The following is a 57,671-nucleotide window of genomic DNA, read 5'->3' on the forward strand; positions in this document are numbered from 1 at the left end:
GTCGCATTTGATGAACAAGGTCAACGATTAGGTATGGGGGGTGGTTTTTACGATAGAACACTAGAAAACTGGCAACAAAAATCATTTTATCCAATGGGATTAGCGCATACTTGCCAACAAGTTGCTCACCTTCCTAGTGAGAATTGGGATGTACCATTACCTGAAATTATTACACCAGAAAAGATCTGGCATTTTTAGTTTTTTATTAGTGCTAGATTAAAATTAATGATTATCATCTGTGTTTTTTTATATTTTTGATAAAAAAAATAATATTAAATACCTTTTTATATTTTCAGCTATACAAAAGGTATTTTATTGTCATGGATAATAAAACAAAAAGTCACATAATAAAAAGTATTAGTATTATTATCAATCTAACTAAAAAGAGAAAAATAGAAATAAAAAAAGATTCTACTATAAACTCATTAGAAACTGAATATCAATTTAAACTAAAAAAAACAAAAAAATCATTTATTTTAAAAAAAATAGAACATCACATTATTTTTTTAGATAATAAAAACAATACATTTATATTATTAAAAAAAAATAAAAATACATATCTTATTTATAATATACAAACAGATAAAACAGAAAACCTAAGTCAAAGCCAATTCAATTCATTAAACATCTCACAATGCTATTATCTCTGTTTTAAAGAAAATCCATTTTTTAGTCTCTCATGGTTTTTTACAGTAATAAAGAAATACAAACTTATCTTTATAAACATTTTATTTTACTCACTCATTCTCCAATTATTAATGCTCACATCACCTTTTATAATACAAATTATTATGGATAAAGTGATTATCCATCAGGCTCTATCAACACTAGATGTTTTAATTATTGGATTGATTTTTATTGCTATTCTAGAAGGAACACTAAAAGGAATTCGAGAATATATTTATCAGCATACAGCAAATAAAATTGATATAACGTTAAGTCTAAAACTCGCCCAACATTTATTTAGACTTCCTATCGGCTATTTTAAATCACGTCAAACAGGTGCCATTGTGGCTCGAATAAAAGAATTAGATATTATTCGAGAATTTATAACAAAAACGCTGTTACTGTTATTTGTTGATTCTTCTTTTATTTTCTTATTTATATTTGCAATGGCAATATTATCGCTAAAGCTAACATTAATATTTATTTCGACAATTCCTCTTTATCTTATTTTAGCTAAATTACTTGCCCCAAAAATAGAATTTGCAGTTCAGCATCTTTATCAAAAAGTTGCAGTCAATACTGCCTTTCTTACTGAAAGCTTAGGTGGTATTGAGACAATTAAAAGCCTTTCTCTTGAACCAAGGTTTACACAACAATGGTATACACAAATTCATAAACTAACAGGTGAAAACGAAAAACTTCAAAATATTGATAATTTATCTCGCTTTATTGTGTCATTCATAAATAAAACAACAGTTGCACTACTCTTATGGGTAGGGGCTTGTGAAGTTATTTCGCTCTCAATGACAATAGGTCAGCTTATTGCTTTTACGATGCTACTTGGCTATTGCTTACAACCTTTAGCGATAGCTATTGATGTTTGGGGAAAATATATCAAAACAAAAACAGCAATCTACAACTTACAAGATATACTTAACCTTCCTAAAGAACAAAATAGTTCAATATTAGAAACAAATATTAAGGGGGAAATTACCTTTGATAATGTCAGTTTTCATTATCAAAATCATACGCCTGCTATTTTAAATAATATTTCATTACATATAAAAAGACATGAAATTATTGGTGTTGTTGGAACATCAGGATCAGGGAAAAGTACTTTAGCACGCATGATCTCAGGTCTTTATATTCCACAATCAGGTCATGTCGCACTTGATAATATTCCTCTTTCACAACTTAATTTAAATAGAGTACGCCAGCAAATAGGTATTATTCTACAACAAAATTTTTTATTTAATCTCAGTGTGTTTGATAATATCCGACTCACTCGACAAAATGCCTCTTTAGAAGACGTTATTTACGTAGCAAAACTAACGGGCGCTCATGAATTTATTTTAAAACTACCATTAGGTTATGACACTATTATTGCAGAGGGAGGACAATCCTTATCAGGAGGACAACGCCAACGTATTGCGATTGCAAGAGCCTTATTATCTTCGCCTAAAATTTTAATCTTTGATGAAGCCACCAGCGCATTAGATGATGAATCTCAGGCTATTATCCAAGAGCACCTTCCTCTTATTGCAAAAGAGAGAACCGTTATCATTATTGCTCATCGACTTTCAACGGTGAGAACTTGCCATCGTATTATTGTGTTGGAAAAAGGCAACCTTATTGAAGAAGGAACACATAAGGAATTAATTGCAAAAAATAGCCACTACAAAAAACTTTGGCAACGTCAACAAGGATGTTGAGTATGAACCTAAATATAAAATCTGCACTTTCTAAAGTATTTCAGCGTAAGAAAAAGAATATTAATTATGATTTCTACCCTAATCATATTGCACTTATTGAAAAACCTTTAACGCCATATAGTCGTTATATTGCGTCAATTATTTCATTCAGTGTTATCGCTTTTCTTATGTGGGCTTATTTAGGTAAATTAAATGTGCAATCATCTGCAACAGGTAAACTTATTGTTGCAGGGCATTCTCAAGTTATTCAAATTTATGAGCATAGCCGCCTTGCTGTCCTTCATGTAAAAGAGGGACAAAAAGTAAATCAAGGTGATGCATTATTAACACTCGATATACTGGGTGTTGATGAGGAAGTTAAGGGAATACAGAAAAAAATAGATAGCCTGCTGTTACTTAAACTTCGTTATCAAGCATTAAGCCAAGAAACATCTCCACAAAAACTTTATCATTTTAATAAATTAGATGAAAAAACAAAAAAATCTATTCTTATCAGTTACCAAAAAGAAAAAGATGAATTTGAAAGTAATATAAATTTAATTGATGCCGAAATCGAGGTGAATAATAAAAATCAAACCATGATCCATAATGAACTATTATCATTAAATATATTAAAAGAAAATATTAAACAACGTTTTATTCTTAAGGAAAAGCTCTTTATAAAAAAAATAATTAGCCAAATGGAATATTTAGAAAATGAAAAAGAGTTATTAGAAATAAACCGAGTCATTACAATTAAGAATGCTGAATATCAACTTATTAAGAGTCAAGAGAAAAAACTAAATGAAAATTTAGATCAATTGGAGAAACAGAAAAAATTAGAATGGCATGATAAATATAAACAGTATGAAAGTGAACTATTAATTTATAGCCAAAATCTTAATCATGCCCAAAAACGACAACAGCTAAAAATCGTCCGTTCTCCCGTTACAGGTACTGTACAACAAATCACAAATTACACACTTGGCAGTATCTTACAGCCATCACAACAAGTGATGACGATAATTCCTGATAATCAGCACAATATAGCAGAAGTTAATATTCTCAATAAAGATATTGGTTTTATTCATGTAGGGCAAAAAGCAATGATAAAAATAGATGCTTTTCCTTACACTCGTTATGGCACCTTAGAAGGAAATATAACCAATATCGCCAGAGATTCCGTTCAACATGAGCAGCTAGGTTTAGTTTATCCCGCAAAAATTGAACTAAATACGCAAATGATAGAAAGCAATAATCAACAATATAACCTTGCTCCTGGGATGTCTTTAGTCGCTGAAATTATTATCGATAGACGTCGTGTTATTGACTATTTCTTAAGCCCAATAGAAGTTTACCGCCATAACGCACTAACAGAAAAATAATAAGGTGCTTAATATCATGAACAATATTAATTTAGAGAAAGAAAAAAAATATCACTCATCAATTATTGATGGACTAATTTATTTTTCAAAAACACAAAGTGGAAAGATAAAAAAAGAGCAAGTTATTCATTTCCTGGGTAAAGAAGATCATCTTAATAAGTGGGATATTCTTGAAGCCATTCAACTTTTGGAATTAAAAGGTGATTTCTCCTTATTCGATTATAATGAGCATCTTATTATCGATACCCTTATAGAAATAAATGATTCTTGGTATATTTTAAAAAAAACAAAAGAAAAAACATTAATTATTATAAATCCTACAAATAATATAAAAACCGAACATGTCATTGATAAAGAAAAAAAGCTTAATACATTACAACTTATTGCTAAAGAGCCCTCTTCATCATTATCAAAATTTAATCTAAATTGGTTTATTCCTTCTATACTAAAGCAGAAAAAATCATTATTCCTGTTTTTTATTTTATCTTGTTGCATTCAACTCTTTGCTTTAGTGAATCCCATTATTTTTGAAAAATTTATCGATACCGTTTTAACGGGGAGAAATTTATCTAATTTACATCTATTTGGCTGTCTATTCGTCTTAATTGCTATCACGGAACCCATATATCTTTTTTTGCGAGATAAGTTATATGCATTTATATCTTGTCAATTAAGTGCTGAATTTTCAGGAAAAGCGTATCAACATCTCATCCGCTTACCGAGTCATTTTTTTACTCAACGCCCATCTGGACAAATCATTGCTCGTATACAAGAGCTTTCACATATCAGACAATTTATTACTGGTTCAGCATTGATGATGGTCCTTGATCTTATTTTTATTGCTGTGTTTATCTTTGTGATGTTTATTTATTCATCAACCTTAACGTGGATAACATTAAGTTCTTTAGTTCTTTATTTTATATTTTGGCTTATTCTAGGACCTATCATTCGTTATTGGGTAAAGCAAGAATATCAAACCAACGCAGATAATATTAGTCTACTGACAGAAGCGATAAATGGCATAGAAACCATTAAAGTGACGGCGACAGCAAGTCATTTTATAGAAAAGTGGCAATACAAGTTGACCGATCATATTAATAAACGTTTTTCAGGTGCTAAAAAAGCGTTATTCGCTCAGCAATTTATTTTTATTATTCATAAGATCACTACTGCAATTATTTTATGGCAAGGCGTCAATTTCATTATTAATGCACAAATGACCGTAGGTGAACTTATCGCGTTTAATTTATTTGCCGCCCATATTACACAACCTATTTTACGTTTAGCGCAATGTTGGCAAGATTTTCAACAAACATCCATTTCTTTGCGCCGTATTGGTGATATTTTAAGTAATCCCACAGAACACCAATACCAAGGATTAGCTACCGTTCCTAAAATAACAGGGAGCATTACTTTTTCAAATGTCTATTTTCGTTACACAGACAAGACACCTGATGTTATTGAGTCACTTTCTTTATCTATTCCAGCAGGGAAATTTATTGGTATTACAGGGCGTTCTGGCTCAGGAAAAAGTACTCTTACTCGCTTAATTCAACGTTTCTATACGCCCCAACAAGGAAAAATTTATATTGATGGCATGGATTTAGCTATCGCTGATCCTTTATCTCTACGCCAAAGTATGAGTATCGTTTTACAAGAGAGCTTTTTATTTAGTGGCTCTATTTTTGAAAATATTCGTTTATCAAAACCGAATGCGAGTGAAGAGGAAATAACAGAAGCGGCTCGACTTGCTGGCGCTTTAGATTTTATTAATCAACTTCCTTTAGGATTTAATACACAAGTAGGAGAAAGAGGTTCTAATTTATCAGGCGGGCAACGCCAGCGTATTGCACTTGCTAGAGCCTTATTAACTAATCCACGTATTCTTATTTTAGATGAAGCAACATCTGCATTAGACTATGAGTCTGAAGCACAAATTTTAGCGAATTTACCTCAGATTTGTAAAAACAGAACCGTAATTAGTATTGCGCACCGTCTTAATACATTAGCGCATTCAGATTATATTTATGTAATAGATAAAGGGCAGGTATTAGAAGAAGGCTCTCACTCTCATTTATTAGAAAACCAAGCACTCTATTACCAATTATGGCAGCAACAAATTCAATAAATAAAGATTAAAAGATACAAAAAAGGCTCGATATTTCGAGCCTTCAATATATTACGAATAATTTATTAATAATTAGTAAAGCATACGAGCGCGGATTGTTCCCGGTAATGCTTTGAGTTTTTGTAACACTAACTCAGCTTGAGCTTTCGTTTGTGTTGTAATATCGATCACAACATAACCTACGTTACCTGACGTACGTAAATATTGCGCGGCTACGTTGATATTTTCTTCAGTAAACACTTTATTGATGCTATTCATCATACCTGGGCGGTTTTCATGAATATGCAGTAAACGGTTTACATCGTCGCCGTGGCTTGGCAGTGATACTTCTGGGAAATTAACAGCAGATAATGTAGAGCCGTTATCTGAATATTTCGCTAATTTACCCGCAACTTCATAGCCAATGTTTTCTTGCGCTTCTTGAGTTGAACCACCGATATGTGGTGTTAATATCACATTGTCGAACTTGATAAGTTCAGAAACAAACGGATCGTTAGGATCGTTATTTGCACCCGGCTCTGATGGGAATACGTCAACCGCAGCACCAGATAAATGTTTTGATTCTAACGCTTGAGCCAATGCAGGAATATCAACCACCGTACCACGAGAAGCGTTGACAAGAATTGCTCCCGGCTTCATACGCTGAATTTCTTCATGTCCAATCATATTCTTGGTTGATGGTGTTTCTGGCACATGTAAGCTGACAATGTCACACATATTCAACAGTTCAGAGAGATGACGAATTTGCGTTGCATTACCTAATGGCAGTTTGTTTTCAATATCATAGAAATAAACATCTAAACCCACACTTTCGGCTAAAATACCTAATTGTGTGCCAATGTGACCATAACCAATAATACCCAGTTTTTTACCTCGTGCTTCAAAACAGCCTTTGGCTTGTTTATCCCAAACACCACGATGAGCTTTCGCATTGGCTTCAGGAATACGACGCAGTAATAACAGTAATTCGCCAAGCACCATCTCAGCCACGGAACGGGTGTTTGAGAAAGGTGCGTTGAAAACAGGAATACCACGACGGGCAGCAGCCTCTAAATCAACCTGATTGGTACCAATACAAAAGCATCCCACTGCAACTAATTTTTCAGCCGCAGCAAAAATCTCTTCTGTTAAATGAGTGCGGGAACGAAGACCAACAAAACGTGCATCACGGATAGCTTCTTTTAATTCTTCGTCCGATAATGCGCCTTTGTGATATTCAATATTGGTATAACCCGCAGCTCTTAAATTTTCTACTGCACTTTGGTGCACACCTTCGAGGAGTAGAAACTTTATTTTTTCTTTTTCCAAAGATACTTTGACCATTTACCCTGCCCTATCGTTATTACATTTAATGAAAAACAAAATCCTGTCTCAACAACATAACAAAAATAGATTTTGTGGCAATACAACCGATTGCTGTGATGACAGAATAAGCGGTAAAGAAAGCGATTTTCTACCGAGTAAAATGATTTTGACTTTGAAAATGGCAGGATTTTAAAGAGAGATATAACTGTCGTGTGATATATATCACTGAATTTGCAGTTTCTAAAATAATTTAAAAAATAGGTAGCCATCGCTACCTATCTTAAAAAGAATTACTTAATGGTTTTCACACCTTCAGAGGTACCCATTAAAACAACATTCGCACCACGGTTAGCAAATAATCCTACGGTTACAACACCTGGAATACTGTTAATTTTGTTTTCCAGTTCAATAGGATTAAGAATAGTTAAGTTATGAACGTCTAAAATAACGTTACCGTTATCCGTTACCACATTTTCACGATATTCAGGTAAACCACCCAGTTTGACCAATTCACGAGCAACATAAGAGCGCGCCATTGGAATGACTTCTACTGGTAGTGGGAATTTACCTAATACGTCAACTTGTTTAGATTCATCAACAATACAGATAAATGTTTTCGCTACACCTGCGATAATTTTTTCACGGGTTAATGCTGCTCCGCCACCTTTGATCATTTGCATGTGATGGTTAATTTCATCAGCACCATCAACATAAATGTCTAAAGAGTCAACTTCATTACAATCAAAAACAGGAATGCCGTAACTTTTTAATTTTGCAGTTGATGCTTCTGAACTTGAAACTGTGCCTTCGATTTGACCTTTCATTGTTGCTAATGCATCAATAAAGTGAGAAGCCGTAGAGCCAGTACCGACACCCACAATCGTGCCTGGTTTTACATATTCAAGCGCCGCCCAACCTACTGCTTTTTTCAATTCATCCTGAGTCATTTAAAAAACCTTATTTATCACGTTAATGGACTAAGAATAGCATATTGCATTCAAAACTAGCACGAGACACATCAAAAACTGAGAAGCAACATTTTAACTCATTACAACGAAAAATATGGCATAGTAAGCAATAGAATATAAAATCGAAGAGAGTCTGTTAATGAAACGCCCTGATTATCGAGCATTACAAGCCCTTGATGCCGTCATTCGAGAACGTGGCTTTGAAAGAGCCGCGCAAAAGTTATGTATTACACAATCTGCCGTTTCACAGCGTATCAAACAATTAGAAAACTTATTCGGGCAACCGCTATTAGTCAGAACTGTTCCACCTCAACCCACTGAGCAAGGACAAAAATTATTAGCGCTATTGCATCAAGTAGAATTACTTGAAGAACAATGGTTAGGTGATGAAAATAGCGGTTCTACGCCTCTTTTACTCTCTTTGGCGGTGAATGCTGACAGTTTAGCAACATGGTTATTGCCTGCTTTACATCCCGTCTTAACGCAACTGCCTATTCGTCTCAATATTCAAGTAGAAGATGAAACTCGTACTCAAGAACGATTAAGACGAGGCGAAGTGGTTGGTGCAATCAGTATTCAGCCACAAGCACTACCAAGTTGCCTTGTCGATCAATTAGGCGCTCTCGATTACCTATTCGTTGCTTCTCCTGACTTTGCTCAACGCTACTTTTCCAATGGCGTAACAAAATCTTCGTTATTAAAAGCGCCAGCAGTCGCATTTGACCATCTTGATGATATGCATCAGGCATTTTTACAACAAAATTTCGGCTTATCACCTGGTAGTGTGCCGTGTCATATCGTGAACTCATCTGAAGCCTTTGTGCAATTAGCTAAACAAGGTTCAACCTGTTGTATGATCCCTCATCTGCAAATTGCTAATGAACTAAAAAGCGGAGAGTTGGTTGATTTAACTCCTGGGCTTTGCCAGCGACGTATGCTTTATTGGCACCGATTTGCGCCAGAAAGTAGAACTATGAGAAAAGTGACAGACGCACTCATTGATTTTGGCCGTAAAGTTTTAAAACAGGATGAAGAGTAATACGCTATTTCATCTTATTAACACAAAAAATAGGCTTCATATTGAAGCCTATTTATTTTTATCACCACATGATTATTTAGTGCGTTTTAATTCAAAAACCACATCAACATAATCTTTAAACTCGATGCTTTGCTGTTCATAGGTTTCTTGCACAGCAGCAGGTGCTTGTGCTTTTAATGCCATTGCATCCATACGCACTTGTGCGATTGGATAAGGTGTGGCTTCTGGCGCACGATAACTCACGCTATAAACAGCACCTAAATCTGCACCGAAACCTTTTGCTACTGACGTTGCTTGATCAATTGCATTTTTAATCGCAACTTCTCGTGCTTTTGTTTTGTATTGTTCTGGATTATTGACACCAAATTCAACGTTATTAATCTCATTTAAACCAGCTGCTAATGCGCCATCAAGCAACGTATTAAGCTGTTCTAATTTCTTAATTTTAACATTAACAGTACGTGTTGCGGTATAACCATTAATCACTGAACGCTCTGCTTTTTTATCGTACTCATAATTTGGTTGAGTACGGATATTAGCAGCATCAATATCTTCTTTAACAACACCATTTTCTTTTAAGAAGGCAAAATATTTTGCAACACGCTCATCAACTTGTTTCTTAGCCTGAGCTGCATCTTTTGCTCTTTCGTTAACCTGAATATTTAATGTTGCCATATCAGGAGCGGCTTTAATTGTCGCATTACCCGATGTTGTGATATGAGGCCCTTCTGGCTCAGACGCCGCTAATGCAAAAGAAGGTAATCCCAGCGTAAACACGGATGCTAATACAATTGCTTTTAATTTCACAAAAACCCCCGACATAATAAAATTTAAGACCATCTTTTATGGCTAAGAAGAACCTTAGCATATCTGATGTAAAATTCTTTAAGATTAAAAGAGTGTTTTCCATCCTTGTGCAGCTAATTGAATAGCAATAAACCACATTATACATCCTACAAACAGATTAATAACACGTTGAGCGCGCGCTTTGCTTAATATTGGAGAAAACCAAGCTGCTAAGAGCGATAACGCAAAAAACCAGCTTATAGAGGCAAATACCGCACCAAATGTAAACCAAGGACGAAGTTCTGACGTTAATTGCCCGCCAATACTACCTATCACAACAAAAGTATCTAAATAAACATGAGGATTAAGCCATGTTACGGCAACTAATGTTACGATCACACGCCAACGGCTTTTTACCTGATTTTCGCTTTGTGACAATTCAATATCTTTTGAAAAAGCAGTTTTAAATGCATTCCAGCCATACCATAATAAGAACGCGACTCCACCCCAAGTGATCAGTAATAAAAGTATTTCTGATTGGCTAAGTAGGGCACTTCCACCAAAGACACCTGCCGAGATCAAAATAACATCACTTAAAGCGCATAAAAATGCACTCATCAAATGAAACTGTTTTTTACTTCCTTGTTGTAAAACAAAGGCATTCTGAGCCCCTATTGGTAAAATCATTGCTGCACTTAATAAGAATCCCTGAAAAAAAGTTGTGAACATGCAAAATATCCTAATAATTATTCGTTTAATATTGGATGAATAATAGAGGGGTTTTGATATTAGAGGAAATGAATCATTCTTATTGATAATAAGAAAAACTAATGGCAATAAATACAAAAAAGCCACGTTATTAACGTGGCTCTAAATCATCTATTTTAGTGTGACTATTCTGCTTTAGTCGTCGCACTTTGTATTTGATGCATATAGACATCCATTTGTGGGAATGGAATACCAATTTTATTCGCATCCAATGTGCGTTTAAAGTCTTCCATTAAGTCCCAATAGACAGGCCACGCATCATCATTTTTTGTCCACACTCGTACCACAAAATTTAATGAAGACGGTGCCATTTCATGTAAACGGATAGTCACGCCTTTATCATGTTGAATACGTTTGTCTTTAGCAACGACATCACCTAATACTTTTTTTACCGTATCAATGTCAGCATCATACGCTACACCAACAATGATTTGAGTACGGCGATCAGGCTCTCGCGTTAAGTTAATCACTTCGCTACTGATTATCTTACTATTTGGGATAACAATAATTCTGTCATCTGCTGAGCGCAAAGTCGTTGAGAAAATTTGGACATCTCTAACGGTACCTTCCACAGCCCCTATAATCACATATTCGCCTGCACGAATTGGGCGGAAAATAACAATAAGCACACCAGCAGCAAAGTTTGAAAGTGAGCCTTGTAAAGCTAAACCAACCGCTAAACCAGCCGCACCTAATACAGCAATAACAGAAGCCGTTTGTACACCTAATCGGCCTAATACTGCAATTAAAGTGAAAGCGACAACAGTGTAACGCACTAAAACAGATAAGAATGTCACGACAGTAGCATCAATATGACGTAACGTTAAAACTCTAGCAACACCTTTTCCAATCATTTTTGCCACGAATAAACCTATAAATAGGATCAAAAATGCGGCAACAATATTGACTGCATACTGAATAAAGAGATCTTGATTGGCGACAAACCAACCTGTTGCTTCATCTAAACTAGCAGGTAATTCATTCATTAGACCACCTTTTAAACTTAAAAACGTAATAAAAAGAAGAGTAATTCAATAGTATATTGTGGCAGATTTATTCCAAAAATATATAGGATTTGTTAATTTTTTCTATTTTCCAGAATAAATAACCGGTATTTTTGTAGCATAGTAGCGAAATCATCTAGCCCACAAAAAGCAATACTCTCGTTATCGTAATAACTCATGCCCTCTTCCATTTCATCTGTTTCAAAATGTAATGTATTCGCTCTTATCATCACTTCTTCGTCATCAATAGAAAGGCTGTATTCTTTACCGATTAATTCCCACTGTCTTTCACTACCTTTAATACCTTCCATTTCTTCAAGAATTTGATCTATCAGACTAATATCGCCCTGAATTTCATCATTCAGCCAATAGCCTATTGCTTCATGATCCATCGAAAAACGGGCTAGTATACCGCCAGTGAGATCTCGCTGAAATTCATAATCCATGGTGTACGCCCCTTATTAAGCTGCTACTTTTTGATAAAAAATATCTTATTCTTATTATGACAAAAATAACAAAAAACGGGAGGCATTTGCCTCCCGTTTGTTCATATAAAATACTTTAAAGCAATAAATTAATCGTTATACCGTTGTTTGGAAAATAACTTGGTCTGCTTTGTCTGTATATTGCTCTAGTTGGTCAAAGTTTAAATAGCGATAAGTATCTTCTGCGGTTTCATCCACTTTACTCATAAAGTCCAGATACTCTTGTGGCTCAGGTAAACGACCTAATAATGACGCAACTGCGGCAAGCTCCGCAGAAGCAAGATACACATTCGCACCTGTACCTAAACGATTAGGGAAGTTACGTGTCGATGTTGAAACCACTGTTGCACCATCAGCAACGCGTGCTTGGTTACCCATACACAATGAACAACCCGGCACTTCGATACGTGCACCACTCTTACCAAAGACGCTGTAATAGCCTTCTTCCGTTAATTGTGCCGCATCCATTTTTGTTGGTGGTGCAACCCATAAACGTGTTGGTAATTGACCTTTATGCTGATCAAGCAGTTTGCCCGCAGCACGGAAGTGACCAATATTGGTCATACAAGAACCAATAAACACTTCATCAATTTTGCTGTTTGCCACTTCTGAGAGCAGACGTGCATCATCAGGATCATTCGGCGCACATAAAATTGGCTCTTTGATCTCATTTAAATCGATTTCGATAACAGCCGCATATTCTGCATCTGCATCAGCTTCAAGTAATTGAGGATCTTTCAGCCAGTTTTCCATTGATGTAATACGACGTTCGATAGTACGGCGGTCGCCATAACCTTCAGCAATCATCCATTTCAGTAAGATGATATTAGATTGCAGATATTCAATGATAGGCGCTTTATCCAGTTTAATCGTACAACCTGCTGCTGAGCGCTCTGCTGATGCGTCAGCAAGCTCAAATGCCTGTTCTACTTTAAGCTCTGGTAAGCCTTCAATCTCAAGAATACGACCAGAGAAAATATTTTTCTTACCTTTTTTCTCAACTGTCAGTAAACCGTCTTGGATCGCGTAATAAGGAATAGCATGAACTAAATCACGCAGTGTCACACCCGGTTGCATTTCACCTTTAAAACGTACCAGAACAGATTCTGGCATATCTAATGGCATTACTCCTGTTGCCGCAGCAAAAGCCACTAAGCCTGAACCTGCTGGGAATGAGATACCAATAGGGAAACGAGTATGTGAGTCACCGCCTGTACCAACAGTATCGGGCAGTAACATGCGGTTTAACCATGAGTGGATAATACCGTCACCAGGACGCAGTGAAACTCCGCCACGGTTCATAATAAAATCAGGTAAGGTGTGATGTGTTGTAACATCTACTGGTTTTGGATAGGCCGCGGTATGACAGAATGATTGCATCACTAAATTAGCAGAGAAACCAAGACACGCCAAGTCTTTTAGCTCATCACGGGTCATTGGACCTGTGGTATCTTGTGAACCCACAGAGGTCATTTTTGGTTCGCAATATTCGCCAGGGCGAATACCTGTACGACCACAAGCACGACCAACCATTTTCTGTGCTAAAGAGAATCCACGGTTGCTTTCTTCAACAGGTTTAGCATGACGGAACAATGTGCTAACCGGTAAACCTAGCGATTCACGCGCTTTTGACGTTAATCCACGACCAATGATCAATGGAATACGACCACCAGCACGCACTTCATCAATTAATACTTCTGTTTTCAGCTCAAAGGTTTCCAGTAACTCATTTGTTTCATGGTTACGAATTTCACCTTTGTATGGGTAAATATCAATAACATCACCCATATTTAATTTAGAAACATCGACTTCGATTGGGAGTGCTCCCGCATCTTCCATAGTATTAAAGAAGATAGGCGCGATTTTGCCGCCAAGAACAACACCACCACCTCGTTTATTAGGAACGAACGGAATGTCGTCTCCCATAAACCAGAGTACAGAGTTAGTTGCTGATTTACGTGATGAGCCAGTCCCAACAACATCACCAACATAAGCCAGTGGGAAGCCTTTCTTATTTAATGCTTCGATTTGTTTAATTGGGCCTACGCTACCCGGCTGGTCAGGCTCAATGCCTTCGCGCGCATTTTTCAGCATTGCTAAAGCATGTAATGGGATATCAGGGCGGGACCAAGCATCAGGTGCTGGAGATAAGTCATCGGTATTAGTTTCACCAGTGACTTTAAATACGGTAACAGTAATTTTTTCCGCTAGTGCAGGGCGCTCAGTAAACCACTGTGCATCAGCCCAAGATTGCATAATTTGCTTAGCATAAACGTTGCCTGCTTTCGCTTTTTCCTCAACATCATAGAAGTTATCAAACATCAGTAATGTGTGAGAAAGCGCTTTGGCTGCAATTGGTGCTAACTTATCATTTTCCAGAGACTCAATTAATGCATGGATATTATAGCCACCTTGCATGGTGCCTAATAATTCAACAGCTTTTTCTGGTGTGATAAGAGGTGATGTGGTTTCGCCTTTCGCGAGGGCAGTTAAAAAGCCCGCCTTAACATAGGCAGCTTCATCAACTCCGGGTGGAACGCGGTTAACAATTAAATCAAGAAGAAATTCTTCTTCACCTTTAGGGGGATTTTTTAATAGCTCAACAAGTGCGGCTGTTTGTGTGGCATCGAGAGGTTTTGGAACGACACCTTCAGCTGCACGCTCTGCTACGTGCTTACGGTATTCTTCTAGCACGACTGTCTCCTCGCTTCTTTGTCATTTTGTATAACCCGGCTGTCTGCACCCTGTCTGTTGAAGGATGCCAGGTCAGAGGATCTTTTGCTCGCATAAAACATAAGAGGTTGTAAAATTATGCCCAGCTAAGGGCTATCAGCATAGCAAATCTTCAACACGATGTTAATTCGTTCACATAAAAGTAACATTAATCAGATTCAAATATCCACTTATTCAGATTAAAACACTTAAACAAAATATATAACAGAGACTTTTAACCAAGATTTGGGTTAATAACCACACTTTTTATAGTTTTTTTAATACCCAAATTAGCACTAAAGTGAAATTAACGGTTAAATAAACGACTAATGCACATAATAATCGATATGAGTCTTCACAAAACAGTCATATTCTAAATAGAAACCATAAAAAAAGAGCCAAGTTCTATAAAGAACTTAGCCCTTATCATTTAAACAACTTTAGTAAACTGTTTTCAGTAAACGAGTCGCTTATTTTTTCTTTTTCGCTTTTGGATTTGGCAGGTCAGTGATGCTACCTTCAAATACTTCCGCAGCCATACCAATTGATTCGTATAACGTTGGGTGAGCATGGATAGTTAATGCGATATCTTCAGCATCACAACCCATTTCAATTGCCAGACCGATTTCACCTAACAGTTCACCACCGTTAGAACCAACAATTGCACCACCGATAACACGGTTAGTTTCTTTGTCGAAAATCAGTTTAGTCATACCATCAGCACAATCTGATGCGATTGCACGGCCTGATGCCGCCCAAGGGAAAGAAGCCACTTCATAGCTAACACCTTTCTCTTTCGCTTCTTTTTCAGTCATACCAACCCATGCAACTTCTGGTTCAGTATAAGCGATTGATGGAATAACTTTAGGATCGAAGTAATGTTTCTTACCAGAGATAACTTCTGCTGCAACGTGACCTTCATGGACACCTTTGTGAGCCAGCATTGGTTGACCAACGATGTCACCGATAGCAAAGATGTGAGGTACGTTAGTACGCATTTGTTTATCAACATGGATAAAGCCACGATCATCAACTTCGATACCTGCTTTACCCGCGTCTAACAGTTTACCGTTAGGTACACGACCGATAGCAACTAATACTGCATCGTAACGTTGTGGTTCTGCTGGGGCTTTTTTGCCTTCCATTGTTACGTAGATGCCATCTTCTTTTGCTTCAACCGCAGTTACTTTGGTTTCTAGCATCAGGTTAAATTTCTTGCTGATACGTTTGGTAAATACTTTAACCACGTCTTTATCAGCAGCAGGAATAACCTGATCAAACATTTCAACTACGTCAATCTGAGAACCCAGAGAGTGATAAACCGTTCCCATTTCCAGACCGATGATACCACCACCCATAACCAGTAAACGCTCTGGTACGGTTTTCAGTTGCAGTGCATCTGTTGAGTCCCATACACGAGGATCTTCATGTGGAATGAATGGTAATTCGATTGGACGTGAGCCGGCAGCAACGATTGCATTGTCAAAAGTGATGGTAGTTGTACCTTCAGCACCTTCAACAGACAATGTGTGAGAACCAGTGAATCGTGCTTCGCCATTAACGACAGTAACTTTACGGCCTTTAGCCATGCCAGCTAAGCCACCCGTTAACTGAGAGATAACTTTATCTTTCCAGATGCGAATTTTGTCGATATCTGTTTTTGGTGCGTCAAATACAACACCGTGTTCAGACAATGCTTTCGCTTCTTCGATAACTTTAGCAACGTGGAGTAACGCTTTAGAAGGGATACAACCCACGTTCAGACAAACACCACCTAAAGTAGAGTGACGTTCAACTAAAACTGTTTCTAAACCTAAGTCAGCGCAACGGAACGCCGCGGAATAACCCGCAGGGCCTGCACCGAGAACCACTACCTGTGCTTTAATTTCAGTACTCATCGTGACCTCATTATTTATTTGTCCGGCGAGTCAGACGATAATCCATATTTAACACCGAGACTTACATACCGCATGCAGTTTACAGAAATGTTAATAAACTGAAAAGCGCTCTAACATGACGGATCTCACAACCTAAGATGTATGACTGTAAAACCCATCACTGTAATCAGAGAAACCGGCGCTAAGCACCGGTTTTAAAATTACATTACCAAACGACGTAAATCACTCATGTACTGATTAATCAGAGTGATGAATCGAGCACCATCAGCACCATCGATCACACGGTGATCGAAAGATAGTGACATTGGTAAAATCAAGCGTGGTACGAATTCTTTACCATTCCATACAGGTTTCATAGAAGAACGGGAAAGTCCCATAATCGCAACTTCTGGTGCGTTAACGATTGGTGCAAAACCGGTAGTACCGATACCACCAAGGCTAGAAATAGTGAAACATCCGCCTTGCATATCTGCTGCTGTCAGTTTACCTGCACGCGCTTTCTTAGAAACTTCAGCTAACTCATAAGACAGTTCGATAATGCCTTTTTTGTTAACATCTTTGAAAACAGGAACAACAAGACCGTTAGGTGTATCTACTGCGATACCGATATTGATGTATTTTTTCAGGATCAGTTTCTGTCCATCTTCAGAGATAGAGCTGTTAAAACGAGGCATATCTGCCAGCGCTTTCGCTGCTGCTTTCATTACGAAGACTAATGGCGTGATCTTAACATCCAGTTTTTTCTTCTCTGCTTCTTTATTTTGCTGCTTACGGAATTCTTCAACCTCAGTAATATCTGCTTCATCAAACAGATTTACGTGAGGGATCATCACCCAGTTACGGCTTAAGTTAGCACCAGAGATCTTCTGGATACGGCTTAATTCAACTTCTTCAATTTCACCAAACTTGCTGAAGTCAACTTTCGGCCAAGGTAACATGCCAGGTAATCCGCCACCTGCATTAGCTGGCGCTGATTCAGCACGTTTAATTAATTCTTTCACGTAAGACTGAACGTCTTCACGTAAGATACGACCTTTACGACCAGTACCTTTTACTTTCGCTAAATTCACACCGAATTCGCGCGCTAAGCGACGAATAACTGGTGTTGCATGAACATAAGCATCATTTTCAACAAACTCTTCTTTCGCAGCTGGCGCAGTCGCTTGTGCTTTAGCTGGTGCTGCTGGTGCAGAACTTGCTGGCGCTGGCGCGGTTGCTGCTGGTGCTTGAGCGACAGGCGCTGCACCGGCAACTTCGAAAGTCATGATCAGTGAGCCAGTTTTCACTTTGTCACCCACTGCAATTTTGATCTCTTTAACCACACCTGCAAATGGTGCTGGCACTTCCATTGAAGCTTTGTCACCTTCAACTGTGATCAGAGATTGTTCTTCAGAGATGGAATCACCTACTTTCACCATCACTTCAGTAACTTCAACTTCATCACCGCCGATATCTGGAACATTCACTTCTTTCACAGCAGATGCTGCTGGTGCAGATGCCGTTGGAGCTTGTACTGGTGCTGCTTGAGCAACAGGTGCGCTACCTGCAACTTCAAATACCATGATAAGAGAGCCTGTGCTCACTTTATCACCTGTTGCAATTTTAATTTCTTTCACTACGCCAGCAAATGGTGCTGGTACTTCCATTGAAGCTTTGTCGCCTTCAACAGTAATCAGTGATTGTTCTTCAGCAACGCTATCGCCCACTTTTACCATCACTTCAGTGACTTCAACTTCGTCACCACCGATATCTGGAACGTGAACTTCTTTCAGCGCAGCTGTTGCGGGTGCTGCGGCTGGTGCTGGTGCAGTTGCTTGAGCTGGTGCTGCTTGCGCGGCACCTTCTGCTTCAAAAATCATGATAAGAGAACCCGTTTGGACTTTATCGCCTACGGCAATTTTGATCTCTTTAACAATACCCGCTTGTGGTGATGGGACTTCCATAGACGCTTTATCGCCTTCTACGGTGATTAAGGATTGTTCTTCCTCAATACGGTCACCCACTTTCACCATCACTTCGGTGACTTCAACTTCATCAGCACCGATATCTGGGACTTTAATTTCAATAGACATTCACTTTACCTCTTACGCCAGACGTGGGTTTACTTTTTCAGGGTTGATGTTGTATTTTTTGATTGCTTCTTCAACAACCTTCACATCAATCTCACCACGTTTAGCTAATTCACCTAATGCAGCAACAATCACATAAGAAGTATCAACTTCAAAGTGGTGACGCAGGTTTTCACGGCTATCAGAACGACCGAAACCATCAGTACCTAATACGCGGTAATCATCTGCTGGTACATAAGTACGAACTTGTTCAGCAAACAATTTCATGTAGTCAGTAGACGCAACAGCTGGTGCATCATTCATAATTTGAGCGATGTAAGGTACGCGTGGTGTTTCTGATGGGTGCAGCATGTTCCAACGTTCACAATCTTGACCATCACGAGCCAATTCAGTGAATGAAGTTACGCTATAAACATCAGAACCAATACCGTATTCAGCAGACAGGATTTCTGCGGCTTCACGAACGTGACGCAGGATAGAACCTGAACCCAGTAACTGAACTTTACCTTTCGCACCTTCGTGTGATTTCAGTTTGTAGATACCTTTACGGATACCTTCTTCAACACCGGCTGGCATTGCTGGCATATGGTAGTTTTCGTTCAGTGTAGTGATGTAGTAATAAACGTTTTCTTGTTTATCACCATACATACGCTCTAAACCGTCTTGCATGATAACAGCAACTTCATAAGCGAATGCTGGATCATAAGAGATACAGTTAGGGATAGTCAGCGATTGAATATGGCTATGACCATCTTCGTGCTGTAAGCCTTCACCGTTAAGTGTTGTACGACCTGAAGTACCACCTACTAAGAAACCACGTGCTTGTTGGTCGCCTGCTGCCCAGCATAAGTCGCCAATACGTTGGAAACCAAACATTGAGTAGTAGATATAGAATGGGATCATTGGCAGATTGTTAGTGCTGTAAGATGTTGCAGCCGCTAACCAAGATGCGCCAGCACCCAGTTCATTGATACCTTCTTGCAGAATCTGACCTTTAACGTCTTCTTTATAGTAAGCAACTTGCTCACGGTCTTGAGGCGTATATTGTTGGCCATTCGGGCTATAAATACCGATTTGACGGAACAGACCTTCCATACCGAAAGTACGTGCTTCGTCAGCAATAATTGGAACTAAACGATCTTTGATAGATTTGTTTTTCAACATCACGTTCAGAGCACGAACGAATGCGATAGTTGTTGAAATCTCTTTAGATTGTTCTTCCAGTAATTGGCTGAAATCTTCCAGTGTTGGGATATCCAGTTTTTCTTCAAAACGTGGACGACGAGCTGGTAAGTAACCGCCTAAATCCTGACGACGTGCGTGCAGGTATTTGTACTCTTCTGACTCTTTGTCAAAAGTAATATAAGGCAGGTCTTTGATTTGCTCATCAGCAACAGGAATATTGAAACGATCACGGAAATGATGAACGCCATCCATGTTCATTTTCTTAACTTGGTGAGCGATGTTTTTACCTTCTGCCGTTTCACCCATACCATAACCTTTGATGGTTTGAGCTAAAATAACAGTTGGTTTACCTTGAGTCTCTTTTGCTTTTTGGAATGCAGCAAAGACTTTCTTCGGATCGTGACCACCGCGGTTTAATGCCCAAATCTCATCATCAGTCATGTCTTTAACTAATGCAGCAGTTTCTGGGTAGCGATTGAAGAAGTGTTCACGAACGTAAGCACCGTCACGAGATTTAAACGTTTGGTAGTCACCATCCAGTGTTTCATTCATTAATTGAACGAGTTTACCAGAAGTGTCTTTACGCAGCAGTTCGTCCCAACGGTCGCCCCACATCACTTTGATAACGTTCCAGCCAGCACCTGCGAAGATACCTTCTAGTTCGTTAACAATTTTACCGTTACCTGTCACTGGGCCATCAAGGCGCTGTAAGTTACAGTTAACAACGAAGCACAGGTTATCTAATTTTTCGCGAACAGCGATAGTGATAGCACCTTTAGATTCTGGTTCGTCCATTTCACCATCACCTAAGAACGCATACACAGTTTGTGCAGTGGTGTTCTTCAAGCCACGATGATTTAAATATTTCAGGAACTTAGCCTGATAAATTGCAGATAGTGGTCCCAGACCCATAGAAACTGTTGGGAACTGCCAGAATTCAGGCATTAATTTAGGGTGCGGATAAGAAGATAAACCTTTACCACCAATTTCTTGACGGAAGTTGTTTAATTGATCTTCTGTTAAACGACCTTCTAAGAATGCACGTGCATAGATACCTGGGGAGATATGACCTTGGAAATAAACCAAGTCGCCGCCATCAGTTTCATTTTGCGCACGGAAGAAATGGTTAAAGCACACTTCATATAAAGTTGCAGAAGATTGGAATGACGCCATGTGTCCGCCGAGTTCCAAATCTTTTTTGGATGCACGCAGAACCATCATTACTGCGTTCCAGCGAATAGCAGAACGAATACGACGCTCTAATTCCAGATTGCCAGGGTAAGCGGGTTCATCTTCAGCAGGAATGGTATTGATATAATCACTGTGTACAGAACCGCCTAAAGCGATATTAAGACCACCATTACGGGCTTGTTTTAATACCTGATCAATCAGGAACTGTGCACGTTCAACACCTTCTTCACGGATGACCGAGTCGATCGCTTGTAACCAGTCGCGAGTTTCGATCGGATCCACGTCATTTTTCAGCATATCTGACATGGTGTATTCCTTATCTGTTATCTGTTTTTAATGGTTATGGGAGCCTATCTTCCCGTTCTACCCATCTGATATGACGGGAAGATAGGCCCTGCTGTTATTACCGCTTCCCCTGAAAATCACAGGGCGATAGATAGTACAGACTCAGCGGTCAGGATCTGTGCTACTAAAATAAATCCGGATGTTGTTGTAGCCGGCGCAAAGAGCGCTCACGGCGAGTATGTTCACGACTCATATCCAACAAAACATCTTCAATAAAGGCTAAATGGCGATGTGATGCTTCACGCGCAGCTTCTGACTCTCTATTAATAATAGCCTGATAAATCTGACTACGATGCTCACTTACTGCTGTTAACATCTCTTTACGAGTGTAAAGAAACTCAAAATTCTGGCGGATATTTTGCTCAAGCATTGGCACCATGCATCGTAATAGATGCAATAAAACGACATTATGAGCAGCTTCCGTGACAATTAATTGATATTGCAATACAGCTTCAGACTCAGCGATTAAATCACCCTCTTCATGGGCTTTCAAAATGCAATCATGGCTAGCTTTGATACGTTCAAGATCTTCATCAGTACCACGTAATGCAGCGTAATATGCAGCAATACCTTCAAGTGCATGACGAGTTTCTAAAAGATCAAATTGAGATTCGGGATGCCCGCTAAGCAGTTGAGCTAAAGGATCACTAAAACTTTGCCAGAGATTATGCTGAACAAAAGTACCACCGCCTTGGCGACGGAGTAAAAACCCTTTAGCTTCTAACTTTTGGATTGCTTCACGCAATGAAGGCCGAGATACATCAAATTGTTTTGCCAGTTCACGCTCAGGTAAGAGTTTCTCTCCCGGACGCAGAGTACCTTCTAAAATCAGATGTTCAAGCTGTTGCTCAATAACATCAGAAAGCTTAGGTTGGCGGATTTTTGTATAAGCCATATTGCTGGAAGCCATTATTGGATAACTATTACCTTAGTGATTGAGTTGTCAATTGGTAATACCAATTTAATATAACGGATAATAAAGTAACAAAGTATTCACTAACTGTCCATACAGTTGTTGAGCGAAATCATAAAAACCTGCAAATTTTAACAAATTATTTTAAAAATTCATCAAAATTGATAACTAGATCGCATTACACAGAAACGCTAAAAATAAATTTTTTAACGTTTTTTAAACACATAAACAATCAAACTGAAGCGTGACAGCAATATTATTTTGAATTTAAATTCATAATTTATAATTTTAAATTCGATTTAGGTGGTTATTTTGTTAACAAACTGCGGTAATAAGCCCAATCAAAGTGAGGTCCTGGATCAGTTTTTCTATTTGGTGCAACATCACTATGCCCAGTAATGTTTTCTTCAATAGCAGGATAAAGAGCAATAAGCGATTGAGTTATCTTCACTAATTGTTGATATTGCTGCTGGGTAAAATCGCATTCATCAGTACCTTCAAGCTCAATACCAATAGAGAAATCATTACATTTTTCTCTGCCTTTATATAAAGAAACACCAGCATGCCACGCTCTCTCAGTAAAAGGCACATATTGCACAATTTCTCCATCACGACGAATAAGGCAATGAGCCGATACTCTTAAGCTAACAATCTCACTAAAAAAAGGATGGTCTTGCTCTGATAATGTATTGGTGAAAAGCTGGTCAATATAAGGTCCACCAAATTGGCCAGGAGGCAAACTGATATTATGAACAATTAATAAAGAAGGCTGCTCACCTTCGGGTCTCTTATCATGATTAGGTGAAGGAACTTGTCTAGCATCGATTAGCCAACCTTGTTTAATTTCCACATCAACCCTCTTTTATTTTGTTTTAGCCATTATCAATAATGTTATTAACGCATACTCATCAATAAATGCGAACTTTCCCTCAATAATAAAGGCTAAATATGTATATCTCCTTTTTCTTTTCGATATTTTACTCAAACTTTATTTTATCTATTCGCCAATAAAGTCCTTTTTTTTCATACTTCTAGTGTCTATTACTCAAGGAGGACGCTAGATGAATGTACTTAATTATCACTCTAATGAAAATGGTTTTACCCTTATGGAGCTTATGATTGTAATTGCTATCATCTCGATTTTAAGCTCTGTTGCTATTCCGGCTTATCAAGGTTATATCCAAAAAGCCGCATTAACCGATGTATTGCAAACACTGTCTCCCTATCGTTCTGCAATAGAATTATGTCGCTATGAAAACGAGCCTCAACACTGTAATTCTGATTCAACCTTTATACCGCAACAATTCCGTAGTCGATATTTGTCCGATATTAATGTGTTAAACGGTGTGATTAGTGCAATCGGAAAATCACAGCTTGATGGTCTGACGATCACAATGTCGCCAGAGAAAGGAATTAACGATCTTCTTCCGATATGGAAAACACAATGTTCAACAGCAAATCTTACGTTGCAAAAACAGTGTAGTGAGATTTTAAAATCATATTAGTGCTTTAGATATAAAGGAGCACTCATATTGAGTGTTCCTATTACGCACATTAAACATTGAAGACAACACAGATAAATCAAAAAGTATAAAGAGGTGAAGAATGGATATCACACACTCTGCAACAGAATTTATTGAACATCTATTACGTGAAAGTATTTTAAAACGCGTCTCTGATTTACATATAGAGCCTCAACAAACCAGTGTAAGAATTCGAGCCAGAATAGATAATCACTTATATCTATTATCATCTCCTCCAGATGAATTCTCTGAAGGAATAGTCACTCGATTAAAGGTACTTGCTAACTTAAATATTGCAGAAAAGCGGTTACCTCAAGATGGGCAATTTAGTTGGTCTTATAATGAAAAAAACTATTCAATACGAATAGCGACACTCCCCACGCTGTATGGTGAAAAAGTTGTTTTACGACTTATAAATAATTTACAACAACCAGAATTAAATCATCTAGGTTTTCAACCCTCGCATTTAACGCTATTAAAGAAATATTTAAATTTACCGCAAGGAATGATTTTAGTCACAGGGCCAACGGGAAGCGGGAAAACACTCACTTTGTATAGTTGTTTACACTATTTAAATAAAGAGAACCTAAATATAAATAGTGTTGAAGATCCGATTGAATTACCTCTAAAAGGTATTAATCAAATTCAAATTTCTGAAAAATCAGGGATCTCATTTACGACAATATTACGAGCATTACTACGCCAAGATCCTGACATTATAATGGTAGGTGAGATACGTGACCAATCGACTGCTGAAATGGCAATAAAATCAGCGCAAACAGGGCACCTTGTATTATCAACCTTACATACTAATTCGGCTTCATCCACATTAATGCGTCTATATAACTTAGGGATTGAAAAAGATCTTATTCATTCCTGTGTTAGTTTAATTATTTCACAACGATTAGTTCGTTGTTTGTGCCCTCACTGTAAAATATGCTTATCCAATAAACAGCATATTAGTATAAATAAAGAAGAGGTCGAATTACCAAATTGGCAAGCTGTTGGTTGCCAGCAATGCTGTTCAGGCTATAGCGGAAGAACGGCTATCTATGAATGCTTTGAACCATCAAAACAAACACACTCATCCCTTTATCATCTACTCTATTCAGGTTTTTCATTAATTAAACAAGGCATAACAACACTTGAGGAGGTTTATCAAACGCTAGGAGATATTGAATGAGATTACAGCTAATTTATCGCTATGATGCATTAAATTATCAAGGAGAATGGTGCACTGGAAAAATACTTGCCTCCTCTAATAATGAAGCATTTATTAACTTAACTCAACAACAAAAAGTTCCCATAAAAATCCGTTTATATAAAATCGTTTTATTTCAAGATGCTGATAAACAATATCGAATTCAATTATTCGAACAATTAGCTTTATTACTTCGTTCTGGTTTAGCACTTCTTCCTGCATTAACACTATTAAAAAATGAATGTCGTTACTCACATTGGCAATGTGTATTAGAAGATATTATTTTTAACTTAATGCAAGGAGGCTCACTTTCTAAACAATTAAATCGCTATCCACTTTATTTTCCAACCTCACTAAGTCGTTTTGTTTTTATTGGTGAAGAAAGTGGGAAGTTAGATGAAGTGATTACTCTGCAAATAATACAGTTAAAAAAACACCGAGAGATTGTAAAAAGAATCAAAAAAGCTTTTAAATATCCTATTTTTTTACTGACTGTATTAGTTTTTATTACCAGTATTATGTTGCTCTATGTTTTACCTGAATATCAATCTTTATACAGCGCTTTTAATACAGAACTTCCTCTTTTAACACTCGCCCTTATTGATTTTTCACAATGGCTTACTGATTATATCTGCATGATAGTGTTTATCTTTATCGGGTTAATATTTATTTATCGTTTGATTCGTTACTCTTTATCACCCTTTTATTTTGCTGAACAAGCTCTCTTTCTTCATCTTCCCTATTTAGGTAAACTTTTAAAATATCAGCAGCAACATCTTATTTTTCAGATAATCAGTATTACACAACAAGCAGGATTACCTTTATTACAAAGCTTAAAAATAGGAACAGAACAACTTACACACCCTATTTATAAGCGAATCCTTTCTCAAATGAGTGATCACATTATGCAAGGTAAATCGTTGAGCTTATTTATGAAGAATGAGCCTCTTTTTACACCTATTTGTTATCAGTTTATTATTTGTGCAGAAAGCTCAGGGCAGTTACTCTATTTTTGCCAGCAATTGAGTGATTGGTTTTATCATCAACTCGATGAGCAATTAAAGACAATTAGTGCTTGGTTAGAACCAATGCTGATGACGGTCATTGCATTGATTATTGGCACATTAATCATTGCTATGTATCTTCCTATATTACAGTTAGGTGATACTATACAGTGAATCACAAGTTTTATGAGTAACATGCTGTTACTCTGTATTGCACTAACTTATTGATTGATGGTAATTCTATTACATATTATGAGGTAGGGTGTCAGGGTAGCAGAAAATCATCTATCATAATAACCGAATAAAACCCAAATATTGCAGTTATTATCTTGTGATAAAAACAAAATTAGGCTTTAGAATACTTGGACTAATAGTAAATTTTAATTCATTAAAAACAGATAAACACAAATGGCTTATACGGTTGCTCTTACAGGCGGAATAGGCAGTGGTAAAACTACCGTTGCTAATGCTTTTGCCTCATTAGGTGTACCTCTTGTTGATGCTGATATTATTGCTCGATTAGTGGTAGAGCCTAACTCCTTAGGACTAAATGCATTGCATCAGCATTTTGGTGGTTGCATTTTGCTACCCGATGGCTCATTAAACCGAGCACAGCTGCGCCAGATTATTTTTGAAAATAATGAAGAAAAAACTTGGGTTAACAATCTTCTTCACCCATTGATACAGCAAGAGACTCAAAAACAGATACAGCAAATTACAGCGCCCTACTTTATTTGGGTTGTTCCATTATTAATTGAAAATAAATTAACGCATCTCGCCTCTCGCGTTCTTGTTGTTGATGTTACACAGGAAGAGCAAATAGAAAGAACCATGAAACGAGATGGCGTAAGTCGAGAGCAAGTTCTCAATATTTTAAAAGCTCAAGCTCAAAGACAGGAACGATTAGCCGTCGCTGATGATATTATTGAAAATCACGATAATAGCCAAAATATGATTGGAAAAGTTAAGCAACTCCATCAGCATTACTTAGAATTAGCTCAACAAGCGTTACAGGACAATTGCCATGAGTGATGACATCACAACAATCATCTTCGAACATCCCCTCAATGAAAAAATGCGTTCATGGCTTAGAATTGAAAACTCATTGATTCAGATTAACAGTTTTAGTGCAATTGATTCATTACCCACGGCACTCTCGTTTTTCCGTGCGATATCAGAATTTATTGAAGTACTTGATCGTGGCGAAATCCGCGCTGAATTACTTAAAGAATTAGAAAAAAGACAAAAAAAATTACAGCAATGGCTTTCATTTCCTAATGTTGATAAAGCGATTGTCACTCAAATTATTGATGAATTAGCTGAAAATGCTGCCGTATTAAGTCAAGCACCTCGCATTGGTCAGCATTTAAAACAAGATAAAGTCATCAGTTTAGTTAAACAGCGCCTAAGTATTCCTGGCGGATGCTGTAACTTTGATGTGCCAGCATTACATTTGTGGTTAAGCTTACCTCAAGCAACCCGTGATGAAAGATTACAAAGCTGGTTGACGGGTTTATTGCCATTACAAAATGCATTAAATAGTTTGCTCATGCTTATTCGCCAATCAGATACATTTAAGCCCGCGCTCAGTCACCGTGGTTTTTATCAAGACAGCGCTGAAGAAGGTGAATTGCTACGTCTTAAGATAGCCATTGATCACCAAATCTATCCTCAAGTCTCTGGGCATAAAAATCGCTATGCGATCCGCTTTTTACCACTTGATAGTGAAAATGGAACAGTACCTCTAGAACTACCTTTTGAGATTGCTTGTTGCTAACATTATGCTTATTGATATGAGCATAAATCGCACCAACGAAATCTAGGAGAGATAATGAGCGAAGAATTAATTGTAAAATGCCCAACCTGTCAAACAGAAGTTGTTTGGAATGAAAGCAGCCCTTATCGTCCTTTTTGTAGTAAACGTTGCCAACTTATTGATTTAGGCGAATGGGCGGATGAATCAAAACGCATTCCCAGCCAAAGTGATATTAATGACAGTGATGATTGGAGCGAGGCTCCGAAACAAGAGCCTAAAGACTTTTAATACTCTGATTAATAACATAAAAATAGCCACTCAATCGAGTGGCTATTTTATTTATAAACGCTTATTTAACACGATTCTACTTTTACTTACTTCTGCAATAACGCCACAATAGTGCGGTTAGCAGGCGGAAAATCATCAGCATTTAACGATCCAATAGATATCCACTTGAATTTTTGCCCCTCTTTACCATAGGGCTCATTATCCCATTGTGTGACTAAGAAAAAGGATAACGTAATGTGTCTATCTGGAAAATCATGCTCTACCGTTTCAAAAAGGGAGCATTGTGTTACATCAATACCGATTTCTTCTTGCAACTCACGGACTAGCGCCTGCTCTGGGGTTTCTTTATCTTCTAATTTTCCCCCCGGAAATTCCCAAAATCCCCCCATATGCGATTTTAGAGGACGTTGGGTGATAAAGACATTATTGTGTTGATCACAAATAATACCCGCTGCAATATGTAGCTTTTTTTTATCCATTATAGACAACCTATTGAATAGTCCAGTTATTATAACAACTTAACGTTATTATAACGTATATCCAATAGCGCTACTCTGGTTTTCTTTCCCTGATTATCTTGGTTGATTAGCGATATATAGGTAATAAACCGAACTGTGCTAATGTTTGACAAATAATTCCCACTGCACCAAAAGCGATAACGGCATAAATTAATCCTTTGCCGCCCCACACTTTAAAGCCTGAGTTTGGGAATTTCTCGCGTGCTTTTAGCGCCATAACCGCAGGACAAATAATTGCCCATACACATGCCGCGGTTCCTGCATAAGCAATTGCAATTAAGAAACCATTAGGGAAAAGTAAACATAATAGTAAAGGCGGAGTGAAGCATAAAACGCCAGATTTTAAGCGCCCTGTTTTGTTATCTTCAAATTTTAGTGATGCCAAAATATAGTCGAATAAACCAATCGCAACCCCTAAAAATGAACAGAATACGGCACTAATAGAAAACCATAATAAAAAGCCTTCAATATATTTACTATTTAATACAGTGTATAACGAATCAATAAAGGCATCTAAGTTACCGCCCTTTTGGATAATAGTAATAAATTGCTCACGAGGTAAATTCCCCATAGTACCAATCATCCAGAGCAAATAAATCACCAGTGCTAACACACAACCAATAATACAGCTTTTCACGACCTTTCTTTCATTTTCATGATAAAGCTTATAAAGGCTACAAACATTACCATGATAACCAAAAGAGGTTATAGCATAAGGAATGATGATAAAAATAAAAGGATAAAGATATAATTGACTTTTGCCTTCAAAGGTAGCAGTAAATAATAAATCGCCTCTCGCTTTGAAGAATAAGCCCGAGAATGCTAATACGAATAGAACAATCTTAATAAATAAAAATATTGAGGTTAAACGGCTGGCACAAGCGCCTCCCCACCATATTGTTGCTCCAAGAACTATGGTAAATACAAAGAATATCACTCTAAGGTTTAGACTAAAGCCATATAATGATGAAGCTTCATAAATGATTGAACCCGCGGCAGAGATATAAGCATAAATTAATATATACAATACAAATATCAAGGAGGCATTCGCGAGATAACACGCCCATTTAGGTAATAACTCTTTCGATATATGAAAGTAGTTTGTTCCTGCGCCATATTTCGATATACATTCAAGAATATAAATTCCCGAATGAAACATAAAGAAACAGACAATAAATAATATAAAGAGTGAGTTAATAAACCAAGCACCAGACATTATTGTTGGTAGGCTAAACATTCCCGCACCGATCATGGCGCCGCCCAACACAAATCCCCCTACAATAATTGAGGGTTCTTTATTTCCCGACTTATTTTCCATTTTTTAGTCCTTACTGAAATAAGGATAGGGCTCTCGCATTGCACGAGAGCCATTATTATTGTGGAGTATTATTTATTTGATAGGTTTTAATCTAGCAGTAAAGTGTCTTAATACAGGTGGTTCATATTCGAACTCAAGACCTTTAAGCGTTTTAAACTTCTCTTTTAAACCGATAAGTGCGTCAGCAATATAATCCATATGGTCGTTGGTATAGACACGACGCGCAATGGTTAAACGCATAAATTCCATATCTGCGTGTTTTTGTTCTCCCGTTGCAGGATCACGCCCCAATAAGAACGAACCAATTTCAACAGCACGAACACCAGATTCTAAGTAAAGTGCGTTAATCACAGCTTGAGCTGGGAATTGATCACCTGGGATATGCGGTACTAGTTTTTTACAGTCAACGAAAACAGCATGTCCGCCAGTAGGATATTGAATTGGAATACCCGCTTCACGTAGACGATCACCCAGATATTGAACCTGACCAATACGATAGTGTAGATACTCTTCTTCAGTACCTTCCTCTAAACCTTGTACCATTGCTGCCATATCACGACCCGCTAAACCACCATAAGTCACAAAGCCTTCCATTGGTACACAGCGCTGTCTTGCTAATGTGAATACTTCTTCATTATCACGAATTGAGACTAAACCACCGATATTTAACAGAGGATCTTTCTTCGCTGACATTGTTAATGCGTCAGCATATTTATACATATCTAAAATAACTTCTTTGATGGTCGCATTTTTATATTTAGGATCACGCTGTTTAATGAAATACGCATTTTCACAATAACGCGCTGAGTCCATAACAACAAAAATACCGTGTTGTTTTGCAATTTCGTAAACTTCTCTTAAATTATCCATTGAAACAGGCTGACCACCAGCACTATTACAGGTCACTGTTGAAACAATGGCAACAACGTTATCAGCACCATGTTTAGCAATATTTTCTTTTAATTTAGCAATATCAAAATTGCCTTTCCAATCATCATAGGTTTCTGAATCAAAGGCTTTTTCAGTCACAATATTAATTGCTTTACAGCCATTTAATTCAACGTGCGCTGCTGTTGTGTCAAAATGGAAGTTAGAAATAAATACAGGATTTTTCGCTTTTCCATCTTTTTGTTTATATTTTAATAATACTGGAAAAAGAATATTTTCAGCACCACGTCCTTGGTGAGCAGGAATAATATAATCGTAGTTAAACAACTCTTTGGCTTTATCTTTTAAATCATAATAGTTTCTCGAGCCTGCATAAGCTTCATCACCTGTTATCATTGCTGCCCACTGGTGATCACTCATTGCGTTAGTACCAGAGTCAGTTAATAAATCAATATAGACAGCATGACTTGGTAATAAGAATGGGTTATATCCTGCTTCTTTTAATGCAGCTTCACGTTCTTCTCTTGAAGGAACACGGATTTTCTCTACCATTTTAATACGGAATGGTTCTACGATTCTTTTAGCCATGATAATACCTTTAATATAAATTAAATAATAAAATTAAAAATAAATAAAATAGCCTTCCCATTTAAATTAAATGGAAAAGAGTATTAAATTATTTTGAATAGATATAAAAAAGGATTATTTTTCAGGGAAGAAGAAGGCGAGTTCAGAATCAATATTAAACCATTTCTTCAATCTGAAGAAACCTCTTAATATTATCAAAACATTAAATGATGAGAACATACTTTAACCCTTATCGTCAGGAAATAGTACAATTTACACGCTAATTTATATAACAGTTAAACACAATTAGTAATATAACAATAGTATATTTTGGATAAAAATCACACTATTTATAATTAATGATACATTAACGTGATCACTATCACTTACTTTATTATTTAATAAACTATTTTTTATAACTTAAATTTTTATTGATAATATTAAGTGGTAATACATGTATTTACATTGCATTTTCACAGAATGAAAGTTGCATTTAAATAACCATACTTTTTATCATGATTAATGATTTAACAATAAAATCCTAATCTTTTTACTTTCTTGCTAATCATTTTATTCATTAAAATGAAATAATAATTCATGAAATATTTATTCCAGAATAAAACATTAATAAACTTCCAAACAACAAATGAAAAGCTAATTAGCATTCTGCTTTTTTTATATCTTCGAATCTCCTCTCATTATTTGTTTTCTCTTTATAAAAAATGAAAAAATTGTAATTAACATAGCTGAATCGATGGTAGTTTAGGCAAGAAGAAAAAATAACATGAAAGATTATAACCATGAAAATCAATACACTAGACACCATTTAAATGAATCATTTGTTTAAGTAATGCTATTTGAGATATCAATCATTTTAGTTATGTCGCTATTTAATAGCGAAAGAAATAAAAATTTATCTTTATTTCGTCGATTTTTAATTTCTTTTCATATTGAGAGTAGCCGGTATTTATTATTCTAAAATTAACGATAATATAAAAACATTAATTATTATCTTTCTATATTTAAGCAATATTATTTATATTTGAATTAATACCTTTATATTGAGGTAAAATGAGAAAAAAAGTTATTTTATTAACACTATTAAGTGGTTTTTCAACCAGTGGATTAACAGCAAATGACGCCGGTTATTTAGGCTCGATGGGAGAATCGCGGCGCGCATTACAAGATAGCCAACGTGAAATAAATCAACTTATTGAACAAAATCGCTATCAACAACTTCAAGAAAATGTATTAGAGGTTTCACCTACCCCCACACTTATTACTGAATCAGAACATTGTTTGCCTATTAATGGGGTTTATGTTCAAGGAATTACTTTACTTAATGAAAAAGATCTTGATTCCTTAACATCATTACCAGAGCAATGTATAAAAAGTGCTGACGTTAACCGTTTAATTAAAGAGTTAACCCAAAGCTATCTTCAATATGGTTATATCACAGCCAGAGTCCAATTTTTACGTCCGAATCAAGAGCAACAACTTGGGTTGTATGTTATTGAAGGTTTTATTGAAAAAATAGAAGGTGGCGATAGAGGCGTTAATACCGCATTACTTTTCCCTCATATTGAAGGAGAGCCTCTTAAACTTTCAAAATTGGATCAAGGGCTCGATCAAGCAAATCGCTTACAATCGAATAAAGTTAAACTAGATATATTGCCTGGTACGCAATTAGGTGGCTCTATTATTCAGCTCACCAATCAGCGACAAGCACCGTGGCACCTAAATATTTCAAGTGATAATTATGGGCAAAAAAACTCAGGGCGCTGGTTAGTTAGAACGAATGCAAGCTTAGATAGCCCATTAGGGTTATCTGATTTTGTTAGCTTAAATGCCAGCATTACCACTGATAATCCCAATACACGTTTTAATCGTGCTTACACCCTACTCTATTCTTTACCTTATGGTGCATTGACATTCAGTACTTTTGGTAGCTATTCCGAGTATGAATTTCATCAAGCATTACAAACACGTACCGTACGTTTATCTGGTGATACCACACAAGTTGGTTTAAGGGGCGATTACGCTTTTTATCGTAGTCAAAAACAGATTGATACCTTAAATATACAGGTAACACATAAACGAATACGTAACTATTTCAGCCAAATCCGCCTTGATCTAAGTAGCCCTGCACTTACAACGGTAGAGCTAGGCATCAACCATTTACACATTGTTCCAAGTGGTGTTATCAGCGTTAATTTAAGTGCTGAGAAAGCCATTGGTTGGTTTGGTGCAGATGAGTCACCTCGTATTGCTAATGGCAATAGTAATGACTATCGCTTTACAAAAGTTAAGCTTTTTGCCAATTGGCAACATCGTTTTTCTATATCGAATTCTACATTTTTATTCAATAGCGCCTTCTTTGGTCAATATAGCCCCGACACCTTACCGGGTGTGGAATGGCTTAGTTTAACGGATAAAAACGCAATCCGTGGCTTTGATCAAAGCACACTTTCTGGCGATAACGGCGGCTATTTGCGCAATGCGCTTTCTTATCCTTATCGGATAAACACATTTTCAATCACCCCTCGAATTGGTCTTGATGCTGGTCGTGTTCAACAACATGGTAACTATGAAGGATGGCGTAGTGGCTATGGGCTAAGTTCGGGCTTAAACCTCCAATATCAAAAAGCACAGTTCGATATTGAAGTTGCCAAGGGGCATTTGCTTTACAACCCAACGAATTCCAATAAAACCAAAGACCCTACTCAAGTGTTAGTTAGATTTTCATACTTATTTTGATTCACACTCATAGCAATAAACGGAGAAAACTCTATGAAATCAAAAAACTTCAAGCTCTCTCCTTCGGGTAGGCTTGCTGCATCTTTAGCGATTATTTTCGTATCACTAAATGCATATGCTGGCGGTATTGTTCCTGATGCGGGCAATCAAGGACCGAATGTTTCATCAGTTAATGGTGGCACTCAAGTCATTAATATCGTTACACCAAATAACGAAGGTATCTCTCATAACCAATATCAAGATTTTAATGTAGGTAAACCAGGAGCTGTTTTTAACAACTCTTTAGAGGCAGGACAATCACAGCTTGCTGGACAGCTAAATGCCAACAGTAACTTAAATGGACAAGCCGCTTCTTTAATTTTAAATGAAGTTGTTAGTCGTAATCCTTCGTTCTTATTAGGCCAGCAAGAAGTTTTTGGTATCGCTGCGGAATATGTACTTTCTAATCCAAATGGTATCACCTGTGATGGTTGTGGTTTTATCAATACCAGCCGCTCTTCTTTAGTTGTAGGTAACCCACTGTTTGAAAACGGTGAGTTAAAAGGTTATAGCACGCTTAGTAATACAAATTTACTTTCTATTGGTAAAAACGGATTATATGCGCCCGGCCTTTTAGATTTAATTGCACCTCGCATTGATAGCCGAGGTAAAATAACAGCAGCAGAGATTTCTGCATTAACGGGTCAAAATACCTTCTCTCAACGTTTTGATATTCTTTCATCACAAAAACCCGCTTCTGCCTTAGATAGCTATTTCTTTGGAAGTATGCAATCGGGTCGTATCCGCATCATTAATACCGCAGAAGGAAGTGGTGTTAAATTAACAGGTAAATTTGTTGCTGATAACGAATTAAGTGTCAGAGCAGACAATATTCAAACGGATAGCCAAGTTCGTTATGACAGTTACGACAAAGATGGTAGTGAAAACTATCAAAATTACCGTGGTGGTATCGCGGTTAATAACAGTGGTTCAAGCCAGACTCTGACAAAAACAGAGTTAAAAGGTAAAAACATCACTTTAGTCGCTGATAATAAAAACCAAATCAAAGCCTCTGATTTAATGGGTGATGATATTTTATTACAAGGGGCTCATTTAACTGTTGATGGCAAACAGTTACAACAAAAAGACACAGATACTGACAATCGTTGGTTCTATTCTTGGCAATATGATGTCACTAAAGAAAAAGAGCTAGTACAGCAAGTTGGTAGCCATATTGATGCCAAAAATAGTGCAACATTAACAGCAACTAAAGGTGATGTAACACTTGAAGGTGCCAAAGTTAATGCAGGTAACACGCTGGCAATTAATGCCAACAAAGATATTAATATCAATGGATTAATTGAAAAAGAAAGTCGCAGTGAAAACGGCTATAAACGTAACCATACTTCTCGTTTAGAAACAGGTAGCTGGAGCAATAGCCATCAAACAGAAACCTTAAAAGCGAGTGAACTGACCGCAGGTAAAACGCTGGGCTTAAATGCTGAAGGCTCTATTACCGCTCAAGGTGCAAAATTACATTCTAATGAGAATGTTGTCGTTAACGCTAAAGAGAACATCAATCTTAATGTTCAAAATACCAACAATGATAAAACAGTAACCAACAATCATGTTGTTTGGGGGGGTATCGGCGGTGGTAATAATAAGAATAATAACAACAAACAAGAAGTTAGCCATTCAACACAATTAACGGCTGACGGACAACTGTTACTTACGGCAGATAACAATGTCAAAATCACGGGTAGCCAAGTGAAAGGCAACCAAGGGGCTTTTGTTAACACAACCCAAGGTGATGTTGTTATTGATAATGCGATTAGCGAAACCATCACTAAAACTAATGAGCGTACAGGCACAGCCTTTAATATTACTAAGAATTCCCATAAAAATGAAACTAATCAACAAGTTTCAACCGGTAGTGAATTAGTTTCTGATGCACAATTAACCGTGATCAGTGGGAAAGATGTCAATGTTATTGGTAGCTTGATTAAAAGTGCTGATGAGTTAGGCATTGAATCTTTAGGTGATATCAACGTTAAATCTGCACAGCAGACCACAAAAATTAATGATGAAAAAACATCATTAGAGATCACTGGTCATGCTAAAGAAGTTGAAGACAAGCAATATAGCGCAGGTTTTCATATTACTCATACATCCAATAAAAACAATAGCACTGAAACCGAACAAGTAGGATCTACTATTAGTGGTGGCAGTGTTAAAGTTCAAGCGGATAAAGATGTCACTTTTGCAGGTTCTGATTTAAAAACAACCGCAGGTAATGCCTCTGTTTCTGGTGACAATGTTGCTTTTGTTTCAACAGAAAACAAAAAAGAAACAGACAGCACAGATAGAACCATTTCAGGTGGCTTTAGCTACACAGGTGGTGTTGATAAAGTGGGCTCTAAAGCTGATTTTCAATATGATAAACAGCATACAACAACTGAGATCACCAAAAATAAAGGTAGCGAAACTCAAGTTACAGGTGATTTAACCATTACTGCGAACAATAATGTAACGCATCAAGGTGCATCACACAAAGTTGACGGTTCATATAAAGAATCAGGCGAAAATATTAATCATCTTGCGGCAAATGACAGTGCAACATCTAAAACAGATACCTTAAATATCGGTGTCGATGTGGGTGTTAATCTTGATTACAGTGGTGTGACTAAACCGATTAAAAAAGCAGTAGAAGATGGAATTGATACCACAAAACCAGGTAACAATACCGATATGGATAAAAAAGTTACTTTTAAAGATGCCATTAGTAATCTTGCTAACTTAAGTAACCTAGAAGCACCTAATGTCGGTGTTGAAGTCGGTATTAAAGGTGGCGGTAGCCAGAAATCACAAAGCGATAGCCAAGCGGTTTCAACATCAATTACTGCGGGTAAAATCAATTCTGACAGTAATAACAACTTACGTGACCAAGGTACTCATTACCAATCAACACAAGGTGATGTATCACTAACCGCAAATACTCACACCAGTGAAGCGGCTCAAAACAAACACCAAGAGTCTTTCCATGAAACAGCAGGTGGTGGTCAAGTTGGTGTCAGCACGAAAACAGGGAGTGATATTACCGTTGCCATTAAAGGCGAAGGTAAAACCACAGATACAAGCTTAACCACAACGAAAGCTAATGGTAGCCAGTTTAATTCAGCCGGTAATATCAATATTAATGTACGTGAAGATGCACATTATGAAGGCGCTAAGTTTGATGCTCAAGATGGCAAAACGGTGATCAATGCTGGCGGTGATTTAACACTGGCACAAGCAACAGATACTCACTCTGAAAGCCAACATAACGTGAATGGTAGCGCAAACCTTAAAGTAGGTACAACACCAGACAGCAAAGATTACGGTGGCGGTTTTAACGCAGGTGGTGCTACTCATCAAAAAGATCAGACAACAGCGAAAGCAGGTTCAGTGAATGGCTCTCAAGGTATTGAGTTAAATTCAGGTCATAATCTGACTTTACAAGGTACTCATTTAACCAGCGAAAATGATGTTGCTCTGACAGCAACTAACAAAGTTGATTTCCAAGCAACAGAATCTCAACGTACTGAAACAGGTAAAAACTTATCTGGTGGATTACAAGCGGGCTTCGGTCAAAAAACAGGAGAGAAATCATCTTCTGTCAATGGCTTGGGTGGCGCTGAATTTGCTATTGGTAAGCAAGATGAGAAAACGGTCTCTCGTGAAGGTGGAATAATTGCTAACCAAGGCAATTTAACCGTTAACGGTAGTTCCGTTAATCTTCAAGGTACTAAAGTTAATAGCAAAGATACGCAATTAACCTCTCAATCTGGTGATACTACCCTGACTTCAGCACAATCCACTGATTACAAAAATAATTGGGGTACTGATATCTCTTTAAATGGCAAACAAACTAATACGACGCCAAAAGAAGTGACTGAAGAAAACCCAGCAACCTCTATCCATAATATTGGTGGCAAAGTCTTAGTAAACGTTGAAGATCAACAAAAATCCACACACCAAAATGTTTCAGTAGAAACAGGCACATTAACTGTAAATAGCGACAAAAACCTTGCTCTTTCTGGTGCCAATGTTTCTGCGGATAATGTGACAGGTAATGTGGGCGGTGACTTTACAGTGACAAGCCAAAAAGACAGCGATCGTCACGTTACTGTTGGTGTAAATGTCGGTTACAACCACAATAATGATCCTAAATCTAGCCAAGTTGATAAAACAGCTAAAGCAGGTGGATCACTATTAGAAAATACGATCAAAGAGACTATTGATTCAGGTATTAAATCTGCAACTGATGTTATCTCTGATAAATACAACTCACTCTCTTCAACTATCGCAGATAAAACCGGTATCAGTGGCGAAACAAAAGCCAAAATTGATAAAGGTGTTGGTACAGTGGGCAATGGCATCAAAAATATCGTAACAGGTGCTGAAGGCCATACGGCGAATGCGGATATCAAAGTTTCTCATATTGATAATGATGCCGTTACCCAAACCACAACCTTAACAAGCAAAAATGACATTTCATTAAATGTAAGTGGTACAACTAAACTTACAGGTGCTGAAATTAAAAGTGAGCAAGGTCAGGTTGATTTAGGCGGTAGCAACGTTCAATTAAACAATATTGAAGGTCATCAATATGAAGCAGGTGCAGATCTTGATCTGAAATCATCTGCTGTTGATTTAGTGAAACAACTTGCAGGTGGTGACTTATCATTAAAATCACCTATTAAAGTGAATGAAACGGTAAACACAAAATCGTCTATTTCTGAAAAATAATAGACACCCTATAAAAGAGTAATGCCTATTCTTTTGTAAACCAAACCCCACTTATTAGGATAATAAAGTGGGGTTTTTTATGTGTTCGTTTCAAAATAGAACGTAAAGTACGATCAGTAATCGATAAAAAAGATCCACTTATGACTAAGTGGATCTTTTTCTAATCAGTACATTACACAGCTATTATTATGAAAAATAAATTAACCTAATTGGCCATGACAATGCTTATATTTCTTACCTGATCCACAAGGGCATGGCTCATTACGACCCACTTTTTTACCTGCAGCAACTTGACCATCGATTGCTGACATTTGAGATTCTTTTGTCACTTCATGGCTTAATTGTTGTTGTTTAGCTAAACGCTCGGCTTCTTCACGACGACGACGTTCTAACTCTTCAACTTCTTCAGGTAAACGAACTTGTACTTTGCTTAATGTGCTGATCACTTCATATTTCAGTGATTCCAACATGTTAGCAAACATAGCGAACGATTCACGTTTGTACTCTTGTTTTGGATCTTTTTGTGCATAACCACGTAAGTGGATACCTTGACGTAAATAATCCATTGCTGCCAAGTGCTCTTTCCACAGTGAGTCTAGCGTTTGTAACATCACGCCTTTTTCAAAGTTACGCATCATTTCAGCACTAACGATCTCTTCTTTCGCTTTATAGACTTCGATAGATTTTTCTAAAATACGCTCACGTAATGTTTCTTCGTGTAATTCTGGTTCTTTATCTAACCACTCTTTGATTGGTAAATTTAAATCAAAGTCTTTTTGTAAACATGCCGTTAAGCCGTCAATATCCCACATTTCTTCTAGTGATTGAGGTGGAATATAGTTATCAATCATCGAAGTGAAAACGTCTTGGCGAATACTATCGATAGTTTCACTTACGTCTACCACATCCAGTAATTCATTACGCTGAGTATAGATTGCACGACGCTGATCATTTGCCACATCATCATATTCAAGCAGTTGCTTACGAATATCAAAGTTGCGGTTTTCTACTTTACGCTGTGCGTTTGCAATTGCTTTGGTTACCCAAGGGTGCTCAATCGCTTCGGTTTCATTCATCCCTAATTTACGCATCATGCCAGACACTTTGTCTGAAGCAAAAATACGCATTAAGGAGTCTTCCATAGACAAATAGAAACGAGAAGAACCTTCATCCCCTTGACGACCCGCACGACCACGTAACTGGTTATCAATACGGCGAGATTCGTGACGCTCAGTACCTATGATATGTAAACCACCTGATGCTAATACTGCATCATGGCGCTCTTTCCATTTAGCTTTGATTTCTTCAATTTTTTCTTCTGTTGGCTCTTCCAGTTTAGCCACTTCAGTTTGCCAGCTACCCCCTAACACGATATCGGTACCACGACCTGCCATGTTAGTTGCGATAGTTACCGCGGAAGGTAAACCTGCGTTAGCAATAATATCTGCTTCCATTGCGTGGAATTTCGCATTCAGCACGTTATGGTGAACATTCGCTTTAGTCAGCGCTTTAGAAATCTCTTCTGATTTTTCAATTGAAATGGTACCGACAAGAACAGGCTGACCATTTTGAGTACGTTCACGAATATCTTCAATAATGGCTGCAAATTTACCTTGCTCATTCATATAGACTAAGTCAGGCAGATCTTTACGTACCATTGGGCGGTTAGTTGGGATAACAATTGTTTCTAAGCGATAGATAGAGTTAAATTCAAACGCTTCTGTATCCGCAGTACCCGTCATCCCTGCTAATTTTTCGTATAAACGGAAATAATTTTGGAATGTGATTGACGCTAATGTCTGGTTTTCATTTTGGATCTTCACACCTTCTTTTGCTTCAACAGCTTGGTGTAAACCATCAGACCAACGACGACCTTGCATTGTACGACCTGTATGTTCGTCAACAATGATAACTTCGCCATCTTTAACAATATAATCAACATCTTTGGTAAACAGCGCATGAGCACGCAATGCCGCTGTTACATGGTGCATTAACATAATATTAGCCGGTGAATATAAAGACTCCCCTTCTTTCATCATGCCAGCATCTGCTAATAAACCTTCAATTTTAACCAGACCGCGTTCTGTGATATTCACTTGACGTGTTTTTTCATCAACAGAGTAATCGCCTTCACCTTGGAATGTATCTGAGTCTTCTTTTTCTTGAGAAACCAAATGAGGAATGATTTTATTCATCTGGATATAAAGCTCAGAACTGTCTTCTGCTGGACCTGAAATGATCAGTGGTGTACGTGCTTCATCGATCAAGATTGAGTCAACCTCATCCACTAATGCATAGTGTAATTTGCGTTGAACACGTTCTTGTGGACTAAATGCCATGTTGTCACGTAGGTAGTCGAAACCAAATTCATTGTTCGTACCATAAGTGATATCAGCATTATAAGCTTCACGTTTTACTGGTGGCGCCATATTTGGTAAGTTGATACCAACGCTTAATCCTAAGAATTCAAACAAAGGACGGTTGTTTTCGGCATCACGCTGTGCCAAGTAGTCATTGACGGTAACAACGTGAACGCCTTTACCTGATAGCGCATTTAAGTACGCAGGTAATGTTGCGGTTAATGTTTTACCTTCACCCGTACGCATTTCTGCAATACAACGTTCATTCAGAACCATACCACCGATTAACTGTACGTCGAAGTGACGCATACCAAAAACACGTTTACTGGCTTCACGCACTGTTGCAAACGCTTCTGGTAAAATATCTTCTTCTTTCTCACCATTTTTTAAGCGCTCACGGAATTCATCCGTTTTCGCTTTTAGCTCATCATCTGTCAGCTTTTCAAATTCTGGCTCTAGTTTATTAATTTCAGCAACAACCTTGCGCATACGGCGGATTGAACGATCATTACGACTACCAAAAATTTTGGTTACAATTTTACCTAACATAAATCTTTATTCTCATTTATGGCGTGAAACGCCGAAAACAGCCTCTGTTTTTATTGATAAACAGAGATAATCATAATCTTATTAGATTAAGTGACTCAATTAAGCTGTTAGGTAAGGCCCTGCGCGAATACCACGGATTTGTGCAAGCCATAATCCGGTATGATAGGAAATTTTATTCTGTACTAAAACATAGCCAGAAAGAGGGAGGAGGCTTAGTGCCGATGATGGAGTCTCTGTTAATAAGGCATACAGCGTATCAAGCATAACCGCTGCAACATTAGAAGCAGGTAACGGTTCATCTTTGGCTTTAACCATCAATTCGGGTGAATTAATGGTGAATGCAAAAGAGAGCTGTTTGATCACATTTTTTACTGCATGCTGTTGCCAGTAATTAAAGGTGAAGGATGAGGCAGGATTCTGTACACTTTGACGTAAGAATAAGTTATCAAACGCAATAATTGCCTGGCTTTGACGGTTTTGAGAAGAAGGAGTATCTGTTTGCTGTGGATTTTCGGCATGAGCAGACAACAGCGAAGGTATTCCGATACCTGCTGCTACCATCCCTAAAAGCAGATGCGACCAAAAATATCGCCTGCCAAACTGTCGCCAAAAACTTATAATACTCATTAACCTTCGTTGCTCATTAATCTTTATTTTGTGGAGTCAAAATCTATGCGGGATAGTTACCCACAATCATTGGAAAAAATCTTCATTGAACTTGAAGGTTCCAACAAGAGTACACTACAACTTATACAACAGCGCGCAACGATTTTACTAAAATTAAATCGTGCCGTCATGGCTCTTTTACCCGTTCCTTTACGAGATAAGTGCCGTGTCGCAAATTATCGTAATGCTATTTTAATTATTGAAGTTGCAAACGCAAGTTGGTTAACTCGTTTACGTTATGAAACCCCGTCATTACTTTCCGCATTGAGACAAGAAATTTTACCATCCTTATCCTCAATAGACATCAAAATAAATCCGTCTTTAGGCGTAAAACAGGAAAAAAGATCTTTAATATCATCATTAAAAGAACAAGAGCCTAAAAAGAAACGTCACTTAAGTTTAGAAAGTGCGCAATCATTGAAGTATTTAGCTGAGAAAAGTCCAAAGAAATTAAGAGAGAGATTAGAACGGTTGGCTGCACTTGCCGGAGAGAGTACAAGTACAGCCAAAGATGAACGTTAATTAGAGATAATTAACGCGCTTTCCTTCGCAGGAATTAAGCAAAGACCATTGAGGGGGCTTTGAATGCCACTGGCATTTGCGCTTCGTCTTCAAATGTGACGAATTCCCACGCAGATTCTTTCGCTAATACAGCTTGGAGCAATTTATTGTTCAGTGCATGACCTGATTTAAACGCGGTGAATTCACCGATAATGTTATAGCCACACATAAATAAATCACCGATTGCATCCAACATTTTGTGACGAACAAATTCATCTTCAAAACGTAAGCCATCGTCGTTGAGAACACGATAGTCATCAACTACGATTGCACAATCGAAGCTTCCGCCTAAACACAATCCTTTAGATTGTAGATATTCGATATCACGCATAAATCCAAATGTACGAGCACGGCTAATTTGGCTCATAAAAGATTCAGCGGAAAAATCTAATTTATAACGCTGTGTACTTGCATCAATGGCTGGATGATTAAAATCGATAGTAAAATCTAATTTAAACCCGTTGTATGGACGCATCTCTGCCCATTTATCGCCATCTTCTACACGTACTGTTTCTTTGATGCGAATGAATTTCTTCGCAGTACGAAGCTCTTCGATACCTGCATCAAGTAACAAGAAAACAAAAGGTGCCGCACTTCCATCCATAATTGGAATTTCAGGTGCATTCACTTCAATTACGATATTATCAATGCCTAAACCAGCCAGTGCTGCATTTAAATGCTCAACGGTTGATATACGCACATCGTCTTCGTTGACTAAGCAAGTACATAACATAGTGTCACGAACTGATTTTGCGTCTGCTGGAAAATCCACCGGTGGATTTAAGTCAGTACGACGGTAGATGACCCCAGTATTTGCTGGCGCCGGACGCATTGTAAGCGTAACTTTTTTACCCGTGTGAAGTCCCACACCGGTTGCTTGTACAATTCGTTTTAATGTCCGTTGTTTGATCATCATTTTATCTCGCAATGTTATCCGTCCTACCAATCATTATACTTATAATTGGCAGGACAGTTTAGCACAAAAAGCGGAGATGCCAATCTTTTTGGCGATTAATCAGCCTGTTTTCTCAGGAACGCAGGGATATCTAAATAATCTGGTTCTTTGTTTGCCTGAGTAGATTGTTCGTTAACGGCTTTTGCGGCAGGCTTGCTTTCTTCTACAGCAGAGAAAGAAGACATGCTATTTTGCATTTGCTGGTAACGATTCTCCATTGCGCTTTGCTGATTCTGTTTATTAGTTACCAGCGTAATTTCTGGACGTTTGTCCATACCAATACCTGTTGCAACCACAGTCACACGCAATTCATCATTCATTTCTGGGTCAAGGGATGTACCGATAACCACTGTCGCATTATCTGATGCAAATGCACGAATGGTATTACCCACTGTTTCAAATTCATCAAGACGTAAGTCAAAACCTGCTGTGATGTTGACTAACACACCACGCGCGCCAGATAAGTCGATGTCTTCCAATAATGGACTTGAAATCGCCATTTCTGCTGCTTCTTCAGCACGATCTTCGCCTTTCGCAGCACCCGATCCCATCATGGCATAACCCATTTCAGACATCACAGTTCTTACGTCAGCAAAGTCAACGTTCATTAAACCTGGGCGAGTGATTAGCTCAGCGATACCTTGAACTGCGCCTTTTAATACATCATTAGCTGCGCCGAATGCATCTAATAATGAAATTCCACGACCAAGTACTTTTAATAACTTGTCATTTGGAATAGTGATTAATGAGTCAACATGTTTTGATAACTCAGTAATACCTTGTTCCGCAAATGCCATACGTTTTTTGCCTTCAAAATTAAAAGGCTTAGTCACTACAGCAACGGTCAAAATGCCTAATTCTTTAGCCACTTCTGCAACAACAGGCGCAGCACCAGTACCAGTACCACCGCCCATACCTGCTGCGATAAAGACCATATCGGCACCTTCAAGTGCTGCACGTAACCCTTCGCGGTCTTCCTCTGCTGCATTACGGCCTACTTCAGGATTTGCACCTGCACCTAAGCCTTTCGTAATGGCATTACCGATTTGGATAGTCTGTCCGACCGCTGTTTTACGTAGCGCTTGAGCATCCGTATTGACTGCAAAGAAATCTACGCCTTCAATACGTTCACGAACCATGTGCTCAACCGCATTACCGCCGCCGCCACCAACGCCGATGACTTTGATCACCGCATCGTTGGTTAATTCCATAGGTTCAAACATAATTTCTCTCCGTTTTGTGCCTTCTCAGGGCCGCTTGCTCAAACGACCTCTTTTTAAATTTGTCTGATTATTAAAACTCTCTTTTTAGCCAACCAGTGAGTTTTTTAAATAAACCACTGACAGCAGAGCGTTTCTCGGTTTCAGTTTCCTCACCAAAGTGAGATTCTTTACCGTAATGCAAGAGCCCAACCGCTGTTGAGTAGTAGGGATCCTGCGCATAATCTGTTAGCCCGGTAATATTTAACGGTTTACCGATCCGTACTTGCGTGTGGAAAACACGTTGAGCACATTCAACAAGTCCATCAATCTGTGCAGCACCACCTGTTAGCACAATACCTGCGGCTAAATGATGCTTAATCCCTTGCTGGCGTAACTGTTCTTGAACTTTTAAAATCTCTTCATTAACAAGATTGAGCAGTTCGGTATAACGAGGCTCAATCACCTCAGCAAGAGTTTGTCGTTGCAGACTTCTTGGTGGTCTGCCTCCGACACTTGGAACTTCGACATTTTCATCTTTACCAACTAAAGAGCCTAATGCACAACCATGACGAACCTTGATAGCTTCGGCATCATTTGGCGGAGTGCCAAACGCGTAAGCGATATCACTTGTTACTACATTGCCAGCATAAGGAATAACGCGAGTATGCCTTAATGCTCCACCGGTATAAATTGCGATATCCATTGTACCGCCACCAATATCAACAACACACACACCTAATTCACGTTCATCTTCGGTCAATACAGCAAAACTTGAAGCCAGTCCCGCAAAAATCAGTTGATCCACTTTTAACCCACAGCGTTCAACTGCTTTTACAATATTCTTTGCCATATCGTTATGGCAGGTAATTAAATGAACTTTAGCCTGCATACGCACACCCGATAATCCAACTGGGTTTTTGATCCCTTCTTGATAATCAATGGCATACTCTTGCGGTATAACGTGTAAAACACGATGTTCATCTTTTACTTTGACGGATTTCGCGGTATGAACCACGCTATCAACATCATCTTGAGTCACTTCTTCTTCCGAAATTGGCACCATACCAATCTCATTTTGGCAACTGATATGCTTGCCTGATAACGCCAAATATACTGAAGATATTTGGCAGTCAGCCATTAGCTCAGCCTGATCTACCGCCCGTTGTACACATTTTACGACGGATTCGAGATCATTAACGCCACCTTTATCCATGCCCCGAGATGGACAACTTCCCACCCCGATAATATTCACTACACCATCAGGCAGGATCTCACCGACAAGGGTGGCTACTTTGGCCGTACCAATCTCAAGACCAACTACTAATTTTCTGTCCGTCGCTTTGATCATTATTGTTCTGCCTTCGCCTTCATCGTGTCATCTGCCACGTCTTGTTTATTCATTATCAAGTAATAAAGGAGCCCATCCGACTGCACCACCACTGTCATAACGCAGATCCACGTAATCAACTCGTTTATCTGTTTGTTGTTGCAGTATCGGATACAACTCAATAAAGCGAGCGATCCGTTTTTCGTTATCCTTACGACCTAACTCCAATCGGACATCATTGTCTAAAACTAATTGCCATCCTTGACGGGCAGACATTGACGCTGCTTTTAAATTCAGGTTACTTGCAAGAAGCTGATCTCTCATTGCCACATAACCTGACAACACCATTTTTTCGCTTCCTTGAGGACCATATAACAAAGGATAACTTCCTTTGGTTTCCAACTGCGTTGGCAGACTGAAAACACGTCCTTCTTTATCAAGAAAGTAAGTGTCATTCCAACGGGTAAAGGGAACATACTCTACCAGATGGATTTTAAGTTCATCAGGCCACTGTTTACGAACAGTGACTTGCCTAATCCATGGCATACGTTCAATTTGTTGCTGAATAATATTCACATCCTGTGTCATAAATGTACCCGGCTGTCCTAAAGACAAAATGGCCTGACGTACATCATCATTCGTTGTGTAATGTCGCTCACCCGTTAATACAAGTTTTGAGATTGGCAGACGATTTGCGTCTTTCATCCAGTTAACCACTTGTATTCCACCCCAAATGATGGTGGCAATCACACATAAGAAAAAGATTAATCCTGATAAATAAGTACCATTACTCGGTCTGTCAGAATGTTGCTTCTCTTTGTGTTCTTTTATATTTAGCGCTGCTTGTGACATATTAACCCACTAACTCCTGAGCAACGTTTAAACAAGAGAATCGCCCATTCTTTTGTCCGATATTCCAGCGATTAATACTTTTCCTACATATATATACTTTATGAACACTTTTAGGTTTGATAATTAAATCACTAAATTGTTCAATCTGTTGAGAATTATTTACTTTAAAAGAAGAAATTGCGAATTTTTCTGCGTTTTTCTTACTTTTTAACTGAAATTTTTTCTCAACACAGATTTGAGCAAGCGAATTCTCGATCATTTTTTTCGCTAATACAGTGTTATTTTCCTCATAACACGCCATCATTACAGTTACTTTATTGACCATTTCACCATAAATGATGTTCACTTGCTCAAACATCCGTCTTAATCCTCGCTGAAAGATGGTTGTAATTTCGTATCTGCTAAGCGACGCGCTATTTTACCAATATTTCCAGCACCTTGAACTAAAACAAGATCATTATCTGTTAATACACCTGCCAATATTGATGAAATATTAGTCACATCAGAAACCCAGATAGGATCTAGCTTCCCACGTTGGCGAATTGTTCGACAAAGTGAGCGACTATCGGCACCTGCAATAGGCGCTTCCCCAGCAGAATAAACATCTGTTAATAATAAAATATCAACCTGATTGAGAACAGTGGCAAAGTCTTCATATAAATCGCGAGTACGTGTATAGCGATGAGGTTGGAAAATCATCACTAGGCGTTTATCTGGCCATCCCGCTCTCGCCGCTTTAATCGTTGCATCAACTTCTGTTGGATGATGACCATAATCATCCACTAGCATCACTTCACCTTCTTGACCATTAACATGCTCAAGACCGTAGTTACCTAAGAAATCAAAACGACGTCCAGTACCTTGGAAGTTAAGTAATGCGGCTAAAATATGTTCGTCAGCAATGCCTTCTTCTGTGGCGACAGCAACCGCAGCTGTCGCATTCAGTGCGTTATGGCGACCAGGTGCATTTAATACAACTTGTAAATCTGGCATACCTTCACGAGAAATAGTGAAAAAGCCCTGGGCACCTTTTTGTTCATAATGTGTAATACGAACGTCAGCATCTTCACTAAAGCCATAAGTCGTAATATAGCGACCCACTTTAGGAATAATAGAGCGAATGACATCGTCATCCAGACACATCACTGCACGACCATAGAATGGTAAATTGTGCAAAAAGGTAATAAACGTCTCTTTTAGATTGTCAAAATTACCGTGATATGTGTCCATATGGTCTGCTTCGATATTCGTAACGACAGCAACCATGGGTTGTAAATGTAAAAACGATGCATCACTTTCATCAGCTTCAGCAATTAAATAACGACTGCAACCTAAGCGAGCATGAGTGCCAGCCGATTTAACAAGCCCACCATTAACAAAAGTAGGATCTAAACCCGCTTGCGCATAAATATTTGAAATCATCGCTGTTGTTGTCGTTTTGCCATGTGTTCCGGCAATCGCAACACCATGACGATAACGCATCAATTCGGCCAGCATTTCAGCACGACGAATAACAGGGATACGCGCTTCTCTTGCTGCAATAATCTCAGGATTTTCAGCACTGATTGCTGTCGAAACCACAACAACACTTGCGCCACGAATATTTTCAGGGCGATGATTAAAATAGACTGTCGCGCCTAAGGCAACGAGCTGTTGTGTGACGACGTTTGGTGCTAAATCAGAACCGCTGATTTCATAACCTTCGTTAGCCAACACTTCGGCAATCCCCCCCATACCAGCACCACCGATGCCAATAAAGTGAATATGCCTAACTTTTCTCATTTCAGGCACAAATGATCTTAATTTTGCCAGTTGTTGTGTATTCACTATTTACTTCTTCACTCTACGTTAATGGTTACAAGTTACGTTTATTTTTTTGCCACTTCGATTATCACATTCGCTACGCGCTCTGTGGCATCCGTAATCGCAACACTTTTTGCTTTCTCTGCCATTGCTAACAAGGTTTCTCTATCCCAATTTTTCAGGGTTTGTGCAATGACTTCTGGAGTTAAATCGTTTTGCTCAATAATACGCGCTGCACCCGCTTTTTCTAACGGCAGTGCATTCCAATATTGCTGTCTATCTTTGTGCTGGAAAGGAACAAAAATAGCGGGTAATCCCGCTGCGGCAATTTCGCTGACCGTTAATGCACCTGAACGACACACAACAACATCAGCCCATTGGTAAGCTTGCGCTATATCATCAATAAATTCAGTAACTTTATATTCAGATTTAACTGAATTTTTTGCTAATTCGTTCTGGTAGCGTGTTTTTGTATCACTTTCGCCACCTTTTCCTGCTTGATGCCAGATTGTAACATGTTCACCTAGTAAACCTGCAACTACGGGTAAGGTGTGATTTAAAATTCTAGCACCTTGGCTACCACCAATGATCAGTACACGAATAGGCCCTGTTCTCTCTTTTAATCGTACTGAAGGCGCTTCAAGTGCCAATACATCTTCACGAACAGGATTTCCAACAACTGGTGCTTTAGGAAATGCCCCCGGAAAAGCCTGTAATACACGTTTCGCCATTTTCGATAACCAGCGATTGGTTAATCCAGCGATACCATTTTGCTCATGCAAAATAACGGGTATCCCGCACATCCAAGCGGCAACACCACCAGGGCCTGAAACGTAACCACCCATACCAAGTACAGCATCTGGCTGATAGCGCTTCATAATGGCGCGAGCTTGGAAAATCGCTTTAATAATACGAATAGGTGCTGCGATTAATGCTTTAATACCTTTACCACGTAAACCTGAGATACGAATAAATTCAATTTCGATACCGTGCTTAGGGACTAAATCGGCTTCCATTCTATCTGCCGTTCCTAACCATCGGATTTCCCAACCTTGAGATTGTAGATAATGAGCAACAGCCAGCCCTGGGAATACATGTCCCCCAGTGCCACCAGCCATAACCATTAAACGGCGTCTACGCTCGCTCATTTCGGGCTCCTTACAAACGCCTGAGCTTGTGCTAGACGTGTTTCATAATCAATTCGTAATAACATCACGATAGCAGTTGACATAATAATCAAACTCGAACCACCGTAACTAATAAGAGGAAGGGTTAATCCCTTTGTCGGCAACATGCCTGCTGCTGCGCCTACATTCACCAATGATTGGAATGTAAACCAGATCCCGATAGAGCAAGCTAAAAAGCCTGAAAAACGTTGATCGAGGATCAGCGCACGCCGTCCGATTTGCATCGCGCGAAAAGCGATGAAGAATACCATTAAAAGCACCAAAACCACACCGATATAACCAAGTTCTTCAGCCAAAATGGAGAAAATAAAGTCGGTATGTGCCTCTGGCAAATATTCTAGTTTTTGTACTGAGTTTCCTAAACCTTGTCCAAGCAAATCACCACGACCAAATGCCATTAGAGATTGTGTAAGCTGATAACCGCTTCCAAATGGATCTTCCCAAGGTTCTAAGAAAGAAGTGATACGTCGAACACGGTAAGGTTCAACAATAATCAACATAACAACAGCGGCAATTCCTGAACCGATAATGGCTAAGAACTGCCAAATTTTAGCACCCGCTAAAAATAACAGCGCTAATGTTGTTACGAATAAAACCACAACGGTTCCTAAGTCTGGTTGTAATAACAATAAAACAGCCAGTACTAACATCACGCCCATCGGCTTACAGAAACCCCAAAAGTTATTTCTGACTTCTTCAACTTTTCGGACTAAATAGCTCGATAAATAACAAAACAGTGCAAGTTTTGATAATTCAGCGGGCTGGAAATTTAATGGTCCCACAGCAATCCAGCGTGAAGCACCATTAACGGAACTCCCTACCCCCAATACCACTAATAAAAGTAATATCGAACCAAACAGCATTAAGCTGCTATAACGTTGCCAAATTGCCATTGGAATGCGCATGGTGACTAACGCAATACAAAATGCGACAACAATATAGATGCCATCACGTTTAGCAAATAAGAAAGGATCTTCTGCAAGACGTTGACCAACAGGCATTGAAGCTGATGTCACCATAACAAAGCCGACAACCGCTAATCCGAAAGTAAACCAGAGCAAAGTGCGATCATACGGTACAAATGCCGTATTCTCAGTTTGATAACTGCCCACTAGCCACTGTTTTAATCTTCGCATTGCGAATACGCTCATCAGCCAAGCTCCCTTGCTAAACGTGCAAATTCATCACCACGCTGCTCAAAACATTTAAACTGATCTAAGCTTGCACATGCAGGAGAAAGCAACACCATATCCCCTGATTTTACAGAAGGAGCTAAAGCCCGCATGGCTTCTTCCATTGTCACTGTTAATAAAGAGACATCTGGTCGTAGATTTGCCAATGCGTGTCCATCTTGTCCAAAACAGTACAGACGAATATTATCTCCACTGATATAAGGCAATAAAGAAGTGAAGTCAGCAGATTTCCCATCACCACCTAATAAAAGATGTAGTGTGCCCTCAACTTCAAGTCCTCGTAATGCCGCTTCAGTGCTTCCCACATTGGTGGCTTTCGAGTCATTTATCCAACGTACATTTTGATGTGAATAAACTAATTGAAAACGGTGAGCAAGACCGTGATACGTTTTCAGTACCTCGGTTGCAGCTTTACGAGAAATACCCACAGCATCAGCAAGAGCTAATGCGGCTAATGCATTGGTATAGTTATGCTGTCCTGAAAGGTACATTTCAGCCGTTGAAAGGACTTTTTCACCTTTCACTTTTAAAATGCGATTTGTGTTATCAAGCTGATAATCACCTTGTCCAACACCAAAACTAACACAACGATTATCTTTACCCGCTAAAGGTAGCGTTAATGCATCATCTTCGTTATAAACACAGGTTTTAGCATTATCGTAAATACGCAGTTTTGCTTCACGATATTGTTCTAATCCTAACGGATAGCGATTCATATGATCTTCGCTAATATTTAATACCGTTGCAGCAGCGGCTTGTAAGCTATAAGTCGTTTCTAGTTGAAAACTCGATAGCTCTAATACATATAAATCATAAGGCTCGGTTAATAAGGTCAGAGCTGGAACACCAATATTGCCACCGACTCCAACACGAATACCATCCGCGCTTGCCATTTCACCCACAAGCGTTGTCACGGTACTTTTACCGTTAGAGCCCGTAATCGCTACAATAGGCGCTTTGGCTTCACGGCAAAACAGTTCAATATCACCAACAATTTCAACACCATGATTTGCGGCTTCAACAAGCTCCGGTGTCGAAAGTGCAATACCCGGACTTGAGATAATTAAATCAGCATCGTTAAGCCATGCTTGATGAAAACTACCTGTATGATATTCAACGTCAACAGGAAGCTTATCTAAGCCTCCTGGTTTTTGGCGTGTATCAATAACCTTAGGTGTAACACCTTGGCGGATAAAAAAGTCAACGCAAGAAAGGCCTGTTATCCCAAGCCCAACAACAACCACTTTTTTTCCCTGATAATTTGCCATCTTAACGCACCTTTAATGTCGCCAGACCAATAAGCACTAACATCAGTGAGATGATCCAGAAACGGACAATAACACGAGGTTCAGGCCAGCCTTTTAATTCATAATGGTGATGAATTGGAGCCATACGGAAAATACGTTGACCACGCAACTTAAATGAACCGACTTGTAAAATAACGGAGAGTGTTTCAACAACAAACACACCCCCCATAATCACTAATAAGAACTCTTGGCGTAATAACACTGCGATAGTCCCTAATGCGCCACCTAATGCAAGTGAACCAACATCGCCCATAAAGACCTGTGCTGGGTAAGTGTTAAACCAAAGAAAACCTAAACCAGCGCCAACTATCGCGGTACAGACAATCACCAATTCGCCCGCATGCATTAAGTAAGGAATTTTCAAATAACTGGCGAAATTAACGTTACCTGTTGCCCATGCAACTAATGCAAAGCCCGCAGCAACAAATACTGTTGGCATAATAGCTAAACCATCTAAACCATCTGTCAAGTTCACAGCGTTACTGGTACCCACAATCACAAAGTAAGCCAGTAAAATGTAGAGCATACCTAATTGAGGCATAACATCTTTAAAGAATGGAACGACTAGCTGTGTTGCTGGCGTATCTTTACCAATTGCGTACATACTAAATGCCACAACAAGTGCAAGTACGGACTGCCAGAAATATTTCCAGCGAGCAATTAAGCCTTTTGTGTCTTTACGAACTACTTTGCGATAATCATCAACAAAACCAATCACGCCGTAACCAATTAAAACCAGTAATACACACCAAACATAGGGGTTATCTAATCTTGCCCATAGTAGTGTGGAGATGGATATAGAGAACAGGATCATAATCCCGCCCATTGTTGGCGTACCGCGTTTGCTAAAGTGAGACTCTGGCCCTTCGCTACGAACCACTTGCCCGATTTGCATTTTTTGTAACCATGCAATCAGATGAGGTCCCATCCACAACGCAATAATTAATGCCGTCAATAAGCCAACAATCGCCCTGAATGTCAGATAAGAAAACACATTAAAAAATGTATGGTATTTAACCAAATATTCGGCTAGCCAAACTAACATTCAAAGCACTCCTTTAATGCGTTCACGATATCTTCCATCGCGGAGCTTCGTGAACCTTTTACTAAAACTGAAACAACATCATGCTGCTGTAATAATGGAATTAATTGAGCAAGTAAGTCGGCTTTAAATGCAAAATGCTGACCACCTTGATTTTCATCACTAATAAAATGGCTGTGATGTCCTACGGTAAATACGCTATCAATACCTACATCGTGTGCAAAACGCCCCACGTCACGGTGACATTTTTCTGAATCTTTACCTAATTCAGCCATATCACCTGCGACAAAAATCTTATATCCCGGTAATTGAGACAAAACCTGTAAGCCTGCGATCATCGAACCATCGTTAGCATTGTAAGTATCATCTAACACCATTTTTCCTGCTGTTAATTCAACAGGGTACAATCTTCCTGGTACGGCTTTTAATGTCGATAAACCAAGGCGAATATCTTCAAGCGTCGCCCCAGCAGATAGCGCAAGCGCACTTGCCGCTAAAGCATTCGCAATGTTATGACGACCCGGTAATGGAAGAGTGACTTCTACACAACCTTCTGGTGTGTGTAAGGTGAAGTTTGTGATGAATTGCTTAACCGTGATATCTGATGGATAAAAATCGGCTTTACCTTGTGCTGATAAAGAGAATGACCATTGCGTTTGGCGCGCATTCAAATGGTGTTTCCACAGAGGTAAGTCATTACTATCCAGATTAATAATGGCTGTACCTTGCTCTTTTAAGTGGGTAAAGATTTCACCTTTTGCCTGAGCAATCCCTTCCAGTGAACCGAAACCTTCAATATGTGCAGAAAAGAGATTATTTACCAATGCACTATCTGGTTTTACCATATTTACGGTATAAGCGATTTCACCGATATGGTTTGCACCTAATTCGATAACCGCAAAACGGTGTTCTGGCGTTAAACGAAAAAGCGTTAAAGGTACGCCAATATCGTTATTTAAATTGCCATGGGTATATAAGGTTTCGCCACTGTGACGCAAAATAGAAGCGGTCATCTCTTTAACGGAGGTTTTTCCAGAAGAGCCTGTCAACGCAACAATCTTGGCGTGGCTTAGCGAACGAATATGTGCTGCAATTTCGCCCATTGCTAGATGGGTATCTTTCACAATGATTTGCGGACAATCAACATCAATCTCACGATTAACTAAAACCGCAACGGCGCCCTTTTCTTTTACATCAGCAATAAAATCATGAGCATCAAAACGCTCACCCGCTAATGCAATAAACAGGCAATCTTCATCAATTTTACGACTATCTGTTGAAATCGATTTGATGATAAGTTGATCCGCTTGGCTTTGAGCGAGATGGCTCAATGTGCCTTTGCTAATTTGTGCAATATTTCCTAAAGACAGAGGGATCACGCTATCACCCCCAATAACCGAGCAACGGTTAATCTGTCTGAATAATCGAGACGACGCGAGCCAACCAACTGATAATCTTCATGCCCTTTACCTGCGACTAAAATCATATCATTGGTATCTGCTTGCATAATCACGTTAGTAACCGCTTCAGCCCGACCTTCAATAGCAATCGCACGACCAGGATCCATTAAACCCGAAAGAATATCTTGGATAATTGCTTGAGGCTCTTCACTACGAGGGTTGTCATCGGTGATAACAACTTTATCAGCCAGCTCTTCTGCGACTGCTCCCATTAGTGGGCGCTTACCTTTGTCTCTATCTCCGCCACAACCAAATACACACCATAGTTTACCTGTGCAGTGTAAACGAGCAGCTTGAAGTGCTTTCTCTAAAGCATCTGGAGTATGAGCATAATCGACAATAACCGTAGGGCGATTATCCGCACTAAATACTTCCATGCGGCCACAAACAGGTGTGAGTGAAGATGACGCTTTAATAACCGCATCTAATGGATATTCAAGTGCTAATAATGTCGCTAAAGCGCATAAAAGATTACTAACATTAAATGCCCCCATTAATGGGCTTTCAATTTCACCATCACCCCAGCTAGAACTAAAGTGAATGGTTGCACCCGCATCATGATAATTAATCTGGGTTGTTTTAACAAAACGGCCTTGCCAATTTTGTGGCAATTTATTTTCCATTGTCACGGCAACAGCGTCAGGTAAACGAGATAACCATTTTTGACCAACGGCATCATCCGCATTGATGATTTTTTCACCACTGCAATGAGTGGAAAACAGTAACCATTTTGCTTCTTCGTAGTTAGCCATATCACCATGATAATCAAGATGATCACGACTTAAATTCGTAAATACACTCGCCACAAAAGGCAATGCACTCACACGACCTTGAACTAAACCATGAGAAGAAACTTCCATAGCGGTCAATGTCGCGCCTTGATTTAATAATTGCTGTAACTCTAATTGAATATCAACCGCAGATCCTGTGGTGTTCATCGCAGGAACAACATGACCTAAAAGTCCGTTACCTACTGTTCCCATCACAGCACTTGTTTCACCCAAACCTTGTGCCCACTGTGCTAACAATTGTGTTGTTGTCGTTTTTCCATTAGTCCCAGTAACACCAATCAGTTTCAGTTTTTCCGCAGGTTGATGATAAAAATGTCCCGCTAACTTTGATAATTCTGCATTAAGATTATCAATGTAAATAACTGGAATACCGTGACTTTCACGGATTTCACCATGCGTTGCAACATCTTGTGCTTCCGCTAATACCGCCGAAACACCTTGAGCAATTGCTTGAGGAATATAGCGTCTACCATCAGTTTCATGACCTTTGATGGCGATAAAAAGATCACCGCTCGCCGCTTTTCGGCTATCGAGTGTCATGTCTTTGAGCATCAATGACGGTGCTTGTATCCCGAGTGCCCCTAATAGGTCACTTAAGTTAGGATCGGCCACTTGTATCCTCTTCTTTTTTAATTACAAATTCATTTTTATCGTCTGGCGTCAATGCGTCAGGTTCTACGTTCATTGTGCGTAAAACCGCGCCCATGATCGCGCCAAACACCGGTGCAGAAACTGCCCCACCATAGTACTTCCCTGCTTTGGGTTCATTGATTACGACAACCAATGCAAAACGAGGGCGACTTGCTGGAGCAACACCCGCCGCATAAGAGATATATTGATTGATATATTTTCCGTCTGGCCCTACTTTCTTCGCTGTCCCTGTTTTAATCGCAACACGATAACCTTTAATTGCAGCACTCACACCGCCGCCACCGGGCAATGCAACGCTTTCCATCATATGAACGACGGTTCTCATCACAGGCTCGGGGAATACGCGAGTTCCCGGTACTGGAGGGTCAACTTTTGTAATAGAAAGAGGACGGTAAATACCAAAACTACCAATCGTTGCGTAGACACGCGCTAACTGTAACGGCGTTACCATTAGCCCATATCCGAAAGAGAAGGTGGCCCTTTCAAGATCGGACCACCGTTGTTTTTTTATTGGAAATATGCCACTACTTTCGCCAACTAGCCCCAAGTTAGTTGGCTTCCCGAATCCAAATCGTGAATAAACATCCACAAGTTCAGATGCAGGCATCGCTAACGCCAGTCTTGAAACACCAACGTTACT

Annotated in this window: 45 protein-coding genes (2 of these 45 only partly in view); 14 read left to right on the forward strand and 31 right to left on the reverse strand. The window is 38.6% G+C overall.

Going from position 1 to position 57,671, the window contains the following annotated elements; genetic code table 11:
- The 4 genes from JEP71_RS04985 to JEP71_RS05000 all read left to right on the forward strand — a co-directional run.
- A protein-coding gene (locus JEP71_RS04985; protein ID WP_198620805.1) for a 5-formyltetrahydrofolate cyclo-ligase crosses the window boundary here: on the forward strand, positions 1–198 show its final stretch. 396 nt of this gene lie to the left of the window's left edge; only the last 198 of its 594 coding nucleotides appear in the window; its start codon lies beyond the left edge, outside the window; its stop codon occupies positions 196–198.
- 122 nt (positions 199–320) lie between these two features.
- Positions 321–2,378, forward strand: a complete 2,058-nt coding sequence (locus JEP71_RS04990) for a peptidase domain-containing ABC transporter (RefSeq protein ID WP_198625848.1) — start codon at positions 321–323, stop codon at positions 2,376–2,378.
- A 2-nt stretch (positions 2,379–2,380) separates the two neighbouring features.
- Positions 2,381–3,742 carry an HlyD family type I secretion periplasmic adaptor subunit gene (locus JEP71_RS04995; protein WP_198620807.1) on the forward strand — a complete coding sequence of 454 codons (1,362 nt, stop codon included), beginning with the start codon at positions 2,381–2,383 and terminating at the stop codon, positions 3,740–3,742.
- Positions 3,743–3,758: 16 nt separating this feature from the next.
- The gene (locus JEP71_RS05000; RefSeq protein ID WP_198625849.1) at positions 3,759–5,870 is read left to right on the forward strand and encodes a type I secretion system permease/ATPase; all 2,112 of its coding nucleotides are present in this window, start codon (positions 3,759–3,761) and stop codon (positions 5,868–5,870) included.
- A 72-nt stretch (positions 5,871–5,942) separates the two neighbouring features.
- Here JEP71_RS05000 and serA read toward each other — a convergent pair whose 3' ends face one another.
- Positions 5,943–7,193 carry a phosphoglycerate dehydrogenase gene (serA, locus tag JEP71_RS05005; protein WP_198620809.1) on the reverse strand — a complete coding sequence of 417 codons (1,251 nt, stop codon included), beginning with the start codon at positions 7,191–7,193 and terminating at the stop codon, positions 5,943–5,945.
- Between the two features lie 272 nt (positions 7,194–7,465).
- Positions 7,466–8,122: a ribose-5-phosphate isomerase RpiA gene (gene rpiA, locus JEP71_RS05010; protein ID WP_072063358.1), complete on the reverse strand. Its 657-nt coding sequence runs from the start codon at positions 8,120–8,122 to the stop codon at positions 7,466–7,468.
- A gap of 160 nt (positions 8,123–8,282) precedes the next feature.
- Here rpiA and JEP71_RS05015 point away from each other — a divergent pair, with 160 nt between their 5' ends.
- Positions 8,283–9,182: a LysR family transcriptional regulator ArgP gene (locus JEP71_RS05015; protein ID WP_088494952.1), complete on the forward strand. Its 900-nt coding sequence runs from the start codon at positions 8,283–8,285 to the stop codon at positions 9,180–9,182.
- A 72-nt stretch (positions 9,183–9,254) separates the two neighbouring features.
- Here the strand turns inward: JEP71_RS05015 and JEP71_RS05020 are convergent, their stop codons facing one another.
- The 10 genes from JEP71_RS05020 to ampD form a co-directional block, all read right to left on the reverse strand.
- The gene (locus JEP71_RS05020) at positions 9,255–9,989 is read right to left on the reverse strand and encodes an oxidative stress defense protein (RefSeq protein ID WP_109419752.1); all 735 of its coding nucleotides are present in this window, start codon (positions 9,987–9,989) and stop codon (positions 9,255–9,257) included.
- Between the two features lie 84 nt (positions 9,990–10,073).
- Complete coding sequence (gene argO, locus JEP71_RS05025; RefSeq protein ID WP_198625850.1) at positions 10,074–10,697, reverse strand: arginine exporter ArgO; 624 nt, start codon at positions 10,695–10,697, stop codon at positions 10,074–10,076.
- A gap of 164 nt (positions 10,698–10,861) precedes the next feature.
- Positions 10,862–11,722: a small-conductance mechanosensitive channel MscS gene (gene mscS / locus JEP71_RS05030; protein WP_109371100.1), complete on the reverse strand. Its 861-nt coding sequence runs from the start codon at positions 11,720–11,722 to the stop codon at positions 10,862–10,864.
- A gap of 92 nt (positions 11,723–11,814) precedes the next feature.
- A complete protein-coding gene (locus JEP71_RS05035; RefSeq protein WP_198620814.1) occupies positions 11,815–12,186 on the reverse strand; it encodes a YacL family protein in 372 nt (123 codons plus the stop codon).
- A gap of 135 nt (positions 12,187–12,321) precedes the next feature.
- Positions 12,322–14,919, reverse strand: a complete 2,598-nt coding sequence (acnB, locus tag JEP71_RS05040) for a bifunctional aconitate hydratase 2/2-methylisocitrate dehydratase (RefSeq protein ID WP_198625851.1) — start codon at positions 14,917–14,919, stop codon at positions 12,322–12,324.
- A gap of 488 nt (positions 14,920–15,407) precedes the next feature.
- Positions 15,408–16,835 (reverse strand): dihydrolipoyl dehydrogenase, encoded by a 1,428-nt coding sequence (gene lpdA, locus JEP71_RS05045; protein ID WP_075670832.1) that lies wholly within the window; start codon positions 16,833–16,835, stop codon positions 15,408–15,410.
- Positions 16,836–17,035: 200 nt separating this feature from the next.
- Positions 17,036–18,907 (reverse strand): pyruvate dehydrogenase complex dihydrolipoyllysine-residue acetyltransferase, encoded by a 1,872-nt coding sequence (aceF, locus tag JEP71_RS05050; protein WP_198620816.1) that lies wholly within the window; start codon positions 18,905–18,907, stop codon positions 17,036–17,038.
- Positions 18,908–18,919: 12 nt separating this feature from the next.
- A complete protein-coding gene (gene aceE, locus JEP71_RS05055) occupies positions 18,920–21,586 on the reverse strand; it encodes a pyruvate dehydrogenase (acetyl-transferring), homodimeric type (RefSeq protein WP_109371108.1) in 2,667 nt (888 codons plus the stop codon).
- Between the two features lie 163 nt (positions 21,587–21,749).
- A complete protein-coding gene (pdhR, locus tag JEP71_RS05060) occupies positions 21,750–22,520 on the reverse strand; it encodes a pyruvate dehydrogenase complex transcriptional repressor PdhR (RefSeq protein WP_198625852.1) in 771 nt (256 codons plus the stop codon).
- Positions 22,521–22,845: 325 nt separating this feature from the next.
- Positions 22,846–23,388 (reverse strand): 1,6-anhydro-N-acetylmuramyl-L-alanine amidase AmpD, encoded by a 543-nt coding sequence (ampD, locus tag JEP71_RS05065; RefSeq protein WP_198620817.1) that lies wholly within the window; start codon positions 23,386–23,388, stop codon positions 22,846–22,848.
- Positions 23,389–23,599: 211 nt separating this feature from the next.
- On the opposite strand from ampD, the gene ppdD reads away from it, so the two are divergent.
- From ppdD to yacG, 6 genes are all read left to right on the forward strand, one after another.
- Positions 23,600–24,043: a prepilin peptidase-dependent pilin gene (gene ppdD, locus JEP71_RS05070; RefSeq protein ID WP_198620818.1), complete on the forward strand. Its 444-nt coding sequence runs from the start codon at positions 23,600–23,602 to the stop codon at positions 24,041–24,043.
- Positions 24,044–24,143: 100 nt separating this feature from the next.
- Positions 24,144–25,244: an ATPase, T2SS/T4P/T4SS family gene (locus tag JEP71_RS05075; RefSeq protein ID WP_198620819.1), complete on the forward strand. Its 1,101-nt coding sequence runs from the start codon at positions 24,144–24,146 to the stop codon at positions 25,242–25,244.
- The gene (locus JEP71_RS05080) at positions 25,241–26,440 is read left to right on the forward strand and encodes a type II secretion system F family protein (RefSeq protein ID WP_198625853.1); all 1,200 of its coding nucleotides are present in this window, start codon (positions 25,241–25,243) and stop codon (positions 26,438–26,440) included. The genes JEP71_RS05075 and JEP71_RS05080 overlap by 4 nt, the downstream gene beginning before the upstream one ends.
- 234 nt (positions 26,441–26,674) lie before the next feature.
- On the forward strand, positions 26,675–27,298 hold the full coding sequence (coaE, locus tag JEP71_RS05085; protein WP_109371118.1) for a dephospho-CoA kinase: 624 nt from the start codon (positions 26,675–26,677) through the stop codon (positions 27,296–27,298).
- Entirely contained in the window at positions 27,291–28,043 is a 753-nt protein-coding gene (gene zapD, locus JEP71_RS05090; RefSeq protein ID WP_196533392.1) for a cell division protein ZapD, read from the forward strand. Before coaE ends, zapD begins: the two co-directional genes overlap by 8 nt.
- Positions 28,044–28,097: 54 nt before the next feature.
- Positions 28,098–28,310 (forward strand): DNA gyrase inhibitor YacG, encoded by a 213-nt coding sequence (gene yacG / locus JEP71_RS05095; RefSeq protein ID WP_198625854.1) that lies wholly within the window; start codon positions 28,098–28,100, stop codon positions 28,308–28,310.
- 86 nt (positions 28,311–28,396) lie between these two features.
- On the opposite strand, the gene mutT is transcribed toward yacG, so the two are convergent.
- From mutT to tnaC, 4 genes are all read right to left on the reverse strand, one after another.
- Complete coding sequence (mutT, locus tag JEP71_RS05100) at positions 28,397–28,789, reverse strand: 8-oxo-dGTP diphosphatase MutT (protein WP_109371122.1); 393 nt, start codon at positions 28,787–28,789, stop codon at positions 28,397–28,399.
- A 106-nt stretch (positions 28,790–28,895) separates the two neighbouring features.
- The gene (locus JEP71_RS05105) at positions 28,896–30,146 is read right to left on the reverse strand and encodes an aromatic amino acid transporter (protein WP_198625855.1); all 1,251 of its coding nucleotides are present in this window, start codon (positions 30,144–30,146) and stop codon (positions 28,896–28,898) included.
- A gap of 72 nt (positions 30,147–30,218) precedes the next feature.
- The gene (locus tag JEP71_RS05110) at positions 30,219–31,622 is read right to left on the reverse strand and encodes a tryptophanase (protein WP_075670808.1); all 1,404 of its coding nucleotides are present in this window, start codon (positions 31,620–31,622) and stop codon (positions 30,219–30,221) included.
- 114 nt (positions 31,623–31,736) lie between these two features.
- Positions 31,737–31,841 (reverse strand): tryptophanase leader peptide, encoded by a 105-nt coding sequence (gene tnaC, locus JEP71_RS17745; RefSeq protein ID WP_071788547.1) that lies wholly within the window; start codon positions 31,839–31,841, stop codon positions 31,737–31,739.
- 831 nt (positions 31,842–32,672) lie between these two features.
- Here tnaC and JEP71_RS05120 point away from each other — a divergent pair.
- Both JEP71_RS05120 and hpmA read left to right on the forward strand, forming a co-directional pair.
- A complete protein-coding gene (locus JEP71_RS05120) occupies positions 32,673–34,358 on the forward strand; it encodes a ShlB/FhaC/HecB family hemolysin secretion/activation protein (protein WP_198625856.1) in 1,686 nt (561 codons plus the stop codon).
- Positions 34,359–34,391: 33 nt separating this feature from the next.
- On the forward strand, positions 34,392–39,125 hold the full coding sequence (gene hpmA / locus JEP71_RS05125; RefSeq protein ID WP_198625857.1) for a calcium-independent hemolysin HpmA: 4,734 nt from the start codon (positions 34,392–34,394) through the stop codon (positions 39,123–39,125).
- Positions 39,126–39,325: 200 nt separating this feature from the next.
- On the opposite strand, the gene secA is transcribed toward hpmA, so the two are convergent.
- Together secA and secM are read right to left on the reverse strand one after the other, a co-directional pair.
- Positions 39,326–42,034, reverse strand: a complete 2,709-nt coding sequence (secA, locus tag JEP71_RS05130; protein WP_198625858.1) for a preprotein translocase subunit SecA — start codon at positions 42,032–42,034, stop codon at positions 39,326–39,328.
- Between the two features lie 99 nt (positions 42,035–42,133).
- On the reverse strand, positions 42,134–42,661 hold the full coding sequence (gene secM / locus JEP71_RS05135) for a secA translation cis-regulator SecM (RefSeq protein WP_198620825.1): 528 nt from the start codon (positions 42,659–42,661) through the stop codon (positions 42,134–42,136).
- A 45-nt stretch (positions 42,662–42,706) separates the two neighbouring features.
- Between secM and JEP71_RS05140 the strand changes: the two genes are divergently transcribed.
- A complete protein-coding gene (locus JEP71_RS05140) occupies positions 42,707–43,222 on the forward strand; it encodes a DUF721 domain-containing protein (protein WP_109371134.1) in 516 nt (171 codons plus the stop codon).
- Positions 43,223–43,256: 34 nt separating this feature from the next.
- Here the strand turns inward: JEP71_RS05140 and lpxC are convergent, their stop codons facing one another.
- The 13 genes from lpxC to ftsI all read right to left on the reverse strand — a co-directional run.
- Entirely contained in the window at positions 43,257–44,174 is a 918-nt protein-coding gene (gene lpxC, locus JEP71_RS05145) for a UDP-3-O-acyl-N-acetylglucosamine deacetylase (RefSeq protein ID WP_036913397.1), read from the reverse strand.
- Between the two features lie 98 nt (positions 44,175–44,272).
- Positions 44,273–45,439: a cell division protein FtsZ gene (ftsZ, locus tag JEP71_RS05150; RefSeq protein ID WP_023581499.1), complete on the reverse strand. Its 1,167-nt coding sequence runs from the start codon at positions 45,437–45,439 to the stop codon at positions 44,273–44,275.
- A 70-nt stretch (positions 45,440–45,509) separates the two neighbouring features.
- The gene (gene ftsA / locus JEP71_RS05155) at positions 45,510–46,766 is read right to left on the reverse strand and encodes a cell division protein FtsA (RefSeq protein WP_006533748.1); all 1,257 of its coding nucleotides are present in this window, start codon (positions 46,764–46,766) and stop codon (positions 45,510–45,512) included.
- A gap of 45 nt (positions 46,767–46,811) precedes the next feature.
- Positions 46,812–47,597 carry a cell division protein FtsQ gene (gene ftsQ, locus JEP71_RS05160; RefSeq protein WP_198620826.1) on the reverse strand — a complete coding sequence of 262 codons (786 nt, stop codon included), beginning with the start codon at positions 47,595–47,597 and terminating at the stop codon, positions 46,812–46,814.
- A gap of 1 nt (position 47,598) precedes the next feature.
- Entirely contained in the window at positions 47,599–47,955 is a 357-nt protein-coding gene (locus tag JEP71_RS05165; RefSeq protein WP_198625859.1) for a hypothetical protein, read from the reverse strand.
- Between the two features lie 5 nt (positions 47,956–47,960).
- Positions 47,961–49,424: a UDP-N-acetylmuramate--L-alanine ligase gene (murC, locus tag JEP71_RS05170; protein WP_160230585.1), complete on the reverse strand. Its 1,464-nt coding sequence runs from the start codon at positions 49,422–49,424 to the stop codon at positions 47,961–47,963.
- A 41-nt stretch (positions 49,425–49,465) separates the two neighbouring features.
- The gene (murG, locus tag JEP71_RS05175; RefSeq protein ID WP_198625860.1) at positions 49,466–50,548 is read right to left on the reverse strand and encodes an undecaprenyldiphospho-muramoylpentapeptide beta-N-acetylglucosaminyltransferase; all 1,083 of its coding nucleotides are present in this window, start codon (positions 50,546–50,548) and stop codon (positions 49,466–49,468) included.
- On the reverse strand, positions 50,545–51,738 hold the full coding sequence (gene ftsW, locus JEP71_RS05180; protein WP_196533381.1) for a cell division protein FtsW: 1,194 nt from the start codon (positions 51,736–51,738) through the stop codon (positions 50,545–50,547). Before ftsW ends, murG begins: the two co-directional genes overlap by 4 nt.
- Positions 51,738–53,048, reverse strand: a complete 1,311-nt coding sequence (gene murD / locus JEP71_RS05185) for a UDP-N-acetylmuramoyl-L-alanine--D-glutamate ligase (protein WP_198620830.1) — start codon at positions 53,046–53,048, stop codon at positions 51,738–51,740. The genes ftsW and murD overlap by 1 nt, the downstream gene beginning before the upstream one ends.
- 1 nt (position 53,049) lies before the next feature.
- Positions 53,050–54,132, reverse strand: coding sequence for a phospho-N-acetylmuramoyl-pentapeptide-transferase (gene mraY / locus JEP71_RS05190; protein ID WP_023581493.1), 1,083 nt, complete (start codon positions 54,130–54,132; stop codon positions 53,050–53,052).
- Positions 54,126–55,508, reverse strand: coding sequence for a UDP-N-acetylmuramoyl-tripeptide--D-alanyl-D-alanine ligase (murF, locus tag JEP71_RS05195; protein WP_198625861.1), 1,383 nt, complete (start codon positions 55,506–55,508; stop codon positions 54,126–54,128). The genes mraY and murF overlap by 7 nt, the downstream gene beginning before the upstream one ends.
- Positions 55,505–56,992, reverse strand: coding sequence for a UDP-N-acetylmuramoyl-L-alanyl-D-glutamate--2,6-diaminopimelate ligase (murE, locus tag JEP71_RS05200; protein ID WP_196533378.1), 1,488 nt, complete (start codon positions 56,990–56,992; stop codon positions 55,505–55,507). Before murE ends, murF begins: the two co-directional genes overlap by 4 nt.
- Positions 56,979–57,671, reverse strand: the end of a protein-coding gene (gene ftsI / locus JEP71_RS05205; protein ID WP_109371150.1) for a peptidoglycan glycosyltransferase FtsI. Its footprint extends 1,104 nt past the window's final position; 693 of the gene's 1,797 nt are visible here — the last part of the coding sequence; the start codon falls outside the window, past its right edge; it ends in the stop codon at positions 56,979–56,981. The genes murE and ftsI overlap by 14 nt, the downstream gene beginning before the upstream one ends.

Origin of the sequence: Proteus sp. PR00224 (genome assembly GCF_016238105.1) — a bacterium.
GTDB lineage: Bacteria > Pseudomonadota > Gammaproteobacteria > Enterobacterales > Enterobacteriaceae > Proteus.

Coding starts and splice junctions, on each gene's coding strand:
- JEP71_RS04990 (WP_198625848.1), top strand. CDS start 321: ATGGATAATAAAACAAAAAGTCACATAATAAAAAGTATTAGTATTATT.
- JEP71_RS04995 (WP_198620807.1), top strand. CDS start 2,381: ATGAACCTAAATATAAAATCTGCACTTTCTAAAGTATTTCAGCGTAAG.
- JEP71_RS05000 (WP_198625849.1), top strand. CDS start 3,759: ATGAACAATATTAATTTAGAGAAAGAAAAAAAATATCACTCATCAATT.
- serA (WP_198620809.1), bottom strand. CDS start 7,193: ATGGTCAAAGTATCTTTGGAAAAAGAAAAAATAAAGTTTCTACTCCTC.
- rpiA (WP_072063358.1), bottom strand. CDS start 8,122: ATGACTCAGGATGAATTGAAAAAAGCAGTAGGTTGGGCGGCGCTTGAA.
- JEP71_RS05015 (WP_088494952.1), top strand. CDS start 8,283: ATGAAACGCCCTGATTATCGAGCATTACAAGCCCTTGATGCCGTCATT.
- argO (WP_198625850.1), bottom strand. CDS start 10,697: ATGTTCACAACTTTTTTTCAGGGATTCTTATTAAGTGCAGCAATGATT.
- mscS (WP_109371100.1), bottom strand. CDS start 11,722: ATGAATGAATTACCTGCTAGTTTAGATGAAGCAACAGGTTGGTTTGTC.
- JEP71_RS05035 (WP_198620814.1), bottom strand. CDS start 12,186: ATGGATTATGAATTTCAGCGAGATCTCACTGGCGGTATACTAGCCCGT.
- lpdA (WP_075670832.1), bottom strand. CDS start 16,835: ATGAGTACTGAAATTAAAGCACAGGTAGTGGTTCTCGGTGCAGGCCCT.
- aceF (WP_198620816.1), bottom strand. CDS start 18,907: ATGTCTATTGAAATTAAAGTCCCAGATATCGGTGCTGATGAAGTTGAA.
- aceE (WP_109371108.1), bottom strand. CDS start 21,586: ATGTCAGATATGCTGAAAAATGACGTGGATCCGATCGAAACTCGCGAC.
- pdhR (WP_198625852.1), bottom strand. CDS start 22,520: ATGGCTTATACAAAAATCCGCCAACCTAAGCTTTCTGATGTTATTGAG.
- ppdD (WP_198620818.1), top strand. CDS start 23,600: ATGAATGTACTTAATTATCACTCTAATGAAAATGGTTTTACCCTTATG.
- JEP71_RS05075 (WP_198620819.1), top strand. CDS start 24,144: ATGGATATCACACACTCTGCAACAGAATTTATTGAACATCTATTACGT.
- JEP71_RS05080 (WP_198625853.1), top strand. CDS start 25,241: ATGAGATTACAGCTAATTTATCGCTATGATGCATTAAATTATCAAGGA.
- coaE (WP_109371118.1), top strand. CDS start 26,675: ATGGCTTATACGGTTGCTCTTACAGGCGGAATAGGCAGTGGTAAAACT.
- zapD (WP_196533392.1), top strand. CDS start 27,291: ATGAGTGATGACATCACAACAATCATCTTCGAACATCCCCTCAATGAA.
- yacG (WP_198625854.1), top strand. CDS start 28,098: ATGAGCGAAGAATTAATTGTAAAATGCCCAACCTGTCAAACAGAAGTT.
- mutT (WP_109371122.1), bottom strand. CDS start 28,789: ATGGATAAAAAAAAGCTACATATTGCAGCGGGTATTATTTGTGATCAA.
- JEP71_RS05105 (WP_198625855.1), bottom strand. CDS start 30,146: ATGGAAAATAAGTCGGGAAATAAAGAACCCTCAATTATTGTAGGGGGA.
- JEP71_RS05110 (WP_075670808.1), bottom strand. CDS start 31,622: ATGGCTAAAAGAATCGTAGAACCATTCCGTATTAAAATGGTAGAGAAA.
- tnaC (WP_071788547.1), bottom strand. CDS start 31,841: ATGTTCTCATCATTTAATGTTTTGATAATATTAAGAGGTTTCTTCAGA.
- JEP71_RS05120 (WP_198625856.1), top strand. CDS start 32,673: ATGAGAAAAAAAGTTATTTTATTAACACTATTAAGTGGTTTTTCAACC.
- hpmA (WP_198625857.1), top strand. CDS start 34,392: ATGAAATCAAAAAACTTCAAGCTCTCTCCTTCGGGTAGGCTTGCTGCA.
- secA (WP_198625858.1), bottom strand. CDS start 42,034: ATGTTAGGTAAAATTGTAACCAAAATTTTTGGTAGTCGTAATGATCGT.
- secM (WP_198620825.1), bottom strand. CDS start 42,661: ATGAGTATTATAAGTTTTTGGCGACAGTTTGGCAGGCGATATTTTTGG.
- JEP71_RS05140 (WP_109371134.1), top strand. CDS start 42,707: ATGCGGGATAGTTACCCACAATCATTGGAAAAAATCTTCATTGAACTT.
- lpxC (WP_036913397.1), bottom strand. CDS start 44,174: ATGATCAAACAACGGACATTAAAACGAATTGTACAAGCAACCGGTGTG.
- ftsZ (WP_023581499.1), bottom strand. CDS start 45,439: ATGTTTGAACCTATGGAATTAACCAACGATGCGGTGATCAAAGTCATC.
- ftsA (WP_006533748.1), bottom strand. CDS start 46,766: ATGATCAAAGCGACGGACAGAAAATTAGTAGTTGGTCTTGAGATTGGT.
- ftsQ (WP_198620826.1), bottom strand. CDS start 47,597: ATGTCACAAGCAGCGCTAAATATAAAAGAACACAAAGAGAAGCAACAT.
- JEP71_RS05165 (WP_198625859.1), bottom strand. CDS start 47,955: ATGTTTGAGCAAGTGAACATCATTTATGGTGAAATGGTCAATAAAGTA.
- murG (WP_198625860.1), bottom strand. CDS start 50,548: ATGAGCGAGCGTAGACGCCGTTTAATGGTTATGGCTGGTGGCACTGGG.
- ftsW (WP_196533381.1), bottom strand. CDS start 51,738: ATGAGCGTATTCGCAATGCGAAGATTAAAACAGTGGCTAGTGGGCAGT.
- murD (WP_198620830.1), bottom strand. CDS start 53,048: ATGGCAAATTATCAGGGAAAAAAAGTGGTTGTTGTTGGGCTTGGGATA.
- mraY (WP_023581493.1), bottom strand. CDS start 54,132: ATGTTAGTTTGGCTAGCCGAATATTTGGTTAAATACCATACATTTTTT.